The sequence below is a fragment of the Paenibacillus sp. SYP-B3998 genome (assembly GCF_010820665.1).
In the GTDB taxonomy this organism is placed as follows: Bacteria; Bacillota; Bacilli; order Paenibacillales; family NBRC-103111; genus Paenibacillus_E.
The window spans coordinates 1-57671 of sequence record NZ_JAAIKC010000003.1; the positions used below are offsets into that span (position 1 = coordinate 1).

Sequence of the window (57671 nt, forward strand, 5' to 3'; positions counted from 1 at the left end):
GTTCTTCTTCTACCGAATGGAAGATCGTGCGAGGACGCCCTGTAAGAGGTGTGGTTGTCTTCTCTGATCGTACCTTAAAGGCCTCTCCGTTTTTCCATTTCTTCACCCATACCTTCAATTGCGTACAGTTTCTAATGTCTAACTTTTCAGCTACCCTTCGTAAGCGTCAAACGTTCCACACCTTCAAGTTCCAAAAATGACGTGAGAAAATAAGGCTATCCGAAAGAATTAGGAGGCCGCCTCATGAAAACCAAGAAAGCTCGCCGTCAAGAATGGATCGTTCTCGTCGAGAATTACAAAGCCAGCGGACTTACTATGGCTGCGTGGTGCTCCGCCAATCAATTTACGTTGCATACGCTAAAGTACTGGCTTCGCAAATTAAACGGGACGTCTTCCACAGTTTCCACCAAATCCCGACCCTCGGCTTTCATCCCCCTCTCCGTGGGCGACACTGCAAGTGTTGCAGCCCAAGCTACACCGCTCATCGTCCGTGTCGGGGAAGCGAGCATCGAGCTTCGGGCCGACTTTGACCCTCACCTGCTTCGTGAAGTCGTTCAGGTCCTTCGTTTCACATGTTAACGCTGCCTGGCACGCACTCCGTCTATCTGGCTTGTGGATCGACAGATCTGCGTAAATCCATTGACGGGCTTGCCGCCCTTGTTCAGGAAGGCTTCGGTCTCGACCCGTTCTCTCCAGCTCTGTTCGTATTCTGTAACCGCGAGAAGAACAAGCTCAAGATTTTGCAATGGGAACATAATGGCTTCTGGCTGTTCTACCGTAGGCTCGAGCGCGGAACCTTCCGTTGGCCCAGCGACAACGAGGGCACGGTCACCGTCTCTTCCCGCGAACTTCGTTGGCTTCTGGACGGACTTGCCCTTAGTCAGCGGCATGCCCATACCAAAGTGACGGCAGAAACCGTCATCTAGCGGCCTTTTGTTCGCTGTTTCGCCATACCTGGCGGCCTTTTCTGGCAGGATTGAAGACATGATTGTCCAATATTATAGCTATGGAAAATCGAGCGGATACCCCTACAACAATAGAAGAGCTTGAAAGAAAAAATGCCACGCTTGAGCAGCAAAACGCCGAACTGACCGCCAAGCTCAACTGGTATCAGGAGCAGTTTAAGCTGGCTCAGCAGAAACGTTTCGGCGCGTCCAGCGAGAAGACGCATCCGGATCAAGTCGAGATGGACCTGTTTAACGAAGCCGAAGTGCTGGCCACCCCTGCTTTGCCAGAGGCGGACATGGAGACGGTCACCTATAGTCGCAAGAAAACAACGGGTGCCCAGGAAGCGAAGCTGGAGCATTTTCCGGTCGATACGGTGACCTATGAACTGCTGGAGTCTGAGCCAATTTGCGCTTGCTGTGGCGGCGCACTTCATAATATGAGCAGCGAGACGCGTAACGAGATTACCATTGTTCCGGCGGAAGTCCGTGTCGTTCGGCATGTCCGTCAGGTGTATAGCTGTCGGCGCTGCGAGCGAGAGGAAATCCGTACGCCCATCGTTACCGCGCCTATGCCGCGGCCCGTCTATCCGGGAAGCCTCGCCTCCGCTTCTATCATGGCATACGTCATGAGCCAAAAATACGTGGATAGTCAGCCGCTGTATCGGCAAGAGCAGCAGTTTGCCAGGCTTGGGCTGACGATTTCTCGGCAGACGCTGGCGAACTGGATGGTATACGGAGCGAATCACTGGCTCGTTCATCTCGTAGGCAGGATGCAAGAACATCTTCTCAAACAAGAGGTTCTGCATGCGGACGAGACGACGCTTCAAGTGCTCCGAGAACCGGGTAAGTCGGCCGAGACGCAGTCGTACATGTGGCTGTATCGAACCGGACGTGAGGGACCGCCCATCGTGCTATTCGACTACCGGCCAACCCGAGGCGGCGAGAATCCGCGCGATTTTCTCAAGGGATTCGCGGGCTACTTGCATGTAGACGGCTATGCCGGCTACCACAAAGTGGCCGGCGTCACGCTTGTCGGGTGCTGGGCGCATGCCCGGCGAAAGTTCAACGAGGCGTTAAAGGCAGTGCCGGCAGGCCAAGACAAAACGAAAACGACAGCTCAGCAAGGGCTCGACTTCTGCAATCAGCTATTCGCCATCGAGCGAGAACTGAAGGAAAAGACACCGGATGAGCGCCATAGCACTCGGAAGGCGAAAAGCCAGCCGATTCTGGAGGCTTATTTAAGTTGGCTTCGCCAGCAGCGATCGCGTACGCTTCCCAAAAGCCTGCTCGGGCAAGCGATTACGTATAGCCTCAATCAATGGGACAAGCTATCGGCGTTCCTGCTAGATGGACGTTTGGAAATCGACAATAATCGAAGCGAACGGTCCATTAAGCCGTTTGTGATCGGGAGAAAGAACTGGCTGTTCGCGAATACACCTCGCGGCGCGAAGGCCAGTAGCATTATCTATAGTGTGATCGAAACGGCAAAAGAAAACGGGCTAAATCCAAACAAATATCTAAACTATTTGTTTGAGCAACTACCGCAACTCGAGGATCCGAAAGATTCGGAAGCGTTAGATCGTTTGCTTCCGTGGTCGGTATCGTTACCGCTAACCTGCCGAGTGTTTACATCTTAATACCAGCATAGTTCAACCCTCATCCTTCAACAAGGTGGGGGTTATTTGACGCTACGATCAAAACGGCAAGACACTTCTTCGAGCAGAATGTTACGAGAAACAAGGAAATGATCTGGAATTTAAGTTGATCAAAATCAACATGATTTGGGCAGTATCGAATTCGCTGGTCGAGTTTGATACTGCCCTATTATTAATTGCTAAGAAAAATAGTTGTTTGAATGACGGAGAGCTTTTTCCACTTTGGCAGTAAGTTTTAGATTAAGAATACTTCTACTAAGGATGCGGTATGGCTGGTTGGTAAAAACCCTACTCCCCATCATCGGGGTTTAGCTTAACCTTGCTTCATCCCTTCTCCTTTTCATATAAAAGTCATACCGCATCCCCACTACGCAGCACGATTGAAGCATCTGCAAACAGGAGTGTCTTAAAGCACACTTCTCCTTTTTTCAGCTCAGGGGCTACTTTATCTGTCGTCCAAAGGTTCAAAACTCTTGACAATTGATCGCAGATGCTGTATATATTTGAAGCCAATACGAAAGACAGAAAAGGAGGAGCTGTATGCACAGAGTGGACAAAATCAATTTTACGCTCTTTTACGGTGAAGCGCCTGAAGCAAAATGTTATGGTTACATGGAGTTGAATCAGGATGGCAATATGTTCGCGCTCTACAATAGGTATGGTGAGGAAATAGACATGTATGGTGGACATGAATTTGTTAGGGTACGGACGCTTGGCAAATTTGATAACGAAGACCGTGACAATTTTTATTCCTTGTTAGAAAGTGATGGTGTAGGATAATCTGCACGACAGGCTGACGATTCGGTGCCAAGGCGCTACGAAAAGTCGGCCTTTTTAATTTATTTGCCTTGTTGAGTTAACCGGCACGTTATCATAATCCCCAAAGCTCATCCTGTCAAGAGATAATGTGCAAATGAGCGACATAGCGGGGGATCCCCCCTAATGGTTTCGAAATATGAATGAATTTCCGAGTATGAAGAGCGATTTCGCTTTTTCCAATTCAGCCAGCTTCTTGTAAAATGTTCTTAGGCCGACTGGGCAATATGGGATATACAAACAACAGAACGAAAAGAACATTCGGGAGGTAGAAGATGAACGAGCAGGTTCACGATGCAAGTGGATTGAAGAGAGGGGCGATGTTAGCCGCTCTACTCATCGGTGCATTTGTTGCATTTCTTAACGAAAATTTACTTACCAATGCATTTCCAGGATTGATGCGGGAATTCAACGTTGCTGCTTCGACCATACAATGGTTATCGACGGGTTATATGCTCGTGATCGGCGTACTGGTGCCGGTGACCGCATTGCTGCAGCAATGGTTCACGACTCGCCAGATGTTTATGTCTGCGATGGCGTTATTTTTAGCCGGTACCTGCTTGTGTGCAGTATCCCCTGGATTCGAAATCTTGCTGATGGGCAGGGTTGTTCAGGCTTGCGGGACAGGATTATTGATCCCGTTGATGATGAATACGATTCTTGCCCTCTATCCTCCGGAACGCCGGGGTGCGGCCATGGGTCTCATGGGGCTGGTCATTATGGTCGCCCCTGTCATCGGGCCAGCTTTGTCGGGTCTGGTCATCGATACCTTACACTGGCGATGGCTATTCTATATGGTGATTCCTGTCGCATTGTTTTCGATTATTTATGCATTCATGTACTTAAAGAATGTGACAGAACTAACCAAGCCAAGGGTCGATCTTTTATCCATTTTGATGTCAACCATCGGTTTCGGTTGCGTCATCTACGGCTTCAGCCGAACAAATGTCTGGTCTGAGCCTGAGGGTTACAGTTTGATTGCCATAGGCAGCCTCTTCTTGCTCTTGCTTGTATGGCGGCAGCTCAAGATCAAAGAGCCTTTGATTGATCTTTCAGTATTCCGGCATCCCACTTTTTCTTTGGTTGCGGTATTGGTAGTAGTCCTGATGATGGTTCTATTCGCCACCACGACATTGCTGCCGATCTATATGCAGGATGTGATGCAGTTGACAGCATTCGCGACAGGTTTACTTCTGATGCCAGGCTGCATTTTAAACGCAATGATGATGCCGGTGACGGGAATATTATTCGATAAATTCGGGCCGAGATTCGTCATAGTGCCCGGATTGCTCTTGATCGCCATATCGTTATGGCAATTTGCCGGCATCGACAGTAATACTGCGCAAGGTTCCGTTCTATTCAATCATGTCCTCTTATTCTTAGGCATATCGTTCGTCGTCATGCCGGCTCAGACAACAGGATTGAATCAACTTCCGCGTCATCTGGTCCCCCATGGCACAGTCATATACAATACGCTCCAACAGATTGCTGGGGGAATTGGCATCGCATTGTTCATCGGCATCATGTCATCCGGAGCCAATCGTTATCTTCACCATTCGCTCGATCCCACTGCAATGCATGAGAAAACACAAAGCATGGTTGCCGGTCTACAAACGGTTTTTTGGATTGAATTTATTCTCGCGATACTTGTTTTGGTGCTGGCTTGGTTTATAAATGGTCGTCTTTGTGTCGATTCTGCTCAAAAGAAAGACCCCAAAAACTGTTGCCTTAGGGGTCTCAAAACACTTATTCCACAGCATTCCCCCACCATACCCACAACAAAATTTTTCGCCCTACTTGTGATATGGTTCAGCTTAACGGGTCTATCGGCGAAAAATCCGCCTAAGTGTGCCGCGCGAAGTACCGTCAGGGTCAATAGATGTTTTTAGAAATTACAAAATTCTTTGCTGCTTTTCCAAGTCCATTGTTTAGTTAGCCCCCGTTTTCATTTAACTAATAATTGAAACGCAAACACCCCTATTCGAATAAGAAATAGGGAAGCTACCACGACGCTAGCGATGAACTTCTTCATCCAAGAGTAAAACTGATGACGAGTGACTTGAATTCGCTTTGCAAGTTAGTTGCCTTTTACCACTTGCACGAAGAGCCGCGATGCGCATCTCCCATTTCATTCGAATCTCTTCTCTGGCCATAGAATATCCTCTGTTTGGCTTCTGAGGAGGATTATCTCATAGCGTATTCGTGATTCAAAGGTGGGAGAGTTTGACGCTTACTACCCTTCTATAGCTGGATGATCCCTTCATGTATTCCTGAACAGCAGCAAACTTAAATTCCTCCGTGTACTGATTAAATGTTTGTCCTTTTTTAGCCATAGAAAAATCCCCTCCAAGTTGTACTCATTTCCTTATGGTACCATAAGGTTTTTTTTGAGTGTCTACTTAAAGGGGATATTACCACTCTTGGTTGGTCTTTTTGTATAGATGGTTATTGGTGGGATATAATTAGAAACAAAATACAGAGAGAGAGTTGAATATAAAAATGAAAGATCAAACTGCAAAACACGAAAAGTTCACAAATCGATTAGTTAATGAGAAGAGTCCATATTTGTTACAACACGCTCACAATCCTGTTGATTGGTATGCATGGGGAGAAGAAGCATTTAGTAAAGCATCAAGAGAAGGTAAGCCAGTATTTTTGTCTATAGGCTATTCGTAGTTAAGCTATAAAGGAGGGGTCACAAACCGACATGCCATTGGTGCCACGTCATGGCACACGAATCGTTCGAAGACGAAACGGTTGCTGCCATGCTCAACAAAGATTTCATATCGATTAAAGTTGATCGCGAGGAACGCCCAGACGTTGATCACATCTATATGGCCGTCTGCCAGGCGATGACGGGTCAGGGAGGATGGCCCCTAACGGTGTTCTTGACGCCGGAGAAGAAGCCTTTCTTCGCAGGCACCTATTTCCCTCGCAGCCGCAAGTACAACCGTGCAGGGATGGTGGAAATTGTCGCGCAAATCGCCGGAAAATGGCAGGAAGATGCCCAGCGGATTCGCGAAGTGGGCGATCAGATTATTCAAGAAACGAGCAGTCGGATGTTGGAACATCGGTCGGGTGGGGAAGTGTCTGAGCAAACCCTGCATGAAGCGTTCAAGCTGTATGAGGATCGTTTTGATCCTGAAAATGGTGGATTCGGGGACTCTCCTAAGTTTCCGACGTCTCATAATCTGTCGTTTCTGTTACGCTATTATGAGAAAACAGGTAAACCGAAGGCTCTGGAGATGGTTGAAAAAACACTCGATGCGATGCATCGGGGAGGGATGTACGACCATATCGGATACGGCTTTTCCCGATATTCGGTGGATGATAAGTGGCTAGTTCCCCACTTTGAAAAAATGCTCTACGACAACGCTTTACTGACGATGACCTACATAGAAGCGTTTCAAGTGACGGAGAAAAAGAAATATGCAGAAGTTGCCGAGCAGATTATTGCTTATGTGCTAAGGGATATGACGGACGTGGGCGGAGCATTCTATTCCGCGGAAGACGCTGATTCTGAAGGAGAAGAAGGTAAGTTCTATGTCTGGACACCGGATGAAGTGGAGGTTGTACTCGGGCCGGATGAAGGCGACCTGTATGCCGAGTTGTTTGATATTACGGAGTCAGGAAATTTCGAGGGCCATAACATCCCGAATTTGATTGAAACGACGTTAGAATCATTCGCGAAGCGCAAGCAGATTCCGCTTGATGAGCTGAAGAAACGAATCGAGGCTGCCCGTGTCAAGCTGTTCGCGCATCGCGAACAGCGTATTCATCCGGGCAAGGATGACAAGATTCTGACCTCGTGGAACGGTCTGATGATCGTCGCACTGTCCAAGGCTGCGCGTGCTTTGGACAAACCCGCTTACGCGGAGGCAGCCGCGAAAGCAGCAGATTTCCTCCTAGAGCACCTGCGGAGGAAGGAGGACGGGCGTTTGCTCGCTCGCTATCGCGATGGCGAAGCCGCTTTTCTTGGCTACGTGGACGACTACGCGTTCCTCGTCTGGGGCCTTATCGAGCTGTACGAAGCCACATTCGAGCTTCGCTATCTCAGGGAAGCAGTCCAGCTCAACGAAGAGATGCTGCGGCTGTTCTGGGATGACGAGAAGGGCGGGTTGTTCTTCTACGGCAGCGATGCCGAACAACTGCTTACCCGCCCGAAGGAAATCTACGACGGTGCGATGCCGTCGGGCAACGCCGCAGCCGCACTGAATCTGCTGCGGCTGTCGAGGCTCACCTACGACGCGAAGCTGTCGCAAGTTGCTGACGAACAGCTCCAGGCGTTCGCAGGGGCTGTGGTCAATTACCCGCCAGGCCATGCGCTTATGCTGGCTGCGCTCGATTTCGCTTTTGGCCAGCCAAGCGAAATCGTTATCGCAGGTGACCCGGGGAAGGTAGAGACGCAGCAACTGCTGCGCACGGTGCATCGGCAATACTTGCCGAATGCGCTGCTTATTCTTCATCCATCGGGTGTGGCCGGAGAAGAAGTGCGCAAGCTCATCCCACTTGCTTCAGATAAGCTTCCGCTCGGCGGGCAGGCTACAGCTTACGTTTGCCAAAACTTTGCTTGCCACTCCCCAACAACAGACCTAGAAGAGCTCGAAGATTTGTTAAATGCGAATGGTTCACATTAAGGTTCCTTGAACAGTGTACAACTGAAACGATAATCTGGATATCAGGGATAGGCTATTCAGAGAAAGCTCTGCCCAAAAGGTAAAGGTGAGTCGGTCGGTTCCAATTATGAACAAAAGAACCTTCAAATTGTTATTATCCCTTTTGAGTAGACACTTTTTTTGTAAATGTGGAGTTGAAAGTTCTTTGGAATGCCCCCATTGTCAACACTTTTGAAAAGGAAATAAGTTAATTCCTCCTCGGCTTGAAATGGGTTGAATTAAAATTTTATGAGCCCTGGTAATCGAACATTCGGCATAGATGCGCGCAAGTTTAGCATAATTGAGTGCTTGATGGTCGCGCTTCCCCATCCTAAACACTTACATAGTAGGGGTTCAAGAATCCAAGAAAGACTTTGGAGGCGACCCTTTTTCTATTAACTCCTTAATAAACGCTACTGACATGATGGTGTCAGTAGCGTTTTTGTATACTTTTGCCATGGGATCGAATGAACATCTGAAAGGATTTGACGTTAAGGATGAATAATGAGCGCAGGCTGGAAGAGGAAAGGGGATTTTTGTACCCCAAAGCACCGTTTGATTTTCAAAAATCGCTCTCGTTCCTTTGCAGCTTCAACGCAATGAAAAATGAGCAGTCCATTGAGTCAGGTACGATGATCAAAGCGTTTTCTGTACAAGGAGTTCCAGTAGTTATCGAACTAAGTTCGGAAGGAAGTGTTAATTGTCCAATAGTCAGCTATGTGCTGTACTCAGATGATGAACTTACGGAGAGTCAGGCGCAGGAGGTATTGGATCGTATAGACTTTTTTCTAAGCCTGTCAGATGATCTTACTGCTTTCTATGACATAGGGTCCAAAGATAGTTACTTTGAACCTGTGTTGCGAAACTGCTATGGCTACCATCAAGTGAAATTTATGACCCCTTTTGAGAATGCCTGCTGGGCTATTCTCGTTCAGCGCAATCCAATGCCGGCAGCATGTCAACTGAAACGCAAATTGTATGAAGGGTATGGTAGAACACTCACTGTAAAAGGGACAGAACACTTTACGTTTCCAGAGCCAGCGGATTTGCTTGGAGCTAGTACTGAAGCTCTCGTTGAAACATTCGGATCAAAACGCGCTGAATATTTGCAGGCAGTAGCTAGAGCGTTTGCGCAAACAGAGGCGATCTTCATGAAAGCAGGAGACTACGCCTCAGTGAGAGAATGGCTACTCTCTATTAAGGGGATCGGCCAATGGTCGGTTGATTTCATACTGATCCGTGGATTAGGGAGAATGGAACAGATACCTTGGCAGGAAAAAGCAGCGATTGAGGCTGCAAGTGCGGTGTATCATCAACCTCTTTCTGCAAAGCAAGTGAAGGAAATTGCGGATCATTTTGGGGAGTATCAGGGTTATTGCTCCATTATCTTCGGGTTAACCATACTGTATAGGTCAGAACAAGTTTATCTGTACAACCTGTCAACTTAAAAAAATGCGAGTATCGCTTATTTATTGTATGCTCTATGGTTTATCCTTCAACTCGAACTTCTTCACTATTACTGATAATAATTATCATTATTGGTTACAATATAAGTAGGAGCCGAAAAAAAGAGGCCGCAGCAGCCTCTTCTCTCATTCAAACTAAATTTTAGGTTCAAACGTTTTACAATCTGTTTCTTCGGAATTACGCGCTTGATTGCTGCCGTGGTGGCTCACGACATAAATCGAGGATGCGTTGCATTTGTTGCCAGCTGCCCAATATTTACAGGAATTCACTTCACAAAGCACATCTTTAGCCATGTCTATTCACCTCCTTTACTTCATAGGGTGGGCGAATGAGGCTATCTTTTATACATAGGGAAGAAGGAAATGTTTTTATTTCTGTTTATGGACGTTTAGGTCAGTTGTTGACATATACTTGAAGGAGGTCGAAGCTGCTTCGGGGAGTGTTTGCAAATGGCCAATGATGAACTACAAACCTGCGTCAGATGCAGCTATGTTGCTGACAAAGACGATCGGTTTTGCATAAGGTGCGGTGCCCCTCTCAAGAATCGCTGTACGAAGAAAAAGACGGTTTTACATGCTGGCTGCTTTAAGGTTAACAAACCAGATGCCAAATACTGCGTCGATTGCGGCACCGAAACGTTATTTTCGGAAATGGGCCTAATTTAAGCTCAAAAACAAAAGAAAGGCCGCTTCAATGCGCTTACTTACTCGCATTGAGGCGGCCTCTTCTTCAATTATTTCGCTTGTAAAATTGTTTTCCATATTTCTGGTTGGTCATAACCGAGCCGCCATGCGGCAACGCCGGCGATATCGTACTTTTTCGCTAGATCAAGGCGAGCTTTCACAGTGGCCTCATTCTCCAACCAAAATACATAGGTGAAGCCATCTTCTTGGTACTCGACGCGATATTGCTCATAAGTTTTGTCCCATGTTTGTGTGGCGCTTTTGGAAGCAATCAAAGCCGGAATGTCTTTGAGCAGCAAGGCGCGGTTGCTCTGCAGGCTGCCGCTTGCATCAAGCTTCCATTCTCTTACATAGTAAGGGATGCCGAGAATGATTTTGTCGCGCGCGATGCCGTAGGACAGAAATTCTTGAATGCCGCCATCTGTCCAAGGAAGACCAGCAACGGAACCGGCAGAGGTACTGCCGCGATAAAACTGATCGTAAGCCATGATGACGACGTAATCAACAATATCGCCAAGCTTCTCATGATCGAAGGCGGAAAGATGATTCCATTTTACGCTTCCGCGGGGAAGGTCGAGAGAAATTTTCAGGTTCTTTTCATGAGCATAGGCCGTTAGTTTCGTGATAAAAGCAGTAAATGCATTGCGATCTGAGCCCGCTAAGGTTTCAAAATCGACATTAATACCAGGAACGCCAAGCTGAACCGAGCGGTCAACCAAGGCATGAATGAATTTGTCTTGAGCGTTGGCATTTGACAAGAATGCTGTCGTTATGGCGGAATTGAATTGATTGTTGACTAGCGGATAAACGGTGAAGCCTTGTTTTTGCAGCCATTTTACGGTATCCGAATTGGAACTATCCTTCATATTGCCATCGGCATCCGATAGCTCGAAATAGGTGGGAGAATCAACGTCTAGCCCCAAGGTGTTATTCACATGCGTTTTAATCGTATCAGCACTAGATGTGCCATTCCAGCCCCAAACCTGAAGCTTCTTGAAATTATCCCAAATAACACGGTTCTCTAACGTTTGAATGGCCGCATTGCTGTATTGTGCGCCATAACTCAAAGCGTCAGGTATCGTTTGGAATTCTCCAATAAGCTTCGTGCTTTGATAAACCTGATAAGAAGCAAAGTTATTCCAAATTTTGTGCCCATCCATAAAGATAGCGCTGTGACCCCATTGCTGCGCGTAATTCAAAGCGTCATTCAGGGAAGTGAAGTCTTGTAAAAAAGAGTCATTCTGGAAAACTTTAAATGGCTTATTATTGCTATAGACGATTTTGTTGGAATTCTTGTTGAGAACAGTTGAGCTTCCCCATTTGAGCGCTTCGCTAATCGCGTCCTCTAAGGAAGCGAATTCCCAATTGTCTGTGGAGAATGTTCCTTGATAAACTTTGTAAGAAAGCGCTCCTTCGCGGATCGTTTTCTTTTCTTCGCTTGATAGGTTATCCCACACCCATTGATTGCTGCTTAAATCGATAATATGGGCGCCACCCCATTTTCTAGCTTCAGCAACCGCTTCATCCATCGTTGTGAATTTCCAGGCATCTTGCGTAATATCGGTTTGATAAACCTGGAAGCGAGGATAGTTGTTCCATGTCCAGCCAGTCGATTGAAGGTCGCGTACGCTGGCATACGACCACTTTTTCGCTTCTGTCATTGCGGCATCCAAGCTAGTGAACTGCCATTCGGGCAAGGTATTATCTAACTGATAGACTTGATAACGAGGGAAGTTGTTCCACAGCCATTTGCGCGAGCTGATCTCTTCCACATGACTGTTGGTGTACCCTTTAGCGTATGACTCTGCTTGCTTATAAGCGGCAAATTCCATGAGTACTTGATTATACTGGTAGACTCGGTATTTCGTCGTTTTATCTGTGTTTGTTTGAGCTGTAATCGGTGTTCCCGCCGCATTGGCTGCATGGGGAATCGCGATAGCTAGCAGCAAGGTACTCGTCAGCATCCACTTTCCAATTTTCATCCATCACGCCTCTTTCTAGTAATCTACTTTATTTGACGTAGCAAAGGGTAGAATGGTTGCGATGGAAAATGATAGATTGCTCAGAGGATGGACGGTAGCCCCCTTTTTCGAGTAACATGGATAAGGAAGGAACGATTTCGGCAAACAACATGGCGAGGGGATTTAATCATGAATCAGTATCCGGAGGCCTACACGGATTATTTATTGTTTTTTCATGCAGAGCGAGATTTTTTTGAGTGCCATGAAGTCATGGAGGAGTTTTGGAAAGAACATCCCAATGATGTGCGCAGCAGGACGTATGTGGCTTTGATTCAGATTGCTGTTGGCTTGTACCATGACCGGAGAGGTAACCGAGCAGGTGCGGTGAAAATGCTGCAAAGCGCAGCGCAAAATGCAGATGCGGATCATCTTGCTTCATTGGGACTAGATGCTGACAAACTTCAAGAGCTGTTAATAGATCGTTGGACACGTATTCAGCAAAGTGAACATGAATATGAAGACATCAGTTTACCAATTATAGATGCTGAACTTCTTGCTTGGTGCATGAAAGAAGCTGAGCAGCGTGGATTAACCTGGTTGGCTCCCAGCCCGCTTCATAATGAAGCGTTAATTCAGAAGCATACGGTAAGAGACCGTTCAGATGTCATTCGCGAGCGAGAAAGACAGCAGCAGATTCGTAAGGAAAAGGGTGGCGCTAGATGAGCTCCGAGGGGAAAGTTCTCGTTGTTGATGATGAGCCTAATATTGCGGAAGTTGTTAGATTGTATCTAGAGCACTCGAATTTTGAAGCTATTCTCCTCGCTCGCGGGCAAGAGGTGCTTCGAACTATCCAAAATGAGAAGCCCCTTTTGGTCCTGCTGGACATTATGCTCCCAGATATTACAGGCTATGAGCTGTGTGAAAGCATACGTCGCATGGACCCGCCTTTTGATCAAACACCTATCATCTTCCTCACAGCAAAAGGGGAGTCCATTGATAAGCTCAGAGGGTTTAACATGGGGGTTGATGATTATTTGGTTAAGCCCTTTGATCCCAATGAGCTCATCGCAAGAGTGAAAGCCGTATTACGTCGCAGCACCCAGACACATCCAGATTTATCCAATGCGCAATCTCGCAAATGGCTGGAAATTGGCAATATTGTGGTGGATATGGAACAGTACCGCGTTACTGTGGGAGGAAAACGGATTGAACTGACGCCCAAAGAAATTGAACTGCTCTATTTCCTGACCAGTCATCCAGGACGTGTGTTTACGCGAGAGGACTTGCTTGGTTATGTATGGAATTTTGATTTTACCGGCGGGACTCGTACTGTCGATGCACATGTGAAAAACTTACGCAAGAAGCTTGGACAGCATGAGCATTGGAACATTCAAACACTTTGGGGGATCGGCTACTCCTTCGAGGTGATGCAGCATGTTTAAAAAGTGGCTGACTGGGAAGTATCGCAGCCTCTATTTGAAATTGTTTTTATCATTTCTGGCGACCTGCATACTGTTCTTCGTCGGTCTCTTTGTGTTCTGGAACTACTATTTTACTGATTTATTTTATAAGGATAAGAAAGAACTGTTAGACAAACGTTTCGTCGAAGTGACCCGATTAGTGAATTCTTTTCAAGAGGGTTCCATTTCTACGCGTGAACTGAAATATACGATTCGTATCTTGGCTAGAAGTATTAATGGACAAGTGTGGTTGGTTGACGATAAAGGCAATGTTTTGACAGGATCCTCAGATAGTGAAGGCAAAATGCTGCCCAAGTCGATGGATGCGTTGTTCATTGATGGGCTTCATGGTCGATCTGGCAATAGCATGGTTAGCCTTGCTACGCCTGATCAGCTGATGGTCAATTTATTCACCTATCATGCACCGTATCAACTGAACGGACAGCCTATCGTCGTATTTTTGCATATCCCGGCAGGAGATATCAGTAAAGCGATATCAGCCGTTCGAGTCAATATTCTTGTGCCCTTGCTGTTCTCACTTCTTGCTGTAGGGGCCATCTTGTTTATCATATCCCGCAAGTTGGCTGGCCCGCTGCAACAAATGAACAGGGCTGCGTTAGAGCTTGCCGGGGGAGATTTCACGACGCGAGTTCCGATTACCTCGCAGGATGAGGTAGGGCAATTGGCAGCTAGCTTTAACTTCATGGTGCAGCAGTTGGAGGAGTGGGAAGGCACACGTCAGGAATTTCTGACGAACATATCTCACGAGCTTCGTTCCCCGCTAACGACACTGCGCGGCTTGATCGTGGCTATGAATGATAAAGTCATTCCTGTAGATAAATACTCACACTATTTGCATATCTGTGATCAAGAAGTTCAGCGACTACAGCGGTTAGTTAGTGACTTGCTGGACTTAGCGCGAATCCATAATGGAGTTGATTTGTTTCGCATAAGGCCTGTCGTGGTGCAGGACATGCTAGAAGAAGTCATGGAGCTATTGAAGCCGCATGTCGCCTACAAAAATATTCAACTTCATATGGCAATGCCTCCACGGCGAGATGAGCCCGCAGCAGCATATCTAGACCCTGATCGTTTCGCGCAAATCGTGCAAAACCTGATTTATAACGCGCTCAAATTTACTCCTGCAGGCGGGGAGTTGACGGTTGCGTTAGAAGAGGCAAGGAACGAAATTGTGCTTTATATTCGCGATACAGGGAAAGGGATGTCGGATACGGAACTGGAACGGATCTGGGATCGTTTCTATAAAGCGGATGAGGCCAAGAACACGCGAAAAGAAGGGCTAACAGGAACGGGGCTCGGTCTAACAATCGTGAAGCATTTGGTTAGCGGAATGAACGGAACGATACGCGTTCAAAGCCAGTTAGGCGAGGGGACTGAATTTCGTTTGGCGTTTCCTCGAAAGGTATAGGATATTTACAATTTTTTTACAATAAAAGCAAACATTCTTCATGGTTATCGATTATCCTGTAGCTGGTAGACAGGATTTTTTCCTTTGGGGGTGTAGGGGTTGGGACGTTCACGAATTTGGATGCTTATCGTTATAATGGCAGCAATTTTAGTAAGCGGTTGTCGTCATACACTGACTGTACTTGATGCCATTTCGACGTCTACTGCGCCTGCCAATGAGAAACCGCAAATGTTTGCAGAGGATAATCAAGCAAGCGAATTGCAGAATTACAAAGAGAGACAGCTTGTACTAATTTTCCAATCATTGATCAGAATGGACCAACACATAGGGCTGGCAATTACGAAAGAGCAAGCGGTTGCGATGTTGCCTTTTGTTCGCAAGAGCATAGATGAAGGAAGCTTGAATGAAATAGACCATAAGGCTGTTATGAAGGAGCTAACAGCGGAGCAACAATTATTCTTGTACCAACTGACGAAGCAGATAAGCAATTGCACGATGAAGAGAAACGATCAATTACCTGAGGAAGTATCATCCGAAGAACGGGAAAAGAGAATTGCAGCGTTCAAGGCCAGAAGAAGTATAAATGATTCGTTTGACGAAGGCCGTGGAGATCCAATTCATGGAGGGGAATTGTCCCTATTAGACGGCAAGGCTTTGGGGCAAAGTGTTGAGAAGCAGCTAATCGAATTGCTGGAAGCGAAACAATAAAATGCTATCGTTAGCTTTGAACATTTTTTCATGTATTCGCTGGACAAAAAAAAGGTGCTAACCCCATGGGGATAAGCACCTTTTTCAATACTTATTTGAAAGGAAGTGTTAATTGGGTTGTTTCGTCAGCATCTGTCTCATACCCATTGGAAATGAGATCAAGACGGCCAGTTTGCGGGTCCATAATGAGACCGTGAACGGGCAGGTTTTTCGGTAGTAAGGGATGATTGCGAATAATATTTACGCTTTTCTCAATCCCTTCTTGAACGTGCTTGAAGCCAGCGAGCCAGCGAGCCAGATCAATGCCTGAATGCCCGAGCGTGGCAACAACGTCATCGGAGATGCCCCTTTGCTTCGCTTTGGAAATGACGCTTTCCGAGTTTAAGCCGGTCATCCCGCAATCGTAATGACCGATGACAAAAACTTCATCGGCATCAAGCTCATAGACGGCTACGATGATACTACGCATAATACTGCCGAAGGGATGGGAGACAATCGCGCCGGCATTTTTAATGATTTTGGCGTCTCCGTTATGCAGATTCATTGCTTTTGGGAGAAGCTCCACGAGACGCGTGTCCATACAAGTGAGAACAACCATCCGTTTATCAGGGAACTTTGTCGTCAGAAACTCCTTGTATTTTTTCGTTTCAACGAAGCCTTTGTTGTGCTCCAGTATTTCTGTGATTAAAGACATGGTTTTCCCTCCATACAAGTTCTAGTGGTGCAACGGTCTGGGTGTTTGTGCAAGTATTATCTTTTGTCGATTAAGTTCATATGGGCGTTGTAAATCTGATTATTGCTCTTTAGTATAAAGGATTTGTTTCCCGGATGGTAGTCAACTTTCATGGATTCTTCGAAAAAGATCTCATCCTTGGGTTTGTAAACAAGTTGGAACGGCTCAGCATCTGCACGAAGATCGCCACTTTCCGCGGCCATAACGATCCATAGGGTAGGGACTCCATTAACGGAACATCCGCAGTCTTCTGTGTCAAAGACAAGTTTAATCACGCCTTGATTCTCTCCTAGGAAGGGTGTAATTCGTTCAATCGCGCTATCTGTAAACGTAATTTTCATATTCGGGTCAGCTCCTTATCGGTTTAGCAGAAAACTTTCATTTTTGGCGATGGGTTGCTCGTATATTGTAGCATAACTCAGTTAAATTTGATTCTGACTAGGGGACGAAGTATGATAATTTAAGAAACATTTGGAAGGAGATTTGAAAATGAGCGTGCAAGAAAACCAAACCAAACTAGATGCGTTTAAAGCGTATGTTCGCAAAATGAAGCAATATAACGAGGCTATTGCGCTAATTTATTGGGATATGCGCACGGGCGCTCCCAAAAAAGGGATTGGAACTCGATCCGAGGTTGTTGGTGAGTTATCGACAGAAGTATTCCGGATGTCTACCTCTGATGAAATGGGTGGTTATCTGGATGATTTACTGCAACCATCTGTATTGGAACAGCTCGATGCGATTTCCCGCAAGATGGTGCTGGAATGTAAAAAAGAATATGACCGCAGCAAAAAAATACCGGCTGCTATGTATCAGGCTTATGTCGTCCTGACTTCACAATCGGAATCTATCTGGGAAGAAGCGAAGACCAACTCGGATTGGGCTCTGTTTCAGCCATATTTAGAGAAGATTGTAGCTACCAATAAGCAATTTATTGAGTTGTGGGGCTATGAAGGCGATAAATATAACACATTGCTGGATGCTTTTGAGCCAGGGATGACCGTTGAGAAGTTGGATCAAGTATTCGGCTCGCTGCGCGACAAAGTCGTTCCGCTGCTGCAGCGCATTCAATCCGCTCCGAACCAGCCTGATCGCTCCTTTTTGGATCAACAATTCGAAATCAGCAAACAAAAACAATTCTCGCTGCATATTTTGAAGCAAATGCAATATGATTTTGAAGCGGGTCGTCTAGATGAAGCGGTACATCCGTTTGCAACCGCGCTCAATCCCGGCGATGTTCGAATCACAACGCGCTATCTGCCTAATGATATTACATCTGCGCTCTTTGGTACGATTCATGAAGGCGGTCATGCTCTTTATGAGCAAAATATTTCTGGAGATTTGGTCGGAACGAACTTATGTGAAGGCACTTCGATGGGGATTCATGAATCCCAGTCTCGTTTCTGGGAGAATGTGATCGGTCGCAGTAAAACTTTCTGGAGCCGTTATTACAGCGAACTACAAACGACATTCGGCGGTCAAATCGATGAGGTAGATGTGGATACCTTCTACCGTGCGATCAATCACATCCACCCTTCGCTGATTCGTATTGAAGCGGATGAGCTTACCTATAATCTTCACATCATGATTCGTTATGAACTGGAAAAAGGCTTAATCAATGGTACGATTGAAGTTAAGGATCTGCCGAAAGCTTGGAACGAGAAATACGAGGAATATTTGGGCGTTGTTCCGACGAATGACGGAGAGGGCGTCTTACAAGACATACATTGGTCAGGTGGCGCGTTCGGTTATTTCCCTTCCTACTCGCTGGGTAATATGTACGCTGCGCAATTCACGAATACGCTTCGCAAGGAACTTCCAAACTTTGATAGTCTTATTGAGGAAGGGAATCTGGCGCCAATTAAAGATTGGCTTTCGGATAAAATCTATCAACATGGCAAGTTGTTGACGCCCAATGAAATCGTCAAGCAAGTGACTGGAGAAGAGCTAAACCCAGACTACTTGGTTCAGTATCTGGAAGAGAAGTACAAAGCAATTTACGGGATTTAAGGAAATTTAATCTCTATAAGACAGCACTCCTTCTAATAGGCGTGCTGTTTTTTTATTTCCATACAAGCTGCTGTTAACCGACCTCTAGGCCCCTGCATACGATACAGTACTACTTACCAGGAGGAAGGTCTATGAATATACGGAAAACATGGGGCGTTGTACTTTCCGCCGTCTTATTGCTTAGTGTTTTCGTCTCCGCATGCGGCACGAAAACCGCGGAAACAACAAAAGTTCGCATCGGAGAAGTGACGCGTTCGTTATTTTATGCGCCGCAGTATGTGGCATTGTCGCAAGGCTTTTTCAAAGATGAAGGATTGGATGTCGAATTGACTACGACACCAGGAGGCGACAAAACGATGACAGCCTTGCTTTCTAATGGCATTGACGTTGCGCTGGTCGGCTCGGAAACATCCATTTATGTATCGCAGCAAGGCTCGGATGATCCAGTCATCAATTTTGCCCAGCTTACGCAAACCGATGGCACCTTTCTTGTTTCACGCAAAAAAGTGGATACCTTTGATTGGAACTCACTGAAGGGCACGATTTTCCTTGGCCAAAGAAAAGGTGGCATGCCCCAAATGGCCGGAGAATTCACGTTGAAAAAGCATAACATCAATCCGCAAAAAGACTTACAGCTTATTCAAAACATCGATTTCGCGAATATCACCTCTGCCTACTCTTCAGGAACGGGTGCGTATGTGCAGCTCTTTGAACCACAGGCGACGGTTATTGAAAAAGAAGGTAAGGGCTTTATCCTGGCTTCCTTCGGCGTGGAGAGCGGACACTTGCCCTACACCGTCTTCATGACCAAGATGAGCTTTCTAGATAAAAACCCAGGTACTACACAGAAATTCACGAATGCAGTACAACGCGCGCAAAATTGGGTGAACGCGAAGAGTGTGGACGATATTACAACCGCCGTACTGCCTTTTTTTAAGGATATTGACGTTGAAATTGTCAAAAGCGTCATCAAACGATACAAAGATCAGGGCTCCTATGCAACAGATCCGATTGTAGATGAACAAGAGTGGAACAATTTGCTGGATGTCATGACATCAGCCGGTGAGTTAAAGGAAAAAGTGGCCTGGCGTAAGCTGGTGAACAATAGCTTTGCGGAAAAAGCTAAATCAACAATAAAACCATAATTCAGCGCCGATGATGAGAACATGAAGGGGGTACGGACATGAACACAGCTGTAACCGTCAATGACGTGACGCAAGTTTATGTAACAGAGCAGCGAGCTACGCTCGCGATCCAACATATGCATTTCGCGATCCAACAGGGTGAGTTCGTTAGTCTGATCGGTCCAAGCGGCTGTGGGAAAACCACCGTATTGTCCATCATTGCCGGACTGATTTCACCAACGGTTGGAACAGTTTCGATAGCTGGTGAACAGGTGAGCGGCCCTTCAACTCGTGTGGGCTACATGCTTCAACAGGACTATTTATTTCCATGGCGCACGATCTTTGATAATGCTGCCATCGGATTGGAGCTTCAAGGATTGCTTACCGAAACAAAGAAGCAAGTAGTCCTTCATTTGCTAGAAGAGATGGGGCTGCTTAGTTTTAAAGATTATTATCCCGCGCAGCTCTCTGGTGGAATGCGTCAAAGAGTAGCTCTCGTTCGGACGCTAGCTACGGACCCCGAAATTTTGCTGCTGGATGAGCCCTTCTCAGCATTAGATTATCAAACCAAGCTGCAGTTGGAGGATTTGGTTGTAGAAACTCTCCGCGCAAAAAAGAAAACAGCTCTACTTGTCACACATGATATTTCAGAGGCAATTGCCATGAGTGATCGGGTCATCGTACTTGAGCCGAAGCCGGGTCGTATTCGTCAGGAGTTCATTATCCCTGAGGAGATTCGCACTGCCCTGCCTTTCACGGCGCGAGAGAAACTCGGCTTTCACACGTTATTTCGAACCATTTGGCAGGAATTTGGAGGCGATCCTCATGAATGATCACAGAGAGAGGCAGTCTAATCCTGTACACATCGCTCCAGTTGAACTTACGAAAACCGTGCATCAACAATTTGTCGCGGACAGGAAAATAGAAACGCGATATGTAAGAATTGTTCAGCTCGTTATTCTCTTAGCTTTCTTTTTCTTGTGGGAGCTAGCGGGCCGTTTAAAGTGGATTGATACACTGCTCTTCAGTTATCCGACGAAAGTGTTTAGCCTGCTCTGGGATAAACTGCTAGACGGTACCCTATTGCCTCATGCGGGGGCAACCGTGCTTGAGACAATTATTGGGTTTGCTTTGGGCACTTTATTTGGCACCGCATTAGCCGTCATCATTTGGTGGTCGCCTTTTCTATCTCGCGTGTTAGATCCCTATATTGTTGTGCTAAACAGCATGCCCAAAGTTGCGCTGGGGCCCCTTTTTATCGTTGGCCTTGGACCCGGTCTGCTTTCCATTATCGCGACAACGTTATCGATTACGGTCATTATCACAACGTTAGTCATCTATGGCAGTTTCAAAGAAGTGGATGCCAATTACGTCAAGGTTGTAACCCTTTTTGGAGGAAACAGACGTAAAGTGCTTCAAAAGGTTATTCTCCCTGCTTCTTTCCCAGCGATAGTGGCGACTCTGAAAGTTAATGTTGGCTTAGCGTGGGTCGGTGTAATTGTAGGCGAATTTCTCGTCTCGCAGATTGGTCTTGGGTATTTGATCATCTATGGCTTTCAAGTCTTTAACTTCACACTTGTCATCTCTACCTTAATCGTTATAGCCATTGTAGCAACCTTTATGTACCAAGCGGTAGCTTATCTGGAGAAAAGAATTACGAGACATCAGTAAAGCTTGCCACAAGCTGACCAAAATGAAATAATGAGCCCATAGTCAAAACCAGTAAAGAGGTGAAATCGCTATGGGCTTTCGTGTGCTCAAAACCGCCCTTGCGGTCGTGATCGCCATGTATTTAGCTCACTTGTTAGGAATTAAATCCCCGGCAGCTGCGGGACTTCTTGCCATACTTGGCATTGAAGTGACGAAGAAAAAAGGCATAATTAACTCCATACATCGAATCATTGCTTCGCTTTTAGCTTTATTAATTGGCTCGGCAATGTTTTGGGTTTTCGGATTTCACGCATGGGTGGTAGGGTTATTTATCATGATTGCCTTTCCTATTTTGCACCGTTTGGGTATTAGTGAAGGTGCCGTCACCGGAGCGGTTGTCATGTTTCATTTGTATGCCTATGAAACGTCTGATGCGTTGGCCATTCTTAATGAAATTGAGCTGTTAGTAGTCGGTCTAGGCACATCCACGTTAATCAATATTGCTTACATGCCGAAGACAGATAAAGCTATGGTGGCTAAGAAGACGAAGATTGAACAGCTTTTTTCGGATATTTTCGTTAAAATCGCACAGCATTTACGGGACAATTCGTTAGTGTGGGATGGCAAGGAGCTTCTCATTGTTGGAGAAGAAATTGAGCACGGCGCAGAGCTGGCAAAACGGTCGATGGATAATTCGCTTATTTTTGGCGGAGATCCTTATTGGCGGGTATATTTCTATATGAGAAGCGAACAATTGGAGTCCATTCACCGAATGATCGATCTGGTTGCGCAAGTTTATCAAACCTTGCCACAAGGCGAGCTTGTTGCGACTATTTTTGAAGACTTGAGTCAATCCGTTAAAGTAGACTATTATACGGGCTCCGCAGAGAAAGAGTTGCACGAACTGGATAAGCGTTACAAAGAGATGCCGCTTCCTGATAGTAGGGAGGAATTTGAGGTGCGATCTGCGATTCGACAGCTTAATCGGGAGCTTATGCAGTACCTTACTGTGGCCAAAAGGCAGAAAAAACAGCGCCCAGAAACGGGCTGACTCTGTTAAATCAAACTATATTTTGACAAGCGAAAATAATTGTCACTATAGACTACTGTCCTGCATACACTTGTATTGAATGATTGTATGGAGGAGGTTGAAAGGATGTCATTAGATAAAGATTTGCAGTGCAGAGAGATCATTACAAAGGCTGTCTGCGGTAAAGGACGCAAATTTTCGCACGTAAGTCATGCCGTGACTCCGCCCTTTTCTCCGACCAGTATTTTGGGCGCTTGGATTATCAATAACCAATTCGAGTCGATCCAATCCGGAGATGGCGTAGAAGTAGTTGGTACTTATGATATCAACATTTGGTATTCTTACGATCGTAATACCAAAACAGACGTAGCAAAAGAAACCGTATCCTATGTAGAAATCGTTCCACTAAGTTATCTGGACAAAAAACATAAGCCGACGACTGCGGAAGTATCTGCTGTCGCAACGCAAGAGCCGAACTGTGTGGAAGCCAGCATCTCCTCAAGCGGCGACAGCGTAGTAATCCGGGTGGAACGTGAGTTTCAAGTTGAGTTGATTGCCGAGACGAAAGTCTGTGTAGTCGTTTGTACGAACGGCTGCAATGACTTCGACGACAAGCATGTGGATTTCGATGACAGCGGCGTCGGTGATTTCGAGGATCTTGACGCCGAGTTTCTGGAAGACGAATTGGTTTAAGGGACCTTATACTCCAGTCTATGCTGGAGTTTTTGGTTCGGAAGAGGGCATTTGCCCTCTTTTTTTGTTTTTTATGCGTAATTGGGCAACGGGAACCGGAGCTTCAGCTTCGGAAACCTAAATCTTGCGTGAAGGAGCCATGTCATGGAAACATTCTTGCTGCACACACAGGAAAAAGAAGCGTTGGAGCTTGCATCGCTTATCCGTATCCCAAGTGGAACGAAGCTTCCGAAGGGGTGGGGCGGGCATTTGGTCATTCACTGGGGTGGGGCGCATGACGAGTTGCCGAATGTACCAGCTCTGCAACCGTTGAGGGCGATTGTGAGAGTTCAGAAGCGAACGAGGCGCGAGGAGTTGCTAAGCCTTCATGGCATCAAAACGTTAGCATCACACGCTCCAGGCTTTAATGAACGAGTTGCGTTTACGCATAAATATAAGGTTGCTGTGTTTCATCTGCAAACCCTGGCTGTCTATGAGAATAAAGAATCGCACCTGGTTGCAGAGAAGTCATTCCTCAATCAAAAGCAGCTTCAGAAGGAAGCCGTGTATCGAGAGGTGGACCCGGAGCTAGCTAATTTTCATGTGAGGAGGGCCAGTCGTGAAGCCGTCAAAGCAATTTATGCGCTAGGACTGGATTATGGCCTCGTAACCGTCGGTGTACTGCAGACAGGGCATACGCTTGTCCTGAATGTAGATCCCGTTCCGAAGTTAAACAAGAAGCTCACACAGTTGTTTGCTCAGGCTATCGACCGCTTCGATGCGGCACTTACGAAGGAGCTGCAGCGGAAGGAGCGCGTAATGCTGGGTAGCGATCCAGAGTTTCTGCTGCGCAGCCCGCAGGGCACAGTTGTTTTCGCCGACCGCTTCCTTACCAGGGAAGGCGCAGTAGCTTGCGATGCGATCGTACTCAGCGGACATCGACTCATCCTACCGCTTGCTGAGCTGCGTCCGCAGCCAAGCACAGACCCTCGCGAGCTGCTGAGGAACCTGCATGCGACCATGCGGCTTGCCGCGCGTTCGATCCCTGACGAAAGCCTCGCGTGGCTTTCGGGCGGCATGCCGATGGGGGGATTCCCCCTCGGCGGACATATTCATTTCAGCCGTTGCTGGCTGAACGGACATTTACTGCGCGCGCTTGATAACTACCTCGCGCTGCCCTTGATCTTGATCGAGGCGGAAACAACGCGCAAGCGCCGTCCACGGTACGGCTTTCTTGGCGATTTCCGGCGTAAGTCGCACGGCGGCTTCGAATACCGGACGCTTCCGAGCTGGCTGGAATCACCAGAAATTACACGAGGGGTATTCGCGCTCGCCTCGCTCATTGCGGATAACTATTGGCAGCTTCCGTGGTGGCCTTTGCAAGCCTCGGATATCCAAGCTGCCTATTATCGCGGGGATAAACAGGAGCTGCGGTTAATCGTTGCTAAGTTGTGGCAAGAGCTGGAGCAGCTCAAAGCGTATGGACAATTCGCTACTTCACTGAATCGCCTTCGTGCACGCATCGAATTGATGGAATCATGGAACGAGGGCGAGGATATTCGGAAAGCTTGGAAAATAACTCCCTACTCGCGCAAAGAAGCTATTGAGCCTGCAATCATGTTATAATAAGAAAAAATACTTAGATACTTGCCAGGTCCTTACTGCTCGCTAACTTATGCTCGGGAGCTTATGAACGCTTATTGGGATAAGGGCGGAGTGTTCGGACCTTGGCAGTTCTTTTTTTGCACACATAAATAATAGATTGATAGATTCCTAGATGAATTTAACGATTGGTTGGAGGAACGAAGGACGCTATGGCTCAATACACGCCGATGATCCAGCAATACTTGGCCGTTAAGGCGCAGGTCCCAGACGCATTTTTGTTTTTTCGACTGGGTGACTTTTATGAGATGTTTTTTGAGGATGCCATTAACGCATCGAGAGAGTTGGAAATTACATTAACGGGCAGAGAAGGCGGAGCGGAAGAAAAGATTCCGATGTGCGGTGTCCCTCATCACGCAGCCGAAAATTATATGTCCCGTTTAATTGAAAAAGGCTATAAGGTGGCAATCTGCGAGCAAGTCGAAGACCCTTCAGAAGCTAAAGGCGTAGTCCGCCGAGAGATTGTGCGCATTGTGACACCAGGAACAATCATGGACAGCAAGCTGCTAGGTGAGACTAGCAATAATTATATTGTTTCGCTCGTAAATAAAGAGATGGGATACGCCTTTACGGCTTGCGACATTTCAACCGGTGAGCTTTACACCACGCTGCTTCCTGATTCTTGGGAACTGGTGATTGATGAACTCAATATTTATAGTCCTTCAGAAATTATTACTGACAAGGCGATTCTAGCAACAATTCGTGAAACGAGCGCAACTTGGGGACGCAATACGGTGATGACGGAGTGGACAGAAGCGGACGAGAAGCTGCTCGATGAACATTTTGCTGAGGATGCCGCATTGCCTAAGCTGACCCGTGTAACCCGTCATGGAGTGGCCTTGCTTTTAGCGTATTTAAAAGAAACCCAAAAAAGAGCTTTGACGCATGTTAAACATATTCGGCTCTATCAGCCTGATCAATTCATGACGATGGATCCTTTTACACGCAGGAATTTGGAACTGGTTGAAACCGTACGAGAACGGGCTAAAAAGGGCTCTCTGCTCTGGTTACTCGATAAAACGGTTACCGCAATGGGCGGGCGGATGCTTCGTCGCTGGATTGAAAAGCCGCTTATGAACGTTTCGCGGATCGAAGAACGTTTGGAAGCGGTCGACTTACTCTATAATCAATTGATTGTGCGTGAAGATGTGAAGATGGCCCTCAAAGAAGTGTATGATCTAGAACGGTTAGTTGCTCGGATTTCATATGGAAACGCCAACGCTCGCGATATGAACGCGCTTAAACATTCCTTACTCCAGGTTCCGTTGCTTCAAGAGGTATGTGCCGCATCGGGGTCGGAGACGCTTCGTAAGCTCGTCCAGGATATGGACGGTTGTGAAGACGTTGCGGCTTGGATTGCCGGGGCAATTGAGGACGAACCGCCAGTGTCTATCCGAGACGGTGGGATGATTCGCGAGGGCTACCATGGATATCTGGATCAGCTTAGAGAAGCGAGCAAGAACGGGAAACAGTGGATTGCCGAGCTAGAGCGGCAGGAGCGTGAGGCGACGGGCATTAAGTCGCTGAAAATTGGCTACAACAAAATATTCGGGTATTTTATTGAAGTGACTAAGGCGAATATGGCTTCGCTGCCAGAGGGCCGCTATGAGCGTAAACAAACGCTTGCCAACGCAGAGCGATATGTAACGCCGGAGCTCAAAGAAAAAGAGGGACTCATTCTCGAAGCGCAGGATAAAATGGTCGATCTTGAATACGAGTTGTTCACCGAACTGCGTGATCGAATTTCTCAGCATATATCTAGATTGCAGAAATTGGCTGAAGTCATCGCAACAGCTGATGTATACCAGTCGTTGGCTGCTGTCAGCGCGGCTCATCACTATCGCAAGCCACTGATTGGCGAAGGCTTCGAGCTTCATATCGAGGAAGGCCGTCACCCTGTAGTGGAAGCGGTCATTCAGGACGGCTCGTTCATCGCGAATGAGACGAGCCTAGAGCAAGAGCAGGGACGCATTTTATTAATTACCGGGCCGAATATGGCCGGTAAGAGCACGTACATGCGCCAGGTTGCCGTAATCTGCCTGATGGCACAGATCGGTTGTTTTGTGCCGGCAAGATCCGCGCGTATTCCGATCACTGATCGAATATTTACGCGGATTGGCGCGGCCGATGATCTTATCGGCGGCCAGAGTACATTCATGGTCGAGATGATGGACATTCAAGTAATGACAGAGAAGGCAACGAGTAAAAGCCTTGTCATCATCGATGAATTGGGTCGTGGGACATCTACCGGCGAAGGTATGGCAATTGCTCAGGCGGTTATTGAGTTTCTGCACAACCGAATTGGCTGTAAGACGCTCGTGTCCACGCACTTTCACGAGCTTGCACATTTGGAAGAAAGCCTCTTGCATCTGCGAAACCACTGCATGGCCGTTAAAGAGAGCGGCAGGCAGGTTACCTTTCTGCGCAAACTAATCCGCGGGGCAGCAAGCACAAGCTACGGCATTTACTGTGCCGAGATTGCAGGGCTGCCTGACATGATCATTCAGCGCTCGTATGAGTTGCTGAATGGTTTTGAAGAGCGGGCGGCGGGAGCTGCGCAGGCCGCCGCATCGCTTGAGCCGCCTGCTGCCGTAGCGCAGCAGGATTCGGCAACCCCTGCTCCGGATGCGAAGTCGGCAGCAGCGATTCAACAACTGTCCCTCTTTGAGGAAGACAGCAATCATAGCCCCGCCGTCAAGAAGAAGCTGGACGGTAAATCACAGCTGGTGCTTGATCAGCTAAAGGGGATCGACTTAATCAATATGACGCCGCTTCAGGCGCTGAATTTGGTATACGAGTGGAAACAGAAGCTACAATAAAATTTGAAACATGGGAGAGACAGGCATGAAACAACAACCGAGAATGAGAATAATGAAGGTTACCTTAGCGCTTGCCTCTGCTCTTATGACGATACTTCCAGTCAGCGCCATGGCGCAGGAAGATTTGCAAACGAAGCAAGTAAGAGAACTAATTGGCAAGCTGCATGTAAGCGGCGTGACGGAAGAAGCATTAGCTAATCAAAGCATTCAACAAATGGTTGAAGGTCTTAAGGACCCTTATACCGTCTATTTCAGCAAAGAGGAATATGGACAATTTTCCAGTTCATTGGAAAATAATTATGTAGGTATGGGTGCCCGAATCGGCTTAGACGACAAAGGGGTATATATTACGGAGGTTTTTGCAGGATCTGCTGCAGAAACTGCGGGTTTACAGACAGATGACTACATCCGCGCTGTAGACGGTGTAGCCGTTCAGAATAATTCCACTGAATCCGCAAGAAGCAAAATCGTTGGCTTAGAAGGCACGAAAACGAAAGTTACCGTGCTTCGTGGTGACAAAGAATTGACGGTGGAACTGACGCGTAAAGCAGTCAATATTCCTGAAGTATACAGTAAAAACTTTACGAATGGCGTCGGATATATTCAAATTACCGATTTCTCCAGCGATGCGGATGAAGACTTCGATCAACAACTAAAATCTTTGAATGCTAAAGGGCTAAAGGCGTTAATTGTTGATGTGCGCAATAATCCAGGCGGTCTTGTAGATACGGCTCAAAATATTACGAAGCATTTCGTCAAAGAAGGCGTGCTCATCCACACGAGAGATCGCAATGGAGAGGATGATCCCGTTACATTTAAGGGTGGTACAGATTTATCTCTACCTGTTTATATTTTAGCTAACGAGAATAGCGCGAGCGCTTCCGAAGTTTTATCTGGCGCGCTTCAGGATTATCATGCAGCTCAAGTAATCGGTGTTCAGACCTATGGCAAAGGTAGCGTTCAACAGCTGTACAAGCTTGATGGCGGAAGTGCATTGAAAGTAACGGTCGAAGAGTATCTAACGCCAAATAAGCGCAAAGTGAATAAAGTGGGAATTACGCCTGATGTGAAAGTAGACGGGAGTGCGGCCCAATTAATCACAGCGCTGCAATTAGCTGGTATTTCTGATGTGAACGTTGAGATTTCGAAGCATAAAATTACGTACAATGGTGTTGAAATGAACAGCCCGCTTGGTACTTTTCATGAAAATGGACAATTATTCGCAAACACGCGGGCCTTAGCTGCCCTAGTTGGCGCGAATATCAGCTGGAATGATGCGAATCGAACCGTCGATATAACGGATGCGAAGGGAACGCATGCCATTCCTGTAGAAGCGGACAAGCTGATCATTGATAACGGAACTAGCTACGTCAATGCGAGTGTGTTTGAGCGTTTCTTCCCTCAACTGAAAGTGAACGATCAGGGAGAGACTGTTTCCATTCATGCTGTAAAGGGGAATTAACCTGATGGGTAAAATTCAGCTCTTAAGCGAGCATATCGCCAACCAAATTGCAGCGGGCGAAGTGGTAGAACGCCCTTCTTCCGTTGTGAAAGAGCTCGTGGAGAACTCTGTTGATGCAGATAGTACTCGCATTGATGTGACCATTGAAGAAGGCGGCCTGCAGTTGATCCGCGTATCTGACAATGGCTCCGGTATGGCGCTGGAAGATTGTGAGCTTGCTTTTCAACGTCATGCGACGAGCAAAATCTCAACTAGCAAAGATTTATTCTCGATTCGTACACTTGGCTTTCGTGGGGAGGCATTACCGAGTATTGCATCCGTCTCTCGGTTGGAGTGTGTCACAAGCGCTGACAATGATGGGCTTGGTCGTAAAATTAGCATCGAGGGCGGGACGATTCGCGCGGTTGAAGAAACGGCTGCTTCCCGTGGGACGGAAGTATCCGTAAAGGATCTCTTTTTCAATACGCCAGCGCGCCTTAAATACATGAAAACGATCCAGACGGAACTCGGTCATATTTCGGATTATTTGTATAGGCTGGCACTCGCTCATCCTAACATTGCTTTCTCCCTTAAGCATAATGGCAATCTCCTCCTGCAAACATTAGGCAACGGAGATCTGCTTCAAGTCATTGCTGGGATTTATGGGACAGCGGTTGGCAAACAAATGACCCCCATCCAAGCCGAAAGCTTAGACTATACGATATCTGGCTATATCGCCAAGCCTGAAATGACTCGCGCGAATCGCGGAGGCATTTCTACCATTGTGAATGGACGTTACGTGCGCAACTTTTCGCTAAATCAAGCGCTTCTACAGGGTTACCATACCTTGCTGCCGATCAACCGTTTTCCGGTAGCCGTGCTGCAGATTTCAATGGATCCTTCATTAGTTGATGTCAATGTCCACCCGGCGAAATTAGAAGTTCGTTTCAGCAAGGAAGCGGAGCTGACGGCTTTGATCGAGGCAGAAGTGAAGCGCATGTTGGGCAAACAAGTACTAATCCCGCAAGGGGCTAAACCCGCCGTTCCGAAGGGAGCATTTATACAAGAGCAGCTAGAATTAACGCGAGCTATGGATCAAGCGGCCGTTCCTCAACTGGATGAGCAAGGTACGACCGCTTCACCAGGATCTTCTGCTCTGACGGGGCAAGGATCTGCCAATGGTCCCTCGCAGACACAGTCATTCCCTGGATCGGCATACAAGTTGGAGGGTGCTTTCAATAACGCTACCAACCAAGGGCGCCAAAGCTCACAAGTAAAAGAAGCCTTCTCGCCCTATCGTGGTGCTGCTGAGGACTCTGCAAGTCGGATTCCGTATGCGGAGAGTCAACGGAGTTCGCAATTGGCGGGCTCAAGCCGTCATTCGTCAGCTCCGCAACCGAACGCATACGCGCAAAGCGGCGTGCGCAGCGGCTCTATTCAACAACAGCGGAAAGCAAATGAAGCATTTATGGAGCTGCTTCCACAAATCGTTGAAGGCGATGAACCGAGGCTTCCATCTTTTCCGCTCTTGGATCCTATCGGTCAAATGCATGGCACATATCTGGTAGCACAGAATGAAACTGGACTGTATTTAATTGATCAGCATGCCGCTCATGAACGAATCAATTACGAGTATTATTACGAGCGTTTTGGCAATCCTGCTGAGGCAAGCCAAGAATTGCTTGTACCGATAACGCTTGAGTTTACGCCGGCCGAGGCAACGCTTATCGCCGACAAGCTATCGCTGTTTGAACAAGCTGGCGTATACATGGAAGCCTTTGGCGGGAATACGTTCCTCATCCGCGCTCATCCGCATTGGTTTCCAAACGGAGAAGAGAAAGAGATTGTAGAAGAAATGTGCGAGTGGGTGCTTGGGGAGAAGAAGGCTGTGGACATTGCTAAGCTAAGGGAGAAAGCAGCGATTATGTGTTCTTGCAAGGCATCGATCAAAGCGAATCAAGGGTTAACCGTACTAGAGATGGAAACGCTGATTGATCGACTTGCGGGATGTCGTAATCCTTATACATGCCCACATGGTCGCCCTATTGTCGTTAGCTTCACTACCTATGAGTTAGAAAAAATGTTTAAGCGAGTGATGTAATCCCGTGTTAGTGACAACTTCTTATAATCCGTCGCCCGAGTTGCTGGACAAAGTCAGGCGTTTAGCCGCCTCTTACGAAGGCCGAGCAGTTCCGCGACGGAAAAATTCTTTGGATCAGATTAGAACAACTTATTCAGATGACTCGCTTCTGCTTGTGACGAAGGAAGAGATCAGGTACTATGAAGAAGATAAGCCTGTACACTTTTTCCATCCTAGTATGGCACTTGTGCGCATGAAACGCTTGCTCAGAGGCGAATCTGATCTGCTGCTAGAGGCATCAGGCGCAGCAGAAGGCGATATGATCATCGATTGTACAGCTGGACTTGCGTCCGATGCGATTATATTTTCTTACGCAGTAGGCACCGCAGGCCGCGTTATTGCACTAGAAAGTGAGAAGATTCCAGCTATGCTCATTCGGGAAGGTCTGGGGAGCTACAAGTCGGAGCTTCCTGAACTTAATGAGGCTATGAGACGAATAACGGTGGAGAAGACGGATCATGCAGCATATTTGCAGCAATTAGGTGAGCGAAGCGTAGATATCGTCTATTTTGATCCGATGTTCCGAAGCCCGATTGAGGAATCTCAAGCAATAACGCCGCTCAGGCAAAATGCGAATGATCAAGCGATTAGCTTGGAAGCCATCGCACAAGCAAGACGTGTTGCGCGAAAGAGCATTGTGCTCAAAGAGCACAGGGATAGCAAGGAATTCGCCCGTCTCGGATTTGAGCACGTCCTGCGTTCAACGACGAAAACAACTTATGGAGTGATTCGACTGTGTTAGCCCCTATGGACAAGCCGAAATTACTCGTGCTTCTCGGTCCCACAGCAGTTGGGAAAACAAAGCTTAGTTTGGAACTTGCCCAGCGTTTTGGGTGTGAAATTATTTCAGGCGATTCCATGCAAGTGTATCGCGGTATGGACATCGGCACAGCCAAGGCTAGCGAGGCCGAGCAGCGGCTCGTCCCGCATCATTTGATTGATATTCACGATCCCGCATACCCGTTTTCGGCCGCTGAATTCCAGGAGCGAGTAAAGAGCTTAATAACGGATATTCATGCGCGTGGAAAGCTTCCTTTTATTGTTGGAGGAACGGGACTCTATATCGAGTCCGTCTGTTATAACTATCAGTTCACAGACGTAGGAATGGATGAAGCGTTCCGCCAAGAGCAGGAAGCCTATGCCTTAGCGAATGGGGACGAAGCGCTGCATCTAAGACTGCGCGACATTGATCCAGAAAGTGCGGATCGGCTTCATGCGAACGATCGCAGACGCGTCATTCGTGCGCTAGAGGTCGCACATGTGTCAGGGCAGACGTTTTCGGCACACTTAGCCGCCCAGAAAAAGGAATCGCCTTACGAACTATGTATCATTGGTTTAACGATGGATCGGGCTCTCCTCTATAAACGAATCGAGGAGCGTATCGATGAGATGATGAACGAGGGTCTTATCCAAGAGGTGCAAAAGATCCTGGACGCTGGCTGTCCCAAACAGGCGATTTCTATGCAGGCTCTGGGCTACAAAGAAATTGTCCGTTATTTGGATGGCGAGCTCTCTCTTGAGGAAGCTGTGACCCTGCTGAAGCGCGACACCCGCCGATTTGCTAAACGTCAGTTATCGTGGTTTCGACATATGAAAGACATTTATTGGGTGGATGTTACGGAAACAGCAAATTTTTCTGCCCATTTCCAATTAATTAATGATATAATAGTAGGAAAGTTTGTACATAAAATTGAATATAATCAACAACCATAACCATCGAAAATAGCGCCGTATGGCGAATGTTTCATTCCATTAAGGGGGACCAACTGATGAACAAATCCATTAATATCCAAGACAATTTTCTAAACCAACTTCGTAAAGAAAGCATTCCCGTAACTGTGTATTTGACTAATGGGTTTCAAATCAGAGGGCTTATTCGTGCGTTTGACAACTTTACGATCATTATTGATAGTGAAGGTCGTCAACAAATGGTATATAAACATGCCATTTCTACATTTACGCCACAAAGATCAGTTTCTTTAATGGCTGCCGCAGAAGCATCTGAATAGTTCGCAGCAGATGTTTTGCAACTTTTTATTTTGTCAGAGCGTCTAACCGAATAGAAACGATGGGAGCAACCTTACTTCATGAGGTTGTTCTTTTGTTGGTAAGACATTAGAGACATAGAGAATGAACAACAAGGAGTCGGTGGATTTGGCGAAACCAACCAATACGAAGCAGCCGGAAGACGGCAAAAAGGGTTCAAAGAAGAAGCGATTTAGTTTTCGTAAATTCATTATGGGTTCGATTATAGCGGGTATTTTGGCCATCATCTGTGCATTGGCGATTTATATTGTGGTTATCATGAGTGGCTTTAAGCTATTGGATCAGAATCTCGACAAAATTAATACATCAGCGGAATCAACACTTATTTATGCGCAAGAAGAAGGCAAGGATAAGGATGGCAAAGATAAGCCGGCTACAGAAATAGCCAAAATATATAAAGGTGAGAATAGGGAAAGCGTTACAATCAAGGATATTCCGAAGAGCTTACAAAAAGCGTTTATTGCTACCGAAGATCGCCGTTTCGAAGAACATGCAGGCGTTGATTTCTGGGCGATTGGGCGAGCCTTGGTGAAAGACGTGATGCATATGAGCGCTGTTGAAGGCGGTAGTACGATCACGCAGCAGCTTGCCAAGAACGTGTTTCTAAGCTCTGAGAAAACGGCATTCCGCAAAGGTACGGAAATGGCAATTGCTTTTGCGCTGGATGAAAGGTTTACCAAAGATCAAATATTGGAAAGATATTTAAATCGGATTTTCTTTGGAAGCAATGCCTATGGCATTAAAGCGGCAGCCAAAGTATATTTCGGGAAGTCAGATCTTAATGACTTGAAGCTTTGGGAGATGGCTACGCTGGCTGCCCTGCCTAAAGCGCCAACGAAATATTCACCTTTGAAAAACCCTGATTTATCCAAGGAGCGCAGAGGTGTTGTACTTCGCTTGATGACGGACCAAGGTTACATTACGGAAGCTGAGCGAGCCGAAGCCGCTGCCGTTGATTACGTAGCGCCTCCTTCTAGTCAAGCAACTAAAGAATATGCGACATTTGTTGATTATGTAACGAGCGAAGCAGAAGATATGTATAATATCGATGAAGATGAGCTCCTTACCAAAGGTTACCGTATTTATACGACGATGAATCCAAAGGCGCAGAAAATTATGGAGCAGACCTATGCGAATCCAAGCTTTTTCCAAAAAGATGCAGCGGACGGTCAGAAGATTCAAAGCTCAATGGTCATCATCGATAATAAAACGGGCGGTTTAGTAGCAATGATTGGTGGTAGGGATTATCAAACGAAAGGTTTCAGTCGTGTGTATTCCAAAAGGCAGCCAGGTTCCTCGTTCAAGCCCATTGCTGCGTATGGCCCTGCGATTGAAAGTGGGAAGTATACCCCGTATTCGATCATGGATGATACACAGACTACTTTTGGTAATGGGACGTATTCGCCACGCAACTATGACCGTACAACACATGGTCAGGTGACCATGTTCGAAGCGGTAAAAAAATCGTATAACTTAGCTCCTGTATGGCTGCTTGATCAGATAAAGCCAAAGGCTGCGCTTGTTTTCGCAAAAAATCTGGGCATTCAATTGAACGCTCAAAAAGACGTCAATCTGGCTATTGCGTTGGGTGGTCTAACCGATGGGGTTTCACCGCTGGATATGGCGACTGCCTATACCGCTTTCGCCAATCAAGGCGCGCAAAACAAAACACATGCAATTCTTCGCATTACCGATTCACAAGGGAAAGAAATTAAAGCATATAAAGCGGAAAAGAAGCAAGCCATTTCACCCAAAACCGCTTACTATATGACGTTGATGCTTCAGGGCGTAGTTGAACCTGGCGGTACAGGGACGAAAGCAAAGTTTAATCGGCCTGTTGCAGGTAAAACGGGAACTACAGGACTTGATATTAAAGGACTTGAGAAGTATGACCGCGATGTCTGGTTTGTTGGCTATACGCCTGAATGGACAGCCGCTGTATGGGAAGGCTTCGACAAAGTCGATGCTAAACACTATGTGACAATCGGAAGTGGAAGCCCATCTTCTATTTTCAAAGAGGTCATGTCGAAGGCGCTCGATGGTAAGCCGGTTACGAACTTCGTTAAGCCGGACAACGTACCGGATTTGACGGAGCCGCCAAGTGGTATTTCAGATCTGGCGGCTGCTTATGTGCCTGAGATGAAATCGGTTAAATTGACATGGACATCTTTGGGTAATAAAGTCGCCTATCAATTGTACCGTAAGAGTTCAAAGGAAACTGACGCCAAGCTGCTGACATCCCTGCCGAATGCAGAGGTTAATGATTCAAGCGTAAGTAGTGGTGAAACTTACCAATACTATGTGACTCCATTGAATACGGAAACGAACATTGAAGGTGCAAAATCAAACGTTGTCACTGTCGAAATTCCTAAGGACGAAGCGCTGCTCGATCCTTCGAAGGTTTCACCGTCACCTACACCGTCGGGTTCAGCTGTACCGTCGTCATCGCCTGGCAATGGTAAAGATCATCTCTCGCCATCGCCGTCACCTACACCATCTTCGGGAGCGAATCCATCCCCCAGTCATAACGGGAATGTGAACGATGGCAAAGGAACTACAGGAACTGTTGCAAATCCTAATCCAAGTCCAACTCCAAGCCCATCTCCATCCAATAAGCCGGTGGATGGGGCAACGGACCCGAAGAAGCAAGAGAGCAATCAAGATGGTGGAAAAGTTGCAATCCCAAACCCACAACAATAAAAGAGCAAATAGCTGCTATGGAGGATGAACGACAATGAACTTTAAACCTATGAAACTGCTTCCCCTTACTTTAATCGCATTGACTGTACTTGTGTCCGCTTGTGGAAACAAACCAACAGAATCGGCTGGTGGTACGGCTGCTCCGAAAAATGGTGCTGTGACCTCGGCTGCACCTGCGGCTTCTGCTACACCTATCGCACCAAAACAGTGGACGAAGGCACCAGATATGACCATTGATCCCAAAAAATCGTATCAAGCGGAGGTAACAACTTCCAAAGGTACATTCACGATTGATCTTTTTGCTGATGAGGCTCCGAAGACAGTGAATAACTTTGTGTTTTTATCTAAAGAGGGCTTTTATAATAATGTGACGTTTCACCGCATCATTAAGACGTTCATGATTCAAACAGGTGACCCGCAGGGAACAGGCATGGGCGGACCTGGCTATAAATTTGAAGATGAGCTCAAGACTTCTCATAAGTACGAGCCAGGTATTGTTGCTATGGCGAATTCTGGGAAAAATACGAACGGGAGTCAATTTTTCATTTGTTCGGGAGCGGATTGCGCTAATTTGAATAAAATGCCGAACTATTCCATTTTCGGAAAAGTGACAGATGAGGGAATGGCAACAATTGCGAAAATTGCGGATACACCCGTTCAGTTGAATCCTAATGGCGGGGACTCCTCCCCAAGTATGCCAAAGGAGAAAGTAACGATTAATTCAATTACAATTAAAGAAAAATAAGTGTTTTCCGCTGCTCACTGCTGGAAGAGACTGACCTGGGGGATTGCTAAATGAAACAGCCTTGCTTATTGTTCCATGGCTTTACTGGCGGTCCCTTTGAGGTCGAGCCGTTGGCGCAGTATTTGCTAGAACGAGGACAAAGATGCGAGGTGCCACGGCTTCCATGGCATGGAGAGGATTTTGAAGAACTAAAAGCTTCCCGATGGGAAGATTGGGTCCTATCCGCCGAACGGCACGCAGAGCGAATGACGATGCAGCACGGTTCATTCGATTTGGTTGGTTTCTCAATGGGAGGACTTCTAGCGGCCTACTTAGCCGTACGTTATCCTGTACGTAGACTCGTGTTGCTCAATACAGCAGTCATCTATATCAGTCCCTCACGTCTTCTTCACGTTATTCGGGAGGATTGGAAGCATCAGGATCAAGACTATTTGCAAAAAGCCAAGTCAACGCCGCTGCGTGCGACCTGGCAGTTTACGCGGTTGGTAAAGCATTTGAAACCGGAGCTTAGCAGAGTCACAGTACCTACGCTTGTAGCACAAGCGGAGAGAGATCAGGTCATCCATCCCCAAAGTGCGCGATACATATACAGTAAGCTAGGTGGACACCGAGAGTTATGTTGGTATCCCAAGTCAAAGCATCTGATTTGTCATAGCGAAGACGCGGCTGCTTTATTTGATCATGTGGGCACATTTCTTGAGAGGGAATAATAGTGAAATGACCATGAAAACGGAGAATAATCGAAGTCAGCGGCAGCTTTCTCGTTTGCCCAAAAGCCGTAAACGCGCTGGGAAAACTAGGCGATTGCTGGTGAACTTGCGACGTTTAGTACAATGTCTCTTGATCCTATTCCTACTCTTTGCGGGTTGGATCGTATTCATTCAGTGGAAGGTTCAGCGAGCCCCGCAGATGGCATTACCCGGACAAGTAGATGTAGGAATTGTACTTGGGGCATCATTACGGAAAGATCTTCCAAGCCCGGGACTGCAGGAACGTCTTGATCTAGCCATTAAGTTGTATAATCAAGGCAAGTTTCAGCGACTTATCGTTTCCGGGGGACTGGATCATAATGGATCTAAGTTAACGGAAGCAGAGGGAATGCGTAATTATTTAGTCAAAAAAGGTATTCCTCCAGGCAGCATATTGTTGGAGCCTAAGGCTACGAGTACCTATGAAAATTTATTGTTTAGTAAGCAAATTATGGACGAGCAGGGGCTTGTTAGCTCGATCATAATGACGCATGAATTCCATAGCTCACGTTCGTTAAACATCGCAGAGACGATTGGGCTGGAGCAGCCACTTGTTTCGTCTACGAAGTCGGACGTACTGTTTATGCCTTATCATGAAGCGCGAGAAACACTCGCTTACACGAAGTGGGAGTGGACGAAGCTGTTGCTGAAAGTCGGACTATAAGAAAGGGCTGCACGGAGAAGTGGATGAATTCCACTAGCCAGTGCAGCCCTTTCTTTTAGCCATTTATGATCGTTCCTCCGTTCACGTGAAGGATCTGACCCGCCATGTAGGAAGAATCCTCTGAGGCGAGGAACACATAGCTAGGCGCCAGCTCACTAGGCTGTCCAGCTCGCTTCATTGGCGTGTCGGCCCCGAAAACTGCCACCTCTTCGGCTGTAAAGGTGGAGGGGATGAGGGGCGTCCATATGGGGCCTGGCGCTACACCGTTTACGCGAATGCCTCGTGGGTTCAGCTGCAGAGAGAGGGAGCGGGTAAAAGAAACGATGGCGCCTTTGGTGGAGGAGTAATCTAGTAACTGCTCATGCCCGTGGTAAGCAGTGATAGAAGCAGTATTAATAATGGTGCTGCCCGGCTTCAAATGGGGAAGCGCGGCTTTCGTTAAATAGAATAAGGAGAATAGATTTGTTCGAAACGTGCGCTCTAGTTGCTCGGTCGTGATATGTTCTATGCTGGCCTGAGGATGCTGCTCAGCCGCGTTGTTGACCAAGATATCAATTTTCCCGAACTGTTTGACGGCCTGCTCGATAATTTGTGTACAAAAGCCCTCATCACCAATATCGCCCGCCACATGCAGACATTTGCGCCCAACCTCTTCGACGTGGCGTTGTGTTTCTTCCGCATCGCCATGCTCGTTTAAGTACACGAGAACGACATCTGCACCTTCTTTGGCATAAGCAATGGCAATCGCTCTGCCAATACCGCTGTCTCCTCCTGTGATGATTGCCACCTTACCCTTTAATTTGCCCGCTGCTTTGTACGCTGCGTGATCAAACTCCGGCCGCGGATTCATCTGTGCCTCAATACCTGGCTGCTGATCCTGATGCTGCGCAGGGAAAGTCGGTTTCGTATCTGTTGCTGTCGCCATTTGGAACGATGCTCCTTTCATCTTCTCAGGTTTCCCTGTTAGGATGTGGCAAGAAGCTACAAATCATTCTTAATTCGGTAGTGATACAAATACAGCTCTGAGTAGCCCAGTTTACGATATAAGGCCAAGGCGGGTTCATTATCGGCAATTACTTGTAAATATTGTTTAGAAGCTCCATGCACCATGCTCCATTCCGTTAATGCCCCCATCAGTACATAACCGATTCCTTGTCCCCGATAGCCTTCACTGACAACAATATTCACAAAACCCGACCAGTCAGCCTCGACAATTGCTGTTCCGACAGCAACGGCTTGTCCATCATGCTTCAGTTGAACGAACCCTTTGGGGCTGGCCATACGCGCAAATAATCCGGCATAGAACGCTTTACGTGAACTAGGGTACTGCTCTAGCCGCAGGTAAGCTCCAAGCCAATCGGCATCTGCCTGCTCTGACCACTGGATTTCAAGTGGTGATGGCTTTTTCTTCGGCAAGACGTTTGATACATTTTCTTTCACATCCTGGCTGTTAGCCGTCATAAAGAAGCAGGGAGTGTTCAACTCGTAGCCGTTATGAGCCAGAAGCTCATCCAGACCATGGGGCGAAGCCATGCTAACGTGAAATAAGGCAGGTAAGCTGCGTTCTCTGTAGAATTGCTCGGATTTATGCAGCCAATCGGCATCGTCTGGATATGCGCCAATCGCGAGCACACTGTTGGCTCTTTTGGTCAAGCCTTGTGAAGAGCGGAGCATCCAATGGCCGATGTTACTCGTAGTTTCGGCTACCCAGGTACGTGCAGCGATGAGATCCATCGTCACAAATTGATTTTGAGTTTCGCTCATAATCGATCAAACCTTTCGAATTTAAATACTTAGAACACAATAAATATACATAAAAATGTATAAAAATACAACGTAATGAAGTGGAAAAAATTTCTCTATTGATGTAAGCTATGAGCAGTGGAACTTGGTTAAGACGAGCTTACAGGAGGTCATTTCATGGTATTCTTGATACGTACAGCAAGTGCTGAGGACTACGATGCCGTTAATGAAATTATTCGATACGGACAAGAAGAGCATGCTGCTATGCTTCCTCACATTTTCGCTGCATTGGACCGCGTTATTGCCATGGGATGGTACCGCAGTTTTTCGGATCAAAAGAACAAAGTGATTTTTGTGGCGGAATTCGATGCTATAGTGGTAGGCGTGGCAATGGTAGAACTGAAGCTGAGCCCTAATTACGAAGCGCTTGTGCCGCGCACCTACGCATATCTCAATGAATTGGCAGTTGCGCCAACGCATCAACGTCAAGGAATTGGTAAGCAATTGTATACAGCTTCCTTGAAATGGGCGAAAGAACGAGGGGCAGCTTCGCTAGAATTAAATGTGTGGGAGTTTAACGATCGTGCTAAGGCCTTTTATTACTCTGTAGGTATGTCTACATTGAACCGTACGATGACAATCCCTCTATCAACTTAACAATTAAGGAGAGCAGAATCATGCTATTTATTCATAATGAACGTATCACAGACCCAAGAATCAATCTTGCGATTGAAGAGTACGCGCTGAGGAACCTGCCAACAGAGGAGAGCTATTTGCTTTTTTATATGAATGAGCCCTCGATTATTATTGGCAAAAATCAGAACACAATTGAGGAGATCAATCCTGAATATGTCAAAGAACATGATCTGCATGTAGTACGTCGTCTTTCTGGCGGAGGAGCTGTCTATCACGATCTAGGGAATCTGAATTTTAGTTTCATTACCAAAGATGATGGTAATTCCTTTCACAACTTCAAAAAGTTCACACAGCCCGTTGTCGAGGCACTTCGTCAATTAGGTGTTGAAGCGGCCTTATCCGGTCGTAACGATATTCAAGTAGGTGAGCGGAAAATTTCGGGGAATGCTCAATTTGCAACAAAAGGAAGAATGTTTTCTCATGGTACCTTGCTTTTTGATTCGGAAATTGAAAGTGTTGTATCGGCCCTAAAAGTAAACCCTGATAAAATTCAGTCTAAAGGAATCAAATCTATTCGTAGTAGAGTTGCGAACATAGCTGAATTTCTACAGGAGCCGATCACGATCGAGACATTCAGGAAAAAGCTGCTTGAGTCTATTTTTGGCACGGAGGAATCGTTAGTTCCTCACTACAAGCTAACCACTGATGATTGGGAATCTATTCATGCGTTGTCGAAGGAACGTTATCAGAATTGGGACTGGAACTACGGGAGATCGCCGAAAAGCACCGTGCAAAATTCCAAGCGTTTCGAAGGGGTAGGAACGTTGGATGTGAGGCTTGACATTGAAGAAGGCTGCATTCGGAACGTGAAGATCTATGGTGACTTTTTTGGAGCTTATGATGTGAAAGAGCTAGAAGACATTCTCGTGGGAGCCAGGTATGAGTCTTCGGTAATTCGTGAAAGGTTAGCTGAAGTCGAGCTTCGCAAGTACTTCGGTTCTATTGAACTGGATTTATTTATTGCATTGCTGATGTTAACTTAACGTTCAAGCGAGGGAGATCGGGAATGACGAAGTTGTATTTGATCCGACATGGGGAAACAGAATGGAATGTGGAGCACAGGATGCAAGGGCATGCCGACTCACCGTTATCGCAGCTAGGAAGCATGCAGGCTTATTGGCTTGCTGAGGCGCTGGACGAGGTGCAGTTTGATGTTATTCATACCAGCAGCAGCGGCCGTACTTTGCAAACAGCCAATATCATCAAAGGTCGAAGAGAGCTGCAGATTCAATCGTCTGATCATTGGCGGGAAATGAATTTGGGCGAATGGGAAGGGCGTATTGCAGAGGCAATTAAACAAGAGGATCAAGTTAACTTTCATGCATTCTGGAACGAGCCGCATCGGTACAAGCCTTTAGCCGGGGAGTCTTTTGAAGACTTGCAGGCTAGAGTATTACCAGCACTTAACCAGTTATTGGCTGAGAACGTCGGGCAAACAATTGCCCTCATTTCTCATACGGTTACTTTAAAGGTCATCATGGCCCATTTTGAACAGCGCCCGCTTGAAGAGCTATGGCATCCGCCTTATTTTCATCCTACTTGCTTAAGCTTGGTGGAGTGGAGAGAAGGCTCACCACAAATCGTTCTACATGCAGATACCTCACATTTTCAAGATGAGGATGCCTTTGGTTATTAAGTGACGTGTTTACTAAGAACCATGAGCCGAGTTAAGGAGGATAATTCATGATTTTAGAGGTAGCTGTTTTACCCGTCATTCCGAGGAAAAAGGAACAATTCGAAGCTGCGTTTAGGCAAGCATCAACCCTTATTTCGTCCATGAAAGGTTACATCTCACACGAGCTTCAAACCTGCATGGAGGATGAGAATAAATATTTGCTGCTTGTTCGTTGGGAAACCATAGAGGATCATACAGTTGGATTCCGCGGCTCTGAGGAGTACCAACAATGGCGTAAGCTGCTGCACCACTTCTACGATCCATTTCCAGTGGTTGAACATTTTACATTAACCCAATCTTATGTGTAAATGACGTGCTCGATTTCCCGGGAAAGCGCAAGAAGTGACACGAATAGCGGCAATCGAAGTGACGGTGGAATGACAAGGAAGATGATCGATATCGAGTAACCGTTTACATGAAAAGGGAGAGCAGGAGTTAGGAGCCTGTTCTCTCTTTTTTGTGCATGGAAACAAAAGATGAAATATATTGAAAAAAAGCGATTGACAAGGGCGGTGATCCAACTTAATATTATCTTCATAAAGTATAAACGTTTATACTTTAAACTGCATAAAGGGAGGTGAAACGAAGATGGTTTCACGCGAAGCTCGATATTTTTACTTTTTCATCTTCCCGTGGCTTATCGGGGCTCTCGTGTTTATGCTGTATCCCATCCTGTCTTCGTTATATTTTAGTTTTACGGAATATGACATTATACACCCGCCGAAGTGGGTCGGGCTGCAGAATTACACGAAGATGTTTCACGATGAATTGTTTTGGCGAGGCGTTAAAGCAACGTTAATTTTCACTGTATGTAGTGTGCCGCTTCAACTTGTTCTATCCTTATTTTTCGCGGTGCTAGTGAATCGGAAAATTCCGTTTAAACGGTTTTTTCGAACGGCGTTGTACTTTCCAAGCATGATATCCGGTGTTGCCATGTCACTCCTGTGGCTGTGGGTGTTTAATTCACAAACAGGGATGATGAACTACATGCTGGGGCTCATCGGCATTCAAGGTCCTAGTTGGCTAGAGAGTGAGCAATGGGCGCTTGCGGCTATGGTTATCATGACGATGTGGGGGGCAGGCGCAGGAATGATCATCTTCTTAGCGGCACTTCAGGGGGTACCGACTTATTTGTATGAAGCGGCAAAACTAGAAGGCGCTAGTCGCTGGCAAATGCTGCGCAGCATTACGCTGCCTGCCATTTCTCCAATTATTTTATTCCAATTAATTATGGGCATTAATGATTCGTTTCAAGTGTTTACGCAAGCCTTTGTTATGACAAAGGGAGGCCCGCATTACGCGACACAGTTTTATGTGTTTTATTTGTGGCAAAACGGCTTTAAATTCTTCAAAATGGGATACGCATCAGCGTTAGCCTGGGTGTTATTAATCCTTGTGATGGTGATGACCTACTTGGTTATGAAGTTCTCCAAGAGATATGTGCATTATGAAGGGGGGGATGGTGTATGAGCCAAGGTTCAACAAGTCCGAAAAATAAGAAAGCGCTTACTTATTCATCGATCGATATTTTCGTTTTTATCCTGCTCATCATTCTAACGGTGATTATGGTATTTCCCTCCATCAATATGTTCTCAACGGGTTTCAAATCGCAGGCAGAGGTACTGAAGTTTCCTCCAAAAATTATCCCAGAGCATATCGAATTCGCCAATATAAAAAAGTTATTCCAGACTTACGAGTATGGTCGCTGGTATCGCAATAGTATCTTTATCGCAATCGTTTCCGTTATCGGGACTGTGATATCGTCCTCCTTTGTAGCTTATGGTTTCGCGCGTTATCAGGCCAAAGGAAAGCAGCTTTTGTTTATTTTTTTACTGAGCACGATGATGCTGCCTTACCCCGTGCTGATGATTCCACAATTTATACTTTTCAAGCAGCTTAATTGGATGGACTCATTTCTACCGATAACGGTTCCCGCATTTTTCGGTTCCGCTTATATGATTTTTTTAATCCGTCAATTTTTCACTTCACTCTCGAATGAGCTTTTTGATGCAGCAAGAATCGATGGATGTTCGGAATTTCGTCAGTGGTGGAATATCGCATTCCCCTTATCAGGACCTGCCCTTTCGACGGTCGCAATCTTTTCGTTCATTGGGAGCTGGAATGACTTACTCGGCCAAGTGCTCTACCTCAGTTCCACAGAGAAATTCACGCTAACCATAGGCATGACGTCCATGTATTCATCGGCGACTCGCCTAATGCCTTGGAATTTGGTTATGATCGCTGCGATATTAGCGGTGATTCCCATTGTGCTGTTATTTGCGTTTGCGCAAAAATACTTCGTTCAGAGTATTTCGATGACGGGCGTTAAATAGGGCATTGTCGTCGTTGTTTAACAAAAATTGAGGAGGTCAAGCGATGAAAAGAAAAAATTTAGCACTAGGTTCATTAGTGATGATGATTACTGCGGGATCCATGCTTACAGCCTGTTCGGACTCCAAAAGCTCGAATAACACAGGGAATGCGAATAGCAAGGACATTGTGACGATCACCCAATTTATTCCCGATGTTCCTGAAAAGGTTTACATCGACAAGCTGATTCCCGATTTTGAAGCAACGCATCCGAATATCAAAGTGAAAATAATGAAAGCTCCGTATGCAGAATTCGATTCGAAGCTGCAATCCCTCGTTGCTGCAGGTACAGCTCCAGACGTGACGTCCCATTGGGGCGAAATGGGCTTTATCGAGTTTATGGACAAAGGCATGCTCCGTGATATGACAGATTTAATAAAAGCGGATAACTTTAAGGCTGCCGATTATGGCATGTCGGACGATGTACTCAATATCTATAAAGTCGACGGTAAAAATTATGGTATCCCTGTCTATAGCTACACCTCGTTAATGCTGTATAACAAGGATATGTTCGATAAAGCGGGAATTCCTTATCCTCCTGCTGATTTCGAAGATAAATCTTGGACCTTTGATAAGATGATGGAGGTGGCCAAGAAGTTGTCCAAACCGAGCGATGATCCGCAAACCGCGGAATTTGGAATCGACTGGGGTTGGTCTGAAAATGATATGAGGTTGATTTACTTTGGAGCGAAAGTGTATTCAGATGACACTTGGTCTAATGGCGGTCATCCGACGGCCTCGTATTTCGGCTCACCTGAAGCGGTGAAGGCAAACCAACGTTTGCAAGATATGGTATTCAAAGATAAAGTTATGCCTTCTAAAGAATTTAGAAAAGCTGTAGCAGGGCAAGGTGGAGAGCCGTTCGCTACGGGGAAAATCGGCATGTCCGTTGCAGGTGCATGGATTTTAACTTCAGTGAAGGATTACAGCTTCAAAGTTGGCGTAGCGGCTGTTCCAGCCGGAGCGAACGATAAAGCAAGGGATGTTCTCTATATTGATCCGCTTCTTATTCTTAAAGACTCGAAACATCCGAAAGAAGCTTACGAATGGATTAAATATCAGTTGAAAAAAGATGTTCAAGAGAAGGCGATTGAGCTCAGTGGAGGCACACCACCTTCGAATGAACAAGCAGCAGAAAAGTATTATAACATGTATGCTCCTGCCATTGATCCAAAGGATTTGAAAACAGTTGTTGAAGGCGGATTAAAACATGGAACAGAGTCCTACAATCATTTAATTTCGGATTACTCGCACATTCTTAATTTGGTTACGAACGAGATGGATCCATTAGATAGTGACAAAGGCAATGCCGCAGAAATCGGCCCGATTGTAGAAAAGAAAGTGAACGCTTTACTTAAAGAAGTAAATGAGAAATATATGAAAAAATAGGAATCTGCTATAATGAAACCGAATACGATCATAATCAAATTCGGGAGATTAAAAAAATGAAAAAAGTGAGTATTTTAGATGTAGTTGAAAAATCAGGCGTATCTCTGGTAACCGTATCCAGAGTCTTGAATAATTCGCCAACTGTTCGTGAGCATAACCGACAGAAGGTGCTTCAAGCGATGAAAGATCTTGGCTACACGCCTAGTTCGGCAGCCCGTTCATTAGCACGGGGATCGACCGGATTAATTGGTATAACCCTGCAAACCTTAGGCGATACAGTTTTTGATGGCATTATTCATGCGGTTAACGAAAGCTTAGAGGAAAAAGGCTATTTTTTGGCCCTATCTATTGTATCCCCGAGGCAGATGGATAACAACTCTCAGAACTACTTTTTGTTCCAAGAAGATCGCGTAGATGGCATTATTTTGCTATCGACTCTTGCGGAAAAAGATTATGTGTTAGAGTTGAAAAGCAAAAAAATTCCTTTCGTCATCATTGATAATCACATCGAAGATACCAAGGCGGTAACAATTAATGTGGATAACTACATCGGTGGTTATGAAGCAACGAGGCACTTGCTGGATCTCGGGCATACGAAAATCGCTCATATAAGCGGTCCGGATTTTTTCCTCAGTGCAAGGGAGCGACGCAAAGGCTTCGAACAAGCGATGAAAGAGGCAGGGATAGCTCCGCTTGTCATTTCGAAAGCAGAGTTTGAAATTCGCGATGGATTTAATACGGTTAAAACCTGGTTACATAATGGACTGCGACCTACGGCTGTTTTTGCAGGTGAGGACGGACTCGCTTTAGGCGCGATGGATGCTTTTCGCGATGAGGGCTTCCGTATTCCAGATGATGTCTCTGTTGTCGGCTTTGACGATCAGTATTTTGCTCAATCGATTAACCCGCGATTGACTACCGTTAGGCAGCCGATGGAGCAATTAGGACGTGAGGCTGTGCGAATTCTTTTAGGCTTAATCGATGGATCGGCGAAACGAAGTAAATCGGTCTGCTTGAAGCCAGAGCTGCTGATTAGAGAATCTACAGCTGTATGTAAAGAGAAGGATTAGAAAAAATAGATAACGGAAGCCGAACCAATTTGGGCGTATATTTGGGTCTGGACGTAGGGGCAACGAAGACGAATGCGATGAACACGGATGCAGCAGATAATTTGCCTGGAATCGGTCAAGCAGGGTTTGCGATACGATCATAGCACGTCGCGCTGGAACTACTAGACCCTATGGTGTTGTCTCCATTCTGTGGGGAACGAATTGCACTTGAATAAACCCTCGCGGGGAACCTTTTAGTGCGCTGGATTCGAATATGCTATAGGGATTTCGAAGGAGGTTGTGAATCGCGCGGCAGATTTTGCTGAAGCAGGGAGAAGAGCTGGGAATGTCGGCTATTGCGGTGATTCAAACGCTAGCCTGCTTCACACTTCGCTTTCAAAGCGTAAAGAATAAAAAAATCGTGGTAGGATTTGTGTTAATTTACGAGCTAAAAATGCTGATTTAATCATAATCTCGCATTTATAGTATAAACGTTTATATTATATTAGGAGGTGAGACTTATGAGTTCGTTGATTTGACTTTCAGATTGAGCATCTATACAGGGCAATAAAGTTGTATGACAAAAAAATAGGTCCATAAGGGAGGCAATTTATGAAGAAGACATTCGTTTGGAAAATGAGTGTGCTTACCGTTGCTTTGTGTGCGCTGCTGCCAAGTGTAGCTATTCAAGCTAAGACTGCACCGATCGTTTTGGCGTACTATACACCTGATACGGATTCTTACAACTCCTTGAAGAAATTTCATGCGTCATTTAATCAGGTTTCGACGGATACGTTTAATACGGATGCCAAAGGGAACCTTGTCGGGGATATTCCGACGCAAGCTGTTTCCTACGCTAACTCGAATAATCTAACGACCTATGCACTTGTATCTAATTACGGTGCAACGGACTGGGATCCGAATATCGCGCATAAGGTGCTGACGAACACAACGTACCGAGCGAAATTGATCAATAATATGTTTAACCTCGTTAAAAACAATAATTACAAAGGGATCAATGTTGATTTCGAAGGCTTTTTGAGCAGCGATCGAGATGCTTATACAAGTTTTGTTAAGGATGTTGCCGCTAAAATGAAAGCAGCGGGTTATAAAACAATGGTCTCTGTTCCTGCCAAATCCGTTGATGATCCAAACGATTCTTGGTCTTATGTAACTGATTACGATAAGCTTGGTCAATATGCTGACTATATACAGGTTATGACCTATGATGAGCACGGCACGTGGAGCGATCCGGGTTCCGTGTCCAGTAAACCATGGATAGAATCATCGCTTGCGTACGCGGTCGCTCATGTGCCTGCAAACAAGGTTATTATGGGCATTCCGGAGTATGGAAACGATTGGAATTTAACGAACGCCGATCAAAGCGGTTGGTTGAACTGGAAGGATGTTGCCGCACTGTTAGCCAAGACGAAGGCGACACCTGTCCGCGATACAGCTAGCGGTTCTATGAAATTTACTTATAAAGCTGCTGATGGTTCTAAGCATGAAGTTTGGTACGAGGATGCCACTAGCATTAAAGAAAAGACGCACTACACGATCACTTATGGCATAGCGGGCGTGTCCGTTTATGCGTTAGGTCATGAGGATGCTAATTTCTGGGCTGCTATTAACGCTGGTTTACAACCATAATAAGATGGACCCCCCGCCTTTTTTTAGGTGGGGATTTTTTTAATTATTGGTTCTTGATTAAAATGAACCAGATAACCTCAGCTTAGCAAAGCCCGTAGGTCGGTCTAAATTGTAGGCTATGCGCGTAGGATGGATTGATAACAACCAACAAGTAAACGAGGTGATCCTCATGAGTGGTCGAAGCTTGCCATCGAGACAAATCAACATCGTATTGCGGCAACCAGAGCACCACGCCTCGCCACTGGCCGATGCAGAGCCACAATTGACGGGAAAGCGGACGCCACACGAAGGCCCCTTATCTGACATTTTTAAAGAGCTGAATCAAATGGTTGGCCTTGATAATGTAAAAGAATTAGTGCATGAAATTTATGCGCTGCTTCAAATCTCTCAGTTTCGTGCTGAGGCGGGTTTAATAAGTAATGCCCATGTGTATCATATGATTTTTAAAGGGAGTCCGGGAACGGGCAAAACGACGGTAGCTCGATTGATGGGGCGCATGTTTCATGCCATGGGTGTACTTAGCAAGGGTCATTTTATTGAGGTAGAACGAGCAGATCTTGTCGGGGAGTATATTGGCCACACCGCTCTCAAAACGCGTGAGCTTATGAAAAAGGCAATGGGAGGCATTCTGTTTATTGATGAGGCATATAGCTTAGCGAGGGGCGGCGATAAAGATTTCGGTAAGGAATCCATCGATGCGCTCGTAAAAGGGATGGAAGATAAGAAAAATGATTTTATCTTAATACTGGCTGGTTATAGCGATGAAATGGAACAATTTTTGTCCACCAATCCAGGTTTGCCTTCTCGGTTTCCGATTCAAGTAGATTTTGAAGATTATCATATCGATCAACTGATTCAAATTACAGAGCTGATGGCCAAAGAAAGGGAATATATGCTGCTCCCCCAAACGATCGTGAAATTAAAACAGCATCTGACGGAAGAGAAGGCTGCAACGTGGAGGGCGTTCAGTAATGCGCGATATGTTCGCAACATTCTTGAAAAGTCTATGCGCCATCAAGCAGTAAGACTGCTAAGCCAGCATGTGAACGTACCATCTAAGGCCGAATTGATGTCAATACGCCCAGAAGATTTGAAAATGAAGTAAATATTTAGGAGCTATCTAACAGGAATTGTTGGGTGGCTTTTTTCTTTTATAAAAACAATTGACAGATTGGCTCAAGTGAGTAAAATAGACAGAGTGATTATCGTTGATAATGATTATCAGTAATAAAAAGTTTAGGCTGTGTTTCATTTTCATATAGGATGGATTGGTGATTTATGCGGAGAGTTCTCATTTTAAGTTGGATTGCATTACTCTTGCTGCTCTCTTTCCCCTTGGCAGTTGGGGCAACGGCAGAGGAGGATATGAAGAAGGCAAATGCCGGTATTGAGCAAGCGATTCAAGCGGCAGAAAGTGGAAAGCTCGAGATAGCTTCCCAATTGTTCGATACGTTCCAAGCTTCGTGGCTGAGCTTTGAGGATGGAATTAAAGGAAAGTCGTTGGCTGCTTACCAGAAGATTGAAGGAGCAATGGGAGAGGTATCCTTTGCAACCTTGAAACAGCCAATTGACCAAAGTAAACTTACAGCTACACTGAAAGAACTCAGTAAGCTCAACCAAAGCTTCATTGATGGGAACATGGACGCATTTGGTCAGGTTGCAAAAAGCAGTGGTAAAGTGACGATCAGCTCCTTAGTTACCTTGCTTGAGAAGACATCCGATCAATTAAAGCAAAATGACGTGGAAGGTGCAAAGGCTAACGTTCAAACTTTACGGAGTTCATGGCTTGATATCGAAAGCATCGTACTCACGCAGTCATCCGCCGTTTATGCCTCAATGGAGAGGGACATGGTAACCGCCTATGCCCAGTTGTCGGCAGACCCGGTTAAGAAGTCGGAGGCTGCTGCTACAGTCGAACGAATGCATAAGGATCTTACTCCGCTTGCTGGCAAAACAAGTTATACGATGCTGGATGCGACAACGATTATACTCCGTGAAGGACTAGAAGCGTTATTAGTCATTATTGCCTTACTAGGGTTCCTAAATAAATCGGGTCATGGAAACAAGAAAAAATGGATTTGGTATGGCGTTGGCGGCGGCCTTTTAGTTAGTATGGCTCTTGGAATCGTCGTTCAGCAACTTTTCTCCACGAGTGCTTTTGGCAATAACAATTTCTTGATTGCTGGTTGTACAGGTATTTTCGCCGCTGTGATGCTAGCCTACATGAGCTATTGGCTGCATAGTAAATCTAGTGTTTCCAACTGGCAGAAGTACATACGGGACCAGAGCGTGAAAGCACTGGCGACGGGAAGCTTAGTCTCGCTAAGCGTGCTAGCCTTTCTCGCAGTTTTTAGAGAGGGGACGGAGACAGTGCTATTCATGATTGGTATGGCATCTTCCATTTCGCTCCAATCCCTGCTTGGTGGAATTGCCATTGGTGTTGTAACACTTATCATTGTCGCTTTTCTTATCCTTAAAGTCGGTTTACGGATTCCTATGCGTCCTTTTTTCTTAGTATCTAGCTTTTTTGTTTTCTATCTTTGTTTCAAATTTGCGGGTATGGGCGTGCATGGTTTGCAATTAGCCGGTTATCTGCCAGCAACGACAGCCTCATGGTTACCTAGCTGGGATGCCATCGCATTGTACCCGACAATTGAAAGTGCAGTTCCGCAATTTATTCTACTCGTCTGCGCACTATTCGCGGTCCTCTGGGATCGCCGTAAAACCGTTCAATTTAATAAAGCCGCAGTATCCATGAAAAAAGTGAATTAACATAACAAAAATTGGGGGAATCATTCAATGAATAAACGTCAACAATTTATTATTTTAGCAGCAGCTCTAACACTCGTCGTGACAGGGTGCGGTAAAGCCGCAACGCCAGGAGCTACTACTACGACAACACCGGTAGCAAGCCCAACACCAAATGTTACAAAAGTACCAGCTAAAGAAGGTGCAGCCGCATTTATCAAAACAATTGATGGATTGAAGGGGCAACTGGATCAAAAGAAAGTAAATGAGCCTAAGAAGCAATCTTCGACGCTAGAAGAAGAGTGGGCAAGCTTTGAGGACGAAGTGAAGCTCAAATATCCAGAGTTATATGTGAAGGTTGAAAAATTTCTAACACCATTAGAAGCAGGACTAAAACAAGAGAAGCTTGACAATGAACTTATTAGCCAGCTTAACGATGGTCTCAAAGTTGCTGTAACGGAGCTGAGCACTTCTCTTAACGAAAACAAAGGCGCAGTGAATGAAGCGGCTATTTCGGGTTCTAAAGAATTGCAAGAAGCAACGAAAGCATATAATTTATATGTGCAAGAGCAAGGAAAACAAATGGTTACACTGCTTGAGCAGCTAGATGCGGCTGTGAAAAGCGGTGACTTGAAAAAGGCACAAGAAGCCTATGTACAATCGCGTTCACCATATGAGAGAATAGAGCCTATCATTGAAAGATTTAAAGATCTTGATGGCGTCATGGATGCTCGTGTCGATGATTTTAAAGATGAGAACGATGCTGAATTCACTGGATATCACCGGATAGAGCACCTCCTTTTTGTGAAAAAAACAGTTAAAGCCGCTGAGCCATTCTCAGCACGTTTGTTGGAAGACGGGAAGAAAATGCAACAAAGCATAGCTGCTACGAGCATTGAGGCAACAGATTTTGTAACGGGTGTTGGCGAGCTAATGGAAGAAGCTCAAACGAAGAAAATTACAGGTGAAGAAGAGCGTTGGAGCGGTGCCTCGATTCCAGTCATTCGCGCGAATGTGGAAGGCGCTCAAAAGATCTATGATCTTGTGAAAAGCGAGTTAAAGAAAAAAGATCCTGCGTTGGATGAAAAAATCAGTAAGAGTCTTACCGCTGTAATTGATACAATGAATACATTGTCTCCTGTAGGGACAACTTGGAGTGACTTTAGTAAAATGGAGCAGTCCAAACAAGTTGACTTGAAAAATAAATTGGAAGCTTTAGCTGAACCACTGGTAAAAATGCCAGGAACTTTAGGTCAATAAAATAGGCAATCAAAAAGAGAAAGGGGAAACTCAGCATGGGAGACAAAATGAATCGTCGCGCATTTTTGGGAATGACAGCAGCAGGGGCTGCAGGGATTGTACTGGGTGATTTGATTGGGAAATCGCAACAAGCGGTGCCTGTTGATTCCAAGAATCAACCGGATGCACCAGCAGCTTCTGCAAATGAGACGATTTCCTTTTATGGAGCCCATCAATCCGGTGTAGTTACCCCTCAGCAAAATTTTGCGAATGTGGCTGCATTTGATGTAACAACAGAGGATGTTAAGGAACTACAGCAACTATTTAGGGATTGGACAGAGGCCGCGGCTCTACTTATGGAGGGAAAACCTCTTGCCGCTGAGCCGCAGACTGCCAAATTCCCTCCTGTGGATACGGGAGAACAGATGGGATTGAACACAGGTAAACTTACCATCACGTTTGCAGTGGGTGCGAGTTTGTTTGAGAAGGGCGGTGTTGATCGATTTGGTCTTCGTTCTCGTAAACCGTCAGGCTTAACAGAAATGCCGATATTTCACTCCGACTCCTTACAACATCAACTTACGCACGGTGATATTGTCGTACAGGCCTGCGCAGATGATCCAATGATCTGTTTTCACGCGATTCGCAATTTATCTAAGGCTGCAAGAGGTATTGCTCATTTACGTTGGCAGCAGACAGGTCAGCTTGGGATTAAATCGGAGGGAACCAAAAGGAATTTGTTCGGTTTCAAGGATGGAACGAATAATCCAGCCCTGACTGATGAGAAATTTATGAACAATAATGTTTGGATTGAAGCAAATGACGGGGCGTCATGGCTTGCAGGCGGGAGCTATATGGTTGTTCGCCGTATTAATATGACGATCGAAACGTGGGATCAGCAAACATTTACCGAGCAGGAAACCATTATTGGCCGCCAAAAAGTATCGGGTGCGCCCTTGGATGGCAGTAAAGAATTCGATCAACCGAATTTTTCAGGCGATGCCAATGGGGACAAAACTGCACTAGATTCACACATCCGTCTATCGAATCCACGAATGGGTGAGTCTTCAGAACGGGAACGTATACTACGCCGTGGTTATAATTTTATGGAAAATCTCGATCCGGTTGGGCGAATGAATGCGGGACTCTTGTTCGTATGCTTTAATCGAAATCTTCAAACTCAGTTTGAGTCGATTCAAAAGAGGTTAACGAATCCTAAAATGCCAGATCAAATGCTCCAATATACCGTTACTACAGGTGGAGGATATTTTGCTGTCCTGCCAGGTGTTACTGCAAAAGGGTCGTATTTGGGCCAAAGTTTGTTTGCTTAAAAATGTTTATTCTGAACCGAGGGACACAGGTCCTTCGGTTTTTTAGTATGTACATAAGTGACATTGCTATAATCGAATTTTCCTGCTGAGCAAATTGACTTTCCCTTGTTTTTCCTACACAATGATGGTGGGTTAAGCCCAATCATGGAGCGTTATGAACAAAGGAGAAATTAGATGAAAACAACTTCACATAATGTAGAAAGCGAAATTCAAGACCGTGCAATTCTTGTCAGTCTGATCACACAGAAACAGAAGAAGAATGAAAAATTGGCTGAATATTCACTTCAAGAGCTTGTTAAGCTAGCAGAAACAGCTGGCGTTGAAGTACTCGAAACAATGACTCAGAACAAGGAGTCTAAAGACACGAAATGGTTTATTGGTAAGGGCAAGGTGGAAGAGCTTAAACTGCGTATCGATGAGTTAGGCGGTAATACGGCTATTTTCGATCAGGAATTATCCGGTGCGCAGGTTCGCAATTTAGAAGCGGCCCTTGATGTGAAAATTATCGATCGAACGCAATTGATCTTGGATATTTTTGCGCAGCGGGCCAAAACACGTGAGGGTATTATTCAAGTGGAGCTAGCACAGTTAAGCTACCTATTACCAAGGCTATCAGGGCAAGGGAAAAACCTTTCACGACTTGGCGGGGGGATCGGGACTAGAGGCCCTGGTGAATCAAAACTTGAGACCGATCGCAGACACATTCGTGGTAGGATCGACGAATTGAAGGCACATTTGGAGGAAGTGGTGCGTCATCGCACCTTGCATCGAGAGCGCCGCAAAAAGACGGGTGTCTTCCAGGTGGCTCTCGTTGGTTATACGAACGCAGGTAAATCTACGCTGCTTAAGCAACTGACACAGGCTGACGTATATATCGAAAATCAATTGTTTGCAACGCTAGATCCCACATCGCGGACGATGGAGCTGCCTAGTGGCAAGGAGATCGTGCTGACGGACACTGTAGGCTTCATTCAGAACCTGCCTCATGATTTGGTCGCATCTTTCCGCGCGACATTAGAAGAGGCTAATGAGGCTGATCTGATTCTACATGTTGTGGACAGCTCAACGGATATGCGAAGCGAGCAAATGCGAGTCGTATCGGAAGTTTTAGAACAGCTTGGCGCTCACCAGAAAGAGCAGCTGACTGTATTCAACAAAATCGATCTGATCTCTCAGCAAGAGAAAGAAATGCTTTCTACTGAAGGTGATTTTCTCAAAATTAGTGCTTACACCCAAGAGGATTTGGAAAGCTTGCGTCTTGCCATTCAGGAAAAATTAATGGGGGAAAGTAAGCTGTTCCGTATTCCGGCTGAAAAGGGCGATATGATTTCGCTAGTGTATCGAATCGGCGATGTATTGGAGAATGAAGTGGACGGGGAAGATATGCTCTTCAAAGTTCGCGTTAATAAAGATGATTATGAGAAAATGGGATATCTGCTGGCCGCATACGATCAACAACTCGTTCAGCAAGATGCACAGGATAGCGAGGGAGAGATTTACTAATCATGCAATTTGGGGAAAAAGTCATGGCGCTCATGGAAAGCGCCGAACGTACGGCGGAGAGCGCCTATAGACAAATCGAGAAAACCATTGATCTCAATCAATGGAAAGTTATAGATGCTTTTCAGAAGCATAAAGTTAGCGATTATCACTTCGCTTCATCAACCGGTTATGGATACAATGATCGTGGCAGAGAGGTGCTTGATTTGGTCTATGCCGATGCATTGGGTGCGGAAGCAGCGCTTGTTCGCCCTCACTTTGTATCAGGTACACACACGATCAGCACAGCTTTGTTCGGTGTGCTGCGTCCAGGTGAACATCTACTTTACATAACGGGTAAGCCTTATGACACGCTTCATAAGGTGATCGGCAAGCCGGGGGATGGCAGCGGATCGTTGCAGGATTGGGGCATCGCGTATAACGAGGTTGCCTTGACGCCAGAAGGAGCGCCCGACTGGTCAGCCATCACGTCAGCGATCCAGCCGAACACGAAGGTGATCGGCATTCAACGATCGAGAGGCTACTCTTGGCGTCCGTCGTTTACAATCGAACAAATCGGTGAGATGGTTCGATTCGTGAAGGAAGTGAACCCAGACGTCATCGTCTTCGTTGATAACTGCTATGGCGAGTTCACCGAGACACGGGAGCCCACGGAGGTTGGCGTTGATCTCATGGCAGGCTCGCTCATTAAGAATCCAGGTGGGGGCATTGCCCCATCCGGAGGTTACATCGCCGGGCGACGCGACCTCGTCGAGCTCGCTGCCTACCGGCTGACCGCCCCCGGTATTGGGGGCGAAGTTGGGGCTATGCTCGGCGCAACGCGAGCCATGTTCCAAGGGCTGTTCCTTGCCCCGCATTTGGTGGGGCAAGCCGTCAAGGGCTCCGTCTTCGCCGCGGCAGTGTTCGAAGAGCTAGGATTCGAGAGCCATCCTCGCTGGCAAGAGACGCGGACGGATTTGATTCAAGCGATCCGCTTTACCTCAGCGGAGCACTTGATCACGTTCGTACAAGGCATCCAGAAGGCGGCTGCTGTGGACTCACACGTCGTGCCAGAGCCTTGGGACATGCCTGGCTATGAACATCCAGTTATTATGGCTGCTGGGACGTTCATTCAAGGCGGCAGCCTGGAATTGTCTGCCGATGCACCTATCCGTGAGCCTTACATAGCCTATATGCAAGGCGGATTAACCTATTCTCACTGTAAATTGGGAGTTCTTACAGCCATACAACATATGGAAGACAAAGGATTAATCTGAAGAAAAAGGGACTGTAAACAAACCTGACACTCCTTGACACGTTTTTGTAACGAAGGTACAATAAGAAGTAGGTACTTACTGACCAGGAGTGATAAGCATGAGTGATGATATACGCAGAAATATGGCCTTATTCCCGATTGGAATTGTAATGAAACTGACGGATCTAACAGCAAGACAAATTCGTTATTATGAACAACACGAACTTATTATTCCAGCAAGAACCGCAGGTAATCAGCGGTTATATTCGTTTAATGATGTAGAGAGATTGCTCGAAATCAAGGATCTAATTGAAAAAGGCGTAAATATAGCGGGTATTAAGCAGGTGCTCTTGCCGGTGGATAAAGATTCGGAGGATGCTACGATTCTTAATGAGCATACGGAGGTCAAGCGCAAAGAGCTTACCGATTCTCAATTGCACAAAATGTTGAAACAACAATTGATTGGCGGAGGCAAGCGGCCAGGCCAGGTATCGCTCATTCAAGGTGAGCTGTCCCGATTTTTTCATTAAAAAGCGTTTTTAATCGAGAGGAGAATGTTCGTGGGTCATAACAATTATAGCAAGGAAGATATTCTACGCATTGCCAAAGAGGAAAACGTTCGTTTCATCCGACTGCAGTTCACGGATTTGATGGGAAGCATCAAAAATGTTGAAATCCCTTTCAGTCAACTAGAGAAGGCGCTTGATAATAAAATGATGTTTGATGGTTCCTCCATTGAAGGTTATGTGCGTATCGAAGAATCAGACATGTATCTGTATCCTGATTTAGATACATGGGTCATTTTCCCGTGGGTAACGCAGAGCAAAGTAGCTCGTTTAATCTGTGATATCTACCTTCCTGATGGAAGACCGTTTCCTGGGGATCCGCGGGGCATTTTGAAAAAAGCGTTGAAACAAGCAGAAGAAATGGGTTACTCATCGATGAACGTAGGCCCAGAACCAGAGTTCTTCTTGTTCAAAACGGATGAGAAAGGTAATCCAACTACTGAACTTAACGACCAAGGCGGTTATTTTGACTTAGCGCCTATGGATCTAGGGGAAAACTGCCGTCGTGATATCGT

Annotated in this window: 54 protein-coding genes (1 of these 54 running past the window's edge); 48 read left to right on the top strand and 6 right to left on the bottom strand. The window is 46.1% G+C overall.

Features of this window, described 5'->3' with window-relative positions; translation table 11 throughout:
* The first annotated feature begins 243 nt into the window (after positions 1-243).
* From tnpA to GK047_RS10370, 8 genes are all read left to right on the top strand, one after another.
* Positions 244-579 carry an IS66 family insertion sequence element accessory protein TnpA gene (gene tnpA, locus GK047_RS10335; protein WP_163945375.1) on the top strand — a complete coding sequence of 112 codons (336 nt, stop codon included), beginning with the start codon at positions 244-246 and terminating at the stop codon, positions 577-579.
* Positions 573-926 (top strand): IS66 family insertion sequence element accessory protein TnpB, encoded by a 354-nt coding sequence (tnpB, locus tag GK047_RS10340; protein ID WP_163945377.1) that lies wholly within the window; start codon positions 573-575, stop codon positions 924-926. Before tnpA ends, tnpB begins: the two co-directional genes overlap by 7 nt.
* Before the next feature lie 80 nt (positions 927-1006).
* A complete protein-coding gene (gene tnpC, locus GK047_RS10345; protein WP_163945380.1) occupies positions 1007-2584 on the top strand; it encodes an IS66 family transposase in 1578 nt (525 codons plus the stop codon).
* A 558-nt stretch (positions 2585-3142) separates the two neighbouring features.
* Positions 3143-3382 carry a hypothetical protein gene (locus GK047_RS10350; RefSeq protein ID WP_163945383.1) on the top strand — a complete coding sequence of 80 codons (240 nt, stop codon included), beginning with the start codon at positions 3143-3145 and terminating at the stop codon, positions 3380-3382.
* 311 nt (positions 3383-3693) lie between these two features.
* Complete coding sequence (locus tag GK047_RS10355; protein ID WP_240343896.1) at positions 3694-5307, top strand: MDR family MFS transporter; 1614 nt, start codon at positions 3694-3696, stop codon at positions 5305-5307.
* Between the two features lie 610 nt (positions 5308-5917).
* Positions 5918-6094, top strand: coding sequence for a DUF255 domain-containing protein (locus GK047_RS30340; RefSeq protein ID WP_163945386.1), 177 nt, complete (start codon positions 5918-5920; stop codon positions 6092-6094).
* 50 nt (positions 6095-6144) lie between these two features.
* Positions 6145-8055 (top strand): DUF255 domain-containing protein, encoded by a 1911-nt coding sequence (locus tag GK047_RS10365; protein WP_163945390.1) that lies wholly within the window; start codon positions 6145-6147, stop codon positions 8053-8055.
* A gap of 515 nt (positions 8056-8570) precedes the next feature.
* Positions 8571-9521 carry a DNA-3-methyladenine glycosylase family protein gene (locus GK047_RS10370; RefSeq protein WP_163945393.1) on the top strand — a complete coding sequence of 317 codons (951 nt, stop codon included), beginning with the start codon at positions 8571-8573 and terminating at the stop codon, positions 9519-9521.
* A 153-nt stretch (positions 9522-9674) separates the two neighbouring features.
* Here the strand turns inward: GK047_RS10370 and GK047_RS10375 are convergent, their stop codons facing one another.
* The gene (locus GK047_RS10375; RefSeq protein WP_163945397.1) at positions 9675-9833 is read right to left on the bottom strand and encodes a DUF1540 domain-containing protein; all 159 of its coding nucleotides are present in this window, start codon (positions 9831-9833) and stop codon (positions 9675-9677) included.
* 156 nt (positions 9834-9989) lie between these two features.
* On the opposite strand from GK047_RS10375, the gene GK047_RS30595 reads away from it, so the two are divergent.
* Complete coding sequence (locus GK047_RS30595; protein WP_481855976.1) at positions 9990-10205, top strand: hypothetical protein; 216 nt, start codon at positions 9990-9992, stop codon at positions 10203-10205.
* A 68-nt stretch (positions 10206-10273) separates the two neighbouring features.
* Here the strand turns inward: GK047_RS30595 and GK047_RS10380 are convergent, their stop codons facing one another.
* Entirely contained in the window at positions 10274-12205 is a 1932-nt protein-coding gene (locus tag GK047_RS10380) for a glycosyl hydrolase family 18 protein (protein WP_163945400.1), read from the bottom strand.
* A gap of 168 nt (positions 12206-12373) precedes the next feature.
* On the opposite strand from GK047_RS10380, the gene GK047_RS10385 reads away from it, so the two are divergent.
* The 4 genes from GK047_RS10385 to GK047_RS10400 all read left to right on the top strand — a co-directional run bounded on the left by GK047_RS10385 (position 12374) and on the right by GK047_RS10400 (position 15781).
* Positions 12374-12907 carry a DUF309 domain-containing protein gene (locus tag GK047_RS10385; protein ID WP_163945402.1) on the top strand — a complete coding sequence of 178 codons (534 nt, stop codon included), beginning with the start codon at positions 12374-12376 and terminating at the stop codon, positions 12905-12907.
* A complete protein-coding gene (locus tag GK047_RS10390) occupies positions 12904-13626 on the top strand; it encodes a response regulator transcription factor (RefSeq protein ID WP_163945405.1) in 723 nt (240 codons plus the stop codon). The genes GK047_RS10385 and GK047_RS10390 overlap by 4 nt, the downstream gene beginning before the upstream one ends.
* Positions 13619-15073, top strand: a complete 1455-nt coding sequence (locus GK047_RS10395) for a sensor histidine kinase (RefSeq protein ID WP_163945407.1) — start codon at positions 13619-13621, stop codon at positions 15071-15073. Before GK047_RS10390 ends, GK047_RS10395 begins: the two co-directional genes overlap by 8 nt.
* Positions 15074-15208: 135 nt before the next feature.
* Entirely contained in the window at positions 15209-15781 is a 573-nt protein-coding gene (locus GK047_RS10400; protein WP_163945409.1) for a hypothetical protein, read from the top strand.
* A 91-nt stretch (positions 15782-15872) separates the two neighbouring features.
* On the opposite strand, the gene GK047_RS10405 is transcribed toward GK047_RS10400, so the two are convergent.
* Positions 15873-16475 (bottom strand): beta-class carbonic anhydrase, encoded by a 603-nt coding sequence (locus GK047_RS10405; RefSeq protein WP_163945411.1) that lies wholly within the window; start codon positions 16473-16475, stop codon positions 15873-15875.
* Between the two features lie 56 nt (positions 16476-16531).
* Positions 16532-16855, bottom strand: a complete 324-nt coding sequence (locus tag GK047_RS10410; protein WP_163945414.1) for an iron-sulfur cluster biosynthesis family protein — start codon at positions 16853-16855, stop codon at positions 16532-16534.
* A 148-nt stretch (positions 16856-17003) separates the two neighbouring features.
* Here GK047_RS10410 and GK047_RS10415 point away from each other — a divergent pair, with 148 nt between their 5' ends.
* From GK047_RS10415 to GK047_RS10495, 17 genes are all read left to right on the top strand, one after another.
* Positions 17004-18524, top strand: coding sequence for a carboxypeptidase M32 (locus GK047_RS10415; RefSeq protein WP_163945417.1), 1521 nt, complete (start codon positions 17004-17006; stop codon positions 18522-18524).
* Positions 18525-18655: 131 nt separating this feature from the next.
* Entirely contained in the window at positions 18656-19669 is a 1014-nt protein-coding gene (locus tag GK047_RS10420; RefSeq protein ID WP_163945420.1) for an ABC transporter substrate-binding protein, read from the top strand.
* Between the two features lie 38 nt (positions 19670-19707).
* Positions 19708-20481, top strand: coding sequence for an ABC transporter ATP-binding protein (locus tag GK047_RS10425; RefSeq protein WP_163945423.1), 774 nt, complete (start codon positions 19708-19710; stop codon positions 20479-20481).
* Positions 20474-21319, top strand: coding sequence for an ABC transporter permease (locus GK047_RS10430; RefSeq protein WP_163945426.1), 846 nt, complete (start codon positions 20474-20476; stop codon positions 21317-21319). Before GK047_RS10425 ends, GK047_RS10430 begins: the two co-directional genes overlap by 8 nt.
* A 70-nt stretch (positions 21320-21389) precedes the next feature.
* A complete protein-coding gene (locus GK047_RS10435; RefSeq protein ID WP_163945429.1) occupies positions 21390-22349 on the top strand; it encodes an aromatic acid exporter family protein in 960 nt (319 codons plus the stop codon).
* A gap of 105 nt (positions 22350-22454) precedes the next feature.
* Entirely contained in the window at positions 22455-23021 is a 567-nt protein-coding gene (locus GK047_RS10440; protein WP_163945431.1) for an outer spore coat protein CotE, read from the top strand.
* Positions 23022-23165: 144 nt separating this feature from the next.
* On the top strand, positions 23166-24626 hold the full coding sequence (locus GK047_RS10445; protein ID WP_163945434.1) for a putative amidoligase domain-containing protein: 1461 nt from the start codon (positions 23166-23168) through the stop codon (positions 24624-24626).
* 188 nt (positions 24627-24814) lie between these two features.
* Positions 24815-27481, top strand: coding sequence for a DNA mismatch repair protein MutS (gene mutS / locus GK047_RS10450; protein WP_163945437.1), 2667 nt, complete (start codon positions 24815-24817; stop codon positions 27479-27481).
* A gap of 25 nt (positions 27482-27506) precedes the next feature.
* Positions 27507-28943, top strand: coding sequence for a S41 family peptidase (locus tag GK047_RS10455; RefSeq protein WP_163945440.1), 1437 nt, complete (start codon positions 27507-27509; stop codon positions 28941-28943).
* Positions 28944-28947: 4 nt separating this feature from the next.
* Positions 28948-31023, top strand: coding sequence for a DNA mismatch repair endonuclease MutL (gene mutL / locus GK047_RS10460; protein ID WP_163945443.1), 2076 nt, complete (start codon positions 28948-28950; stop codon positions 31021-31023).
* A 10-nt stretch (positions 31024-31033) separates the two neighbouring features.
* Positions 31034-31804: a class I SAM-dependent methyltransferase gene (locus tag GK047_RS10465; protein ID WP_346010320.1), complete on the top strand. Its 771-nt coding sequence runs from the start codon at positions 31034-31036 to the stop codon at positions 31802-31804.
* Between the two features lie 5 nt (positions 31805-31809).
* Positions 31810-32775, top strand: a complete 966-nt coding sequence (gene miaA / locus GK047_RS10470; protein WP_163945450.1) for a tRNA (adenosine(37)-N6)-dimethylallyltransferase MiaA — start codon at positions 31810-31812, stop codon at positions 32773-32775.
* A 56-nt stretch (positions 32776-32831) separates the two neighbouring features.
* Positions 32832-33071 (top strand): RNA chaperone Hfq, encoded by a 240-nt coding sequence (gene hfq / locus GK047_RS10475; protein WP_163945453.1) that lies wholly within the window; start codon positions 32832-32834, stop codon positions 33069-33071.
* A gap of 121 nt (positions 33072-33192) precedes the next feature.
* On the top strand, positions 33193-35808 hold the full coding sequence (locus GK047_RS10480; protein ID WP_163945456.1) for a PBP1A family penicillin-binding protein: 2616 nt from the start codon (positions 33193-33195) through the stop codon (positions 35806-35808).
* 34 nt (positions 35809-35842) lie between these two features.
* Positions 35843-36553, top strand: a complete 711-nt coding sequence (locus GK047_RS10485) for a peptidylprolyl isomerase (RefSeq protein ID WP_240343897.1) — start codon at positions 35843-35845, stop codon at positions 36551-36553.
* 50 nt (positions 36554-36603) lie between these two features.
* The gene (locus tag GK047_RS10490; protein WP_163945460.1) at positions 36604-37263 is read left to right on the top strand and encodes an alpha/beta hydrolase; all 660 of its coding nucleotides are present in this window, start codon (positions 36604-36606) and stop codon (positions 37261-37263) included.
* 13 nt (positions 37264-37276) lie between these two features.
* Positions 37277-37966: a YdcF family protein gene (locus GK047_RS10495; RefSeq protein ID WP_163945462.1), complete on the top strand. Its 690-nt coding sequence runs from the start codon at positions 37277-37279 to the stop codon at positions 37964-37966.
* 55 nt (positions 37967-38021) lie between these two features.
* On the opposite strand, the gene GK047_RS10500 is transcribed toward GK047_RS10495, so the two are convergent.
* Both GK047_RS10500 and GK047_RS10505 read right to left on the bottom strand, forming a co-directional pair.
* The gene (locus GK047_RS10500) at positions 38022-38891 is read right to left on the bottom strand and encodes an SDR family oxidoreductase (RefSeq protein WP_163945465.1); all 870 of its coding nucleotides are present in this window, start codon (positions 38889-38891) and stop codon (positions 38022-38024) included.
* 56 nt (positions 38892-38947) lie between these two features.
* Positions 38948-39730: a GNAT family N-acetyltransferase gene (locus GK047_RS10505; protein ID WP_163945468.1), complete on the bottom strand. Its 783-nt coding sequence runs from the start codon at positions 39728-39730 to the stop codon at positions 38948-38950.
* Positions 39731-39886: 156 nt separating this feature from the next.
* Here GK047_RS10505 and GK047_RS10510 point away from each other — a divergent pair, with 156 nt between their 5' ends.
* The 18 genes from GK047_RS10510 to glnA all read left to right on the top strand — a co-directional run.
* Positions 39887-40366, top strand: a complete 480-nt coding sequence (locus tag GK047_RS10510) for a GNAT family N-acetyltransferase (RefSeq protein ID WP_163945471.1) — start codon at positions 39887-39889, stop codon at positions 40364-40366.
* Between the two features lie 20 nt (positions 40367-40386).
* Entirely contained in the window at positions 40387-41388 is a 1002-nt protein-coding gene (gene lplA, locus GK047_RS10515) for a lipoate--protein ligase (protein ID WP_163945474.1), read from the top strand.
* 23 nt (positions 41389-41411) lie between these two features.
* The gene (locus GK047_RS10520) at positions 41412-42041 is read left to right on the top strand and encodes a histidine phosphatase family protein (RefSeq protein WP_163945477.1); all 630 of its coding nucleotides are present in this window, start codon (positions 41412-41414) and stop codon (positions 42039-42041) included.
* Between the two features lie 47 nt (positions 42042-42088).
* Positions 42089-42388 (top strand): antibiotic biosynthesis monooxygenase family protein, encoded by a 300-nt coding sequence (locus GK047_RS10525; protein ID WP_163945481.1) that lies wholly within the window; start codon positions 42089-42091, stop codon positions 42386-42388.
* Between the two features lie 280 nt (positions 42389-42668).
* Positions 42669-43550: a carbohydrate ABC transporter permease gene (locus GK047_RS10530; protein ID WP_163945484.1), complete on the top strand. Its 882-nt coding sequence runs from the start codon at positions 42669-42671 to the stop codon at positions 43548-43550.
* The gene (locus GK047_RS10535) at positions 43547-44413 is read left to right on the top strand and encodes a carbohydrate ABC transporter permease (RefSeq protein ID WP_163945488.1); all 867 of its coding nucleotides are present in this window, start codon (positions 43547-43549) and stop codon (positions 44411-44413) included. Before GK047_RS10530 ends, GK047_RS10535 begins: the two co-directional genes overlap by 4 nt.
* A gap of 43 nt (positions 44414-44456) precedes the next feature.
* Positions 44457-45839 carry an ABC transporter substrate-binding protein gene (locus tag GK047_RS10540; protein WP_163945492.1) on the top strand — a complete coding sequence of 461 codons (1383 nt, stop codon included), beginning with the start codon at positions 44457-44459 and terminating at the stop codon, positions 45837-45839.
* A gap of 56 nt (positions 45840-45895) precedes the next feature.
* A complete protein-coding gene (locus tag GK047_RS10545) occupies positions 45896-46909 on the top strand; it encodes a LacI family DNA-binding transcriptional regulator (RefSeq protein WP_163945495.1) in 1014 nt (337 codons plus the stop codon).
* 298 nt (positions 46910-47207) lie between these two features.
* Entirely contained in the window at positions 47208-47354 is a 147-nt protein-coding gene (locus GK047_RS29205) for a hypothetical protein (protein WP_205516703.1), read from the top strand.
* A gap of 146 nt (positions 47355-47500) precedes the next feature.
* Positions 47501-48538 (top strand): glycosyl hydrolase family 18 protein, encoded by a 1038-nt coding sequence (locus GK047_RS10550; protein WP_163945498.1) that lies wholly within the window; start codon positions 47501-47503, stop codon positions 48536-48538.
* A gap of 169 nt (positions 48539-48707) precedes the next feature.
* Positions 48708-49643 carry an AAA family ATPase gene (locus tag GK047_RS10555; protein WP_163945501.1) on the top strand — a complete coding sequence of 312 codons (936 nt, stop codon included), beginning with the start codon at positions 48708-48710 and terminating at the stop codon, positions 49641-49643.
* 173 nt (positions 49644-49816) lie between these two features.
* Positions 49817-51310: an FTR1 family iron permease gene (locus tag GK047_RS10560; RefSeq protein ID WP_163945503.1), complete on the top strand. Its 1494-nt coding sequence runs from the start codon at positions 49817-49819 to the stop codon at positions 51308-51310.
* A gap of 27 nt (positions 51311-51337) precedes the next feature.
* The gene (locus tag GK047_RS10565; protein WP_163945507.1) at positions 51338-52546 is read left to right on the top strand and encodes an EfeM/EfeO family lipoprotein; all 1209 of its coding nucleotides are present in this window, start codon (positions 51338-51340) and stop codon (positions 52544-52546) included.
* A gap of 35 nt (positions 52547-52581) precedes the next feature.
* Complete coding sequence (efeB, locus tag GK047_RS10570) at positions 52582-53856, top strand: iron uptake transporter deferrochelatase/peroxidase subunit (protein ID WP_163945510.1); 1275 nt, start codon at positions 52582-52584, stop codon at positions 53854-53856.
* 174 nt (positions 53857-54030) lie between these two features.
* Positions 54031-55359: a GTPase HflX gene (hflX, locus tag GK047_RS10575; protein WP_163945513.1), complete on the top strand. Its 1329-nt coding sequence runs from the start codon at positions 54031-54033 to the stop codon at positions 55357-55359.
* Positions 55360-55361: 2 nt separating this feature from the next.
* A complete protein-coding gene (locus GK047_RS10580) occupies positions 55362-56612 on the top strand; it encodes a methionine gamma-lyase family protein (RefSeq protein WP_163945516.1) in 1251 nt (416 codons plus the stop codon).
* 97 nt (positions 56613-56709) lie between these two features.
* Positions 56710-57120, top strand: coding sequence for a MerR family transcriptional regulator (locus tag GK047_RS10585; RefSeq protein WP_163945519.1), 411 nt, complete (start codon positions 56710-56712; stop codon positions 57118-57120).
* Positions 57121-57150: 30 nt separating this feature from the next.
* A protein-coding gene (glnA, locus tag GK047_RS10590) for a type I glutamate--ammonia ligase (RefSeq protein ID WP_481855982.1) crosses the window boundary here: on the top strand, positions 57151-57671 show its beginning. 817 nt of this gene lie beyond the right edge of the window; 521 of the gene's 1338 nt are visible here — the first part of the coding sequence; the start codon lies at positions 57151-57153; its stop codon lies beyond the right edge, outside the window.

What these genes read in the sequence shown, in the direction of transcription:
- tnpA (WP_163945375.1), top strand. Translation starts at nt 244, where the DNA reads ATGAAAACCAAGAAAGCTCGCCGTCAAGAATGGATCGTTCTCGTCGAG.
- tnpB (WP_163945377.1), top strand. Translation starts at nt 573, where the DNA reads ATGTTAACGCTGCCTGGCACGCACTCCGTCTATCTGGCTTGTGGATCG.
- tnpC (WP_163945380.1), top strand. Translation starts at nt 1,007, where the DNA reads ATGGAAAATCGAGCGGATACCCCTACAACAATAGAAGAGCTTGAAAGA.
- GK047_RS10350 (WP_163945383.1), top strand. Translation starts at nt 3,143, where the DNA reads ATGCACAGAGTGGACAAAATCAATTTTACGCTCTTTTACGGTGAAGCG.
- GK047_RS10355 (WP_240343896.1), top strand. Translation starts at nt 3,694, where the DNA reads ATGAACGAGCAGGTTCACGATGCAAGTGGATTGAAGAGAGGGGCGATG.
- GK047_RS30340 (WP_163945386.1), top strand. Translation starts at nt 5,918, where the DNA reads ATGAAAGATCAAACTGCAAAACACGAAAAGTTCACAAATCGATTAGTT.
- GK047_RS10365 (WP_163945390.1), top strand. Translation starts at nt 6,145, where the DNA reads ATGGCACACGAATCGTTCGAAGACGAAACGGTTGCTGCCATGCTCAAC.
- GK047_RS10370 (WP_163945393.1), top strand. Translation starts at nt 8,571, where the DNA reads ATGAATAATGAGCGCAGGCTGGAAGAGGAAAGGGGATTTTTGTACCCC.
- GK047_RS10375 (WP_163945397.1), bottom strand. Translation starts at nt 9,833, where the DNA reads ATGGCTAAAGATGTGCTTTGTGAAGTGAATTCCTGTAAATATTGGGCA.
- GK047_RS30595 (WP_481855976.1), top strand. Translation starts at nt 9,990, where the DNA reads ATGGCCAATGATGAACTACAAACCTGCGTCAGATGCAGCTATGTTGCT.
- GK047_RS10380 (WP_163945400.1), bottom strand. Translation starts at nt 12,205, where the DNA reads ATGAAAATTGGAAAGTGGATGCTGACGAGTACCTTGCTGCTAGCTATC.
- GK047_RS10385 (WP_163945402.1), top strand. Translation starts at nt 12,374, where the DNA reads ATGAATCAGTATCCGGAGGCCTACACGGATTATTTATTGTTTTTTCAT.
- GK047_RS10390 (WP_163945405.1), top strand. Translation starts at nt 12,904, where the DNA reads ATGAGCTCCGAGGGGAAAGTTCTCGTTGTTGATGATGAGCCTAATATT.
- GK047_RS10395 (WP_163945407.1), top strand. Translation starts at nt 13,619, where the DNA reads ATGTTTAAAAAGTGGCTGACTGGGAAGTATCGCAGCCTCTATTTGAAA.
- GK047_RS10400 (WP_163945409.1), top strand. Translation starts at nt 15,209, where the DNA reads ATGGCAGCAATTTTAGTAAGCGGTTGTCGTCATACACTGACTGTACTT.
- GK047_RS10405 (WP_163945411.1), bottom strand. Translation starts at nt 16,475, where the DNA reads ATGTCTTTAATCACAGAAATACTGGAGCACAACAAAGGCTTCGTTGAA.
- GK047_RS10410 (WP_163945414.1), bottom strand. Translation starts at nt 16,855, where the DNA reads ATGAAAATTACGTTTACAGATAGCGCGATTGAACGAATTACACCCTTC.
- GK047_RS10415 (WP_163945417.1), top strand. Translation starts at nt 17,004, where the DNA reads ATGAGCGTGCAAGAAAACCAAACCAAACTAGATGCGTTTAAAGCGTAT.
- GK047_RS10420 (WP_163945420.1), top strand. Translation starts at nt 18,656, where the DNA reads ATGAATATACGGAAAACATGGGGCGTTGTACTTTCCGCCGTCTTATTG.
- GK047_RS10425 (WP_163945423.1), top strand. Translation starts at nt 19,708, where the DNA reads ATGAACACAGCTGTAACCGTCAATGACGTGACGCAAGTTTATGTAACA.
- GK047_RS10430 (WP_163945426.1), top strand. Translation starts at nt 20,474, where the DNA reads ATGAATGATCACAGAGAGAGGCAGTCTAATCCTGTACACATCGCTCCA.
- GK047_RS10435 (WP_163945429.1), top strand. Translation starts at nt 21,390, where the DNA reads ATGGGCTTTCGTGTGCTCAAAACCGCCCTTGCGGTCGTGATCGCCATG.
- GK047_RS10440 (WP_163945431.1), top strand. Translation starts at nt 22,455, where the DNA reads ATGTCATTAGATAAAGATTTGCAGTGCAGAGAGATCATTACAAAGGCT.
- GK047_RS10445 (WP_163945434.1), top strand. Translation starts at nt 23,166, where the DNA reads ATGGAAACATTCTTGCTGCACACACAGGAAAAAGAAGCGTTGGAGCTT.
- mutS (WP_163945437.1), top strand. Translation starts at nt 24,815, where the DNA reads ATGGCTCAATACACGCCGATGATCCAGCAATACTTGGCCGTTAAGGCG.
- GK047_RS10455 (WP_163945440.1), top strand. Translation starts at nt 27,507, where the DNA reads ATGAAACAACAACCGAGAATGAGAATAATGAAGGTTACCTTAGCGCTT.
- mutL (WP_163945443.1), top strand. Translation starts at nt 28,948, where the DNA reads ATGGGTAAAATTCAGCTCTTAAGCGAGCATATCGCCAACCAAATTGCA.
- miaA (WP_163945450.1), top strand. Translation starts at nt 31,810, where the DNA reads ATGGACAAGCCGAAATTACTCGTGCTTCTCGGTCCCACAGCAGTTGGG.
- hfq (WP_163945453.1), top strand. Translation starts at nt 32,832, where the DNA reads ATGAACAAATCCATTAATATCCAAGACAATTTTCTAAACCAACTTCGT.
- GK047_RS10480 (WP_163945456.1), top strand. Translation starts at nt 33,193, where the DNA reads ATGAACAACAAGGAGTCGGTGGATTTGGCGAAACCAACCAATACGAAG.
- GK047_RS10485 (WP_240343897.1), top strand. Translation starts at nt 35,843, where the DNA reads ATGAACTTTAAACCTATGAAACTGCTTCCCCTTACTTTAATCGCATTG.
- GK047_RS10490 (WP_163945460.1), top strand. Translation starts at nt 36,604, where the DNA reads ATGAAACAGCCTTGCTTATTGTTCCATGGCTTTACTGGCGGTCCCTTT.
- GK047_RS10495 (WP_163945462.1), top strand. Translation starts at nt 37,277, where the DNA reads ATGAAAACGGAGAATAATCGAAGTCAGCGGCAGCTTTCTCGTTTGCCC.
- GK047_RS10500 (WP_163945465.1), bottom strand. Translation starts at nt 38,891, where the DNA reads ATGGCGACAGCAACAGATACGAAACCGACTTTCCCTGCGCAGCATCAG.
- GK047_RS10505 (WP_163945468.1), bottom strand. Translation starts at nt 39,730, where the DNA reads ATGAGCGAAACTCAAAATCAATTTGTGACGATGGATCTCATCGCTGCA.
- GK047_RS10510 (WP_163945471.1), top strand. Translation starts at nt 39,887, where the DNA reads ATGGTATTCTTGATACGTACAGCAAGTGCTGAGGACTACGATGCCGTT.
- lplA (WP_163945474.1), top strand. Translation starts at nt 40,387, where the DNA reads ATGCTATTTATTCATAATGAACGTATCACAGACCCAAGAATCAATCTT.
- GK047_RS10520 (WP_163945477.1), top strand. Translation starts at nt 41,412, where the DNA reads ATGACGAAGTTGTATTTGATCCGACATGGGGAAACAGAATGGAATGTG.
- GK047_RS10525 (WP_163945481.1), top strand. Translation starts at nt 42,089, where the DNA reads ATGATTTTAGAGGTAGCTGTTTTACCCGTCATTCCGAGGAAAAAGGAA.
- GK047_RS10530 (WP_163945484.1), top strand. Translation starts at nt 42,669, where the DNA reads ATGGTTTCACGCGAAGCTCGATATTTTTACTTTTTCATCTTCCCGTGG.
- GK047_RS10535 (WP_163945488.1), top strand. Translation starts at nt 43,547, where the DNA reads ATGAGCCAAGGTTCAACAAGTCCGAAAAATAAGAAAGCGCTTACTTAT.
- GK047_RS10540 (WP_163945492.1), top strand. Translation starts at nt 44,457, where the DNA reads ATGAAAAGAAAAAATTTAGCACTAGGTTCATTAGTGATGATGATTACT.
- GK047_RS10545 (WP_163945495.1), top strand. Translation starts at nt 45,896, where the DNA reads ATGAAAAAAGTGAGTATTTTAGATGTAGTTGAAAAATCAGGCGTATCT.
- GK047_RS10550 (WP_163945498.1), top strand. Translation starts at nt 47,501, where the DNA reads ATGAAGAAGACATTCGTTTGGAAAATGAGTGTGCTTACCGTTGCTTTG.
- GK047_RS10555 (WP_163945501.1), top strand. Translation starts at nt 48,708, where the DNA reads ATGAGTGGTCGAAGCTTGCCATCGAGACAAATCAACATCGTATTGCGG.
- GK047_RS10560 (WP_163945503.1), top strand. Translation starts at nt 49,817, where the DNA reads ATGCGGAGAGTTCTCATTTTAAGTTGGATTGCATTACTCTTGCTGCTC.
- GK047_RS10565 (WP_163945507.1), top strand. Translation starts at nt 51,338, where the DNA reads ATGAATAAACGTCAACAATTTATTATTTTAGCAGCAGCTCTAACACTC.
- efeB (WP_163945510.1), top strand. Translation starts at nt 52,582, where the DNA reads ATGGGAGACAAAATGAATCGTCGCGCATTTTTGGGAATGACAGCAGCA.
- hflX (WP_163945513.1), top strand. Translation starts at nt 54,031, where the DNA reads ATGAAAACAACTTCACATAATGTAGAAAGCGAAATTCAAGACCGTGCA.
- GK047_RS10580 (WP_163945516.1), top strand. Translation starts at nt 55,362, where the DNA reads ATGCAATTTGGGGAAAAAGTCATGGCGCTCATGGAAAGCGCCGAACGT.
- GK047_RS10585 (WP_163945519.1), top strand. Translation starts at nt 56,710, where the DNA reads ATGAGTGATGATATACGCAGAAATATGGCCTTATTCCCGATTGGAATT.